We start from the raw sequence: 51,144 nt of genomic DNA, 5'->3' as shown, positions 1-51,144 counted from the left end.
TCCCCAAACGCGCGGTTCGTCTAGCATAGAGCGTCGGGACTCGCAACACGCCGGGAGCCCCATATCGCACCTGCTTTGGACTGAGCCGGCGATTTCCCGCCGGCGGGGCGGCGGGTCCTGCGTCGGACCCCGGCCCTAGACGAGGCCCAGCCCCTCAAGCCCGAACCACAGCGGCGCCAGCGCGAGCGCCGCCTCGAGGATCACCGAGGCGAAATTGAAGAGCGTGCCGCCACGGTCCGACAGCATCGAGATGATTCGCCCGAAAGCCGTAAACAGCCAGCCCGCGCCGAGCGCCAGATAGGTCCAGGGCTGTGCCAGCAGCAGCGCGCACAGGCCCACGCCGAGATAGAAGCCCGCCATGGTGCCGCGCGCCTCCGAGAGCGCCTCGGGATGGTCGGGCGCGGTCTGCAATCTCAGGATCTTCAGCGAGGCCCGCGGCGCGAACAGCAGGATCAGGCCGAAACCGATCGTCACCAGTGCCGACGACCACGCCATCCATTCCCCCTGGGAGGCCGGCCAATAGAATTCGATCATTCAAGCATCTCCGCTTCATGTCCGTGCACGGGCTGCTCCCGCATCGTTCGGGCCTTGGGATAACATGCCCTCGGCTTCCGCCAAAGCCGGCTTTGCAGACAGGGTCCTATTGCAGCCGCTCGGCGATCCAGAGCTTGATCAGCGATTGCCGCGTGACGCCCAGATGCCGGGCCTGCTTGTCCAGGGCATCCACGACCCATGCCGGGAAATCCACGTTCACGCGCTTGAGCTGGTCGTTGCGCCGCCGCGCCCTCGACCAGTCGATCGCATCGGTCACGTCTTCCCCGGCATCAAATGCCTTGTCGAACTCAGCTGTCTTCATAGCGACCGATCTCCTCTTTCCGCGCGCGTCGTACCGATATGATCCGCACCGCACTGCCCCGCGGCGTCCAGATGGCGGCCCAGTGCCTGCCATCGATCTTCCCGATCGAGATGAACCGCGGCTCATCCTCGGTCACGACCGGCGCCTCGAGCATCCATGGGTCATCCCAAAGAGCCTGCGCGCGATCGAAATCGATGCCATGCTTCGACAGGTTCGAAACGCTCTTGTTGGGGTCGAACTCAAACTCCATGGATAAATATGGTATAATAATTATCCATTTTCAACTCTGGCCGCGAGCGGCTCACTGCCGCTGCTGCGCGCTCAGCCGGTCGAGGCGGGCGATCTGGCGCTCGCGGTTCATGATGTAGAAGCCGCTCAGGCAGATGATCGAGGCGCCGACCAGGGTCCACAGGTCCGGCACGTCGCCGAACACGATCAGCCCCAACAGCACCATCCACAGAAGCTGGCTGTAGATGAACGGCGCCACCTTCGACGCACTCGCGAGCCGGCTCGCCTTGACGAGCAGCACATGCCCGCCCATGCCGAAGCCGCCGAGGCAGGCGAGCAACAGCGCGTCCCCGAGCGAGCCGGGCAGTTCCCCGTAAGCGAATGCCGGCGGCGCGAGCAGCACCATGCCGAAGATGCAGGAATAGAACACCAGGCTGCGCTGGCTCTCGCCCATCGCCAGCTTGCGGGTGAGGATCGAATAGAGCGAATGGGTGAGCGCCGCCAGGATCGACCAGATGATCGCCGGCTGGAACACGTCGGTGCCGGGACGGACCACGATCAGCACGCCGATGAAGCCGACCATGATCGCCGTCCAGCGGCGGATGCCGGCCCATTCGCCGAGCAGCGGACCGGCGAGCGCGGTCACGAACATCGGTACGGTGAGAAAGATGCTGACCGTCTGCGCGAGCTGCAGATCGCGGAGCGCCAGGAAATTGAACAGCGTCGTCGACGGCAGAAGAAGCCCGCGCACCACCTGCAGCGGCACGTTGTTGACCCGGTAGAGATCGGCCTTGCGCCAGCCCTGGAACAGGAAGAAGCAGATCAGCCCCTGGCCCACGAACCGGCACCAGACCACGAACACCGCCGCATAGCCGATGGTCACCAGATATTTGGCGGTGGTGTCGAGCACGGCGAACCCCATGAAGGTGCCGAGCGCCAGCACCATGGCGAGCGGCGGCATGGCTTCATGGTCGACGTCAAGCCGCGGGCGGTCGGCAGCAACGGGAGATTTCAAGACCGGTCTTTCTCTGGGGCAACGGCATCGAATGCCGCCTGCGGCGCCTGGGGTTCATGCATCATGCGGCGGAAGCGGCCGGCACATTTGGAGTTCATGCCGGCGCCGGTCTGCGCCAGCTTCCGGAAGTGCGGCGCCTGTCGCCGATCCGATTTCGTGAAAGGTTAGGGAGCGGGGTCGCGAAAGGCAACCCCGTCGAGCATGTCGCGGATGACCTTGCCGGCATTGCGCGCTTCCACCGAGGATTCGCGCACCAGCGCGTCGAAATGATCGGTGAGCGCCGCGACCTGGCGACTGTCGCGATAGACCAAGTAGAACTGCCCGACATAAACCGCCGCCAGGAGCCGCCCGAACACCGTCAGCGGCGCCGAGAACACCTTGCGCGAATCATAGAGATACAGCCTGAGCGACGGATAGAGCCGGACGCAGCGCTCGGCCATGAAGGCAATCTGCTCGGCGCGCACCTCGCGGTCGAGCCCGCGCCAGTAGCCCTCGCCGCGGGCCAGCGAACGCACCTTATCGATGGAGACGCAGATCTCGTAGTCCGACCCCGGCGCGCCGAGCCAGTCGACCGTCTCGCGCATCGCCCCGCGCGCCTGCTCCGGGGTCTTGTCGAGAAACGCCGCATATTCCCATTCCAGCACCGCGGAGGTCTTGAGCATGTCGGGCAGCGTTGCCGGCACGTGGCGGATCTTGTGGCCCGCGGCCTCGCGGTGCCAGGCGATGATCTGCTCGTCGGCGGGCGTGCGCTGCGCGGTCTCCATGCGGAAACTGGCCGACAGCACCTCGGCCGCCGATTCGGGCCGGTCTGACAGGCCGAGCAGCCAGTCCGCACTCACCCCGAGCGCCTGCGCGCATTCGGCGGCGAGATGGGCGTTCGGCAGTCGCACCTCGTCGCCCGACAGAAGCTGGGCGATGGTCGAGCGATCGACGCCGGCAACGCGCGCCAGCGCACTGCGGTTCATGCCCGTCAGCGCCAGCCGCGCGGCCAGCCGGGTGCGGAACAGCTCTGCGCGCTCGGTCTTGTGCATGGCCAATTATCTGCACAGATGTGGATTATTATCAACAATCATGCGTTCTTGCAGCGAAGATTCCAAATGCCCGCGGGCGCGCGGAAGCGCTACACAGGAGCCGTTCCGAACCCCTCGAAGGAGTGCCTTGTAGTCATGGACTCGCCCGTCAGAACCATCGTCAAGGCCGTCAGCTGGCAGGCGCTGGGGCTTGTCAGCACCGCCCTGATCGCCTGGCTCCACACCGGCGCGATGCTGTCGGCGCTGACTTTCGCGCTGTCGACCTCGGCGACCGGGCTGGCCTTCTTCTTCCTGCATGAGCGGCTCTGGGCGCGCGTGCGCTGGGGCCTGGGCGAGGCCCGCGCCGAGGTCGAGCCACAGGGGCGCTGAACCGCCTTGGCGCTTGCGCCGGGTTGATGCGCCGCATCACTGCCCTATTCTAAGCCTTCACTGCCCCACGCCGCGCGGCCCGCGCAGCGTCCGAACACCAGGCCCGTGCCGCCTCCGGCAGGCGGGCCTGCGCCACGTCAGGAAGAAGTGCCCGCGCCGCGCGCCCGCCCAAGCAGCGCGCCTCCGCGCGACAAGAAAACTGGAACTGCCATGCCATCCGCCTGCCCCCCTGCCCGCCGCCTGTCTGCCGCCCTCTTCAGCCTTCTGCTGGCCGCCCTGCTGATCGCCGCCTCCCCGCTCACGCCCGCGGCCTCGGCCCAAGGCGTGACCGCGGGCGCCGCCACGGAATCCGGATCGGCCAGCGACACGGCCAGCAAAGCGGACACCACCGATGCGGTGATCGCCCCGCTGCTCGACGTGCTCAAGGATGAGGCCGCGCGCGACAGGCTCATTCAAGCGCTCGAGACCGCCAGGCCCGGCGCCGGCGAGGCGGCCGCCGCGGAAGAGGAGGCGCCGACCACGCTCGCCGCACAGCTTGCGACCTTCACCAAGGGCGCCATCGACGAGGCGCTCGACATCGGCGGCAGGTTCCTGTCCGACCTTTCCGGGGCCACCAGCCTGTTCGACGGCCGCACCCAGATCGACTGGGACCGGATCGGCGGGCTGCTCGCCCCGCTGGCGCTGACGATCGCGATCTCGCTCGGGATCTATTTCGCCGCCAAGCGGCTCGCGCGCGGGGCGCTCGGCGGCATCGAACGGCGCCTGCGCGACCGCGGCCTGATCGCGGCGATCACGCTCATCGCGCTGTTTTTCCTGGCCGAGATCGCAGCCCTCGCGATCGCCTATTTCGCCACCGGCGCGCTGGCGGCGACGCTGTTCGGCCCGGGCGGGGTCTCGTTCCAGCAGACGCTCTATCTCAACGCCTTCCTGGTCACCGGCATCACCGCCATCGTCATCCGCGTGATCACCGGCATCGTCGGCGGCGACTACGCGCTGATGCGCTTCGCCCCGCCGGTGCGGGCGATGATCCGCAGCCGCGGGATCCGGCTTTCGGCGATCCTGATCTTCGGCATCGCCTTCGTCGTGCCCGCCGCCAACAGCCTGATCTCGTTCACCGTCGGCCGCAGCCTGAGGGTCGTGGTCTACAGCCTGGCCGCGATCTATGCCGTGCGCGCCATCCATGCGCTTTCCCGCCTGCAGCAGGAGGCCGCCAGGCGCCCCGCGAGCGAGCCCGTGGAAGAAGCCGACGCGGCCGTGGAGGAGGCGCTGCCCGAACCGGTGCAGTCCGCCATCATGCAGGTCTGGCCGCTGATCGCCTATGTCTATATCGGCGTGAGCTATGTGATCGCGCTGTCGCGCCCGGCGCTGTTCGTCGATTTCGTCGGCGGCGCCACGCTGCGGACGCTGGCCGCGCTGATCGTCGGCGCGCTGGTGCTGCGCGCCACCGGCTATCTCTCGACGCTGCGCGTGCGCACGCCCGGCTTCCTGCCGCTCGACAGCCAGGCGCTGTCGACGCGGCTGACCTCCTTCGTGCCGGTGCTGATGCGCGTGGTCTGGCTGCTGGTGACCATCGCCATCCTCGCCGTGGTGATCGATTCCTGGGCGCTGGTCGATGTCGGCGCCTGGCTCGAGGGCGAGCGCGGCTCGGCCATCGTCGCGGGCCTGATCAGCGCGCTGATCGTCGTCACGGTCTGCGCGATCGTCTGGGCCGCCGCCTCCTCCTGGATCGACTACCGCATGGACCATAGCACCGGGTCGGCACGCAATGCCGCGCGCTACCGCACGCTCTATTCGCTGCTCAAGAACGCGCTCACCGTGGCGCTGGTCGTCTTCGGCGGCATGATCGCGCTGTCGGAACTGGGCATCGACATCGGCCCGCTTCTCGCCGGTGCCGGCGTGCTCGGCCTCGCCATCGGCTTCGGCGCGCAGAAACTGGTGCAGGACATCATTTCGGGCATCTTCATCCAGCTCGAGAACGCCATGAATGTGGGCGATGTGGTCGGCGCCGGCGGCATCACCGGCGCGGTCGAGCGGCTGACGCTGCGCTCGGTGTCGCTGCGCGACCTGTCGGGCACCTACCACATCATCCCGTTCAGCTCGGTCGATTCGGTGTCGAACTACATGCGCAACTTCTCCTACCATGTCGAGCAGGTGGGCATCGCCTACAAGGAGAACGTGGCCGACGGAAAGGCGGCGATGCAGGAGGCCTTCGACCGGCTGATGCAGACCGAGCACAAGTCCGACATCCTCGGCCCGCTCGAAATGCACGGCGTCACCGGTCTCGGCGACAGTGCGGTGATGATCCGCGCCCGCATCAAGACCAAGCCCGGCCAGCAATGGGGCCTCGGCCGCGCCTACACGGAACTCGTCAAGCAGGTGATGGACGAAAAGGGCATCGAAATCCCCTTCCCGCACACCACCCTGTTCCTCGGCCGCGACAAGGAAGGCCGCACCGACGAACTGCCGGTGAAACTGGAGCAGGTTGGCGCAAAGGCCGAAGGCGAGGCGGACAAGAACGGGGCGTAGCGAGTGGGCGCTGGCGCAAGGTCAGCGCCCTCGCCGGCGAACGAAGCCAAGGGGCTCACCGCGACTGCGTCGTGGCCCGAAGCGGACAGCAGGATGTGCGGAAAAGGCCCGCGCGAGGGCGGCGTCAGATCGAGCCGAGGTAATACCCGATCGCCTCCGCCAGTTCGGTTTCCTCATAGCCGAAATGCGAGCGCACGACCTCTTCGAGCTTTCGGAATGTGGCGCCGGCCTTTGCGAAATTCGCCTCCGTGGGGCTTTGCGCCAGCGCATCGGCGGCACGGCTCAGCCGGATGATCAACTCGTGGACGACCTCGTGCTCCGCCTTGAGCTTCGCCACGATCTCGCGAAACCTGCCGCCGCCCGCTGCCTCGATCCGCGGGAACATGTCGGCGCTTTCGATGTCGTGGTGAAACTTGAGCACGTGGCATTCACGACCGCACAACGACCCGAAGGCCCGAAAATTCTCGGCCATGTCGAGGGAAAGCACGATCTGCTTCAGTTGCTCCGGCGGCGCGTCGCGCGCCTCGATTCTCGCGAGGATCGCGCCGATCTGCGCCATTTCCCTGAGATAATGGCTATGGATTGCGGCCAGCTGTCCGCCCTGGCGACGGTGCGCCTCCGTCGCCTCGGGCACCGCCGGCGCCCTGGGCCGCAGAGCCTCATCGACGCCCAACTCGGAAAGCGGTAGGGTGGAAAGATCAGTCATGACGCACATATCGGCCTGTCATCGGCCATGTCAACGACGTCCGGTCGGGGGCCGAGAGCGGGGTTCCGTCTGAGACCGAGACATTGTTCGCTTGGCCCGCCGGCGGATGGTCGGGAAGCTGGAAGTGTTGTCGGCTTCGCGCCCCATTTTGGACTTGAGAAGTTCTTCTGCGCATCCGAAAGCAGATACCCGGTCGCAGCATATCAGCGACACTTTGCCTGTTGTTCGGTTCAGTCCGAACCTTGGAACACCGCCTCGACGTTGTTTCCGGCGGGGTCAATGACGAACGCGGCGTAATAGGCGTCGTGATATTGCGAGCGTATACCCGGCGCTCCGTTGTCCGTGCCGCCGGCATCTATGGCGGCTTCATGAAATGCCACGACCTCTTCTCGGTCATTGGCACGGAAAGCCATATGAACCGGTGTCGGTTCCATTCCCCTCGCGTCGCCAATGAAAAGCTCGACGCGATCGCGCCCGAAGCCGGCGACCCCGCCCTCAGGGCGATCAACAAAGAACTTCTTGCCGATACCCAGCGGCGCGAGCGCCGCCTCGTAGAAGCGTTGCATGTCGCTCAGGCGCGTGGTTTTGAGGCTGACGTGGTCGAAGATGCTCATTCCGGTTTCCTTTCAATAATTGTGTGTCATTGAAGCTCAAGTCAGATCGTCGGCAGCATTCCTCCGTCCAGGCGGAGGTTCGAACCGGTGATGTAGGAAGCGCGCGAGCTGGCAAGGAAAGCGACGGCATCCGCAATCTCCTGTAGCGTCCCCACCCGGCCGATTGGAACCTGAGCAAAGAGCGGGAGAACCGCGGCCTCGACTTCGTCCCAAGGCGCATCGATCGCGATGCCTCTGGTTTGCGCAACCTCACGAAACTTGCCGTCGAGCTTTTCGCTATGGATCGTGCCGGGAGAAACCGTGTTCACCGTCACGCCTTCGGCCGCAACGGCTTTCGCCATCGAGACGGACATAGTCAGCATTGCCGCCTTGGCGGCGGAGTAGTCAGGGTTCACCGCAGGTGGCATCAGTCCCGCAAGGCTGGAGATATTGATGATCCGCCCCCACCTTGCATGGCGCATGGGCGGCAGAACGGCCTTGGCGATGCGTACGGCCGCCAGCACATTGGCATCATAGGTTGATGCCCATGCGCTGGGTTCGGTCGTGCTCCAGTCGGAGGCCGCGCTTGAGCCGCCCGCATTGTTGACGAGGATATCTATGTCGCCCGCGAATGAGCGGGCCATATCCAGCATCGCATCCACCTCGGTGGCCTCGGTCAAGTCCCCCGTCACCACATGCGCGGAGCCACCGTCTTGCTTGATCTTCTCAGCCACGCCGCGTGCCAGTTCCAGGTCGCGTCCGTGAACGATGACGGTGGCACCTTCCCGTGCGAGGCCATGTGCAATAGCAGCGCCGATGCCCTTGCTGCTTCCCGTCACCAGAGCAATCTTGTCGCCCAGCAGTAGATCCATGATGTGGTTCCTCGTACCTTGTTGCCGTAAGCGCGTGATCTAGGAGTGCCACGATGGAAGCCGCAAGAACGCACCAAAAGGTGCCTGCTCAAAAACTGGATCGAAGTGCCTGCCTTGGACCGGATGGCGCCGTTGCGCATGTGACCCGCTGCCTGCGGATGATCCGCGGACGATGGAAACTGCCGATCCTGTTCCGACTCTATGCGGACGAGATGGTGCGCAGCTCGCATCTTCTGCGCGACATCCCTGACGTGTCGCAGAAGATGCTGACCCAGCATCTGCGCGAGCTCGAAACTGACGGGCTGATCCAGCGAACGGATTTCGGAGAAACACCCCCGCGGGTGGAATACCGCCTCACCGACCGTGGCGAGGCGCTGATGCCGGTTCTGATGGCCGCGCGTCAGTTCGGCGAGGAACATGAGCGAGAAACAACGTGACGCCGGAGGATAACGCTCGGTCCGAGCTCGGTCATTAAGGAAGCGGTTGAAAGTTCACTTTTGAGAACTGCCGCCTAAGGCCAAATAGCGGATTGCGGTAAAACTTGGCGGTCTTTCTGCTTCAGTTAGTTGCGCTTCAAAAGCGTTCAATCTGCATTTGCATATTCGCGGCCGCTCCATGAAACGGACCCAAGTCCTACGGATCGCCGCTCACCTCAACCAAGTCCCGCCCCTCCCACCAATCCAGCCTATTCGCCTCCGAGAAACGCGCCCGGGGTCGTGGCGGTGACCTTGCGGAAGGCGGCGGAGAAGGCGGCGGTGCTGGAGAAGCCGGCGTTGCGCGCCACCCGGGCGATGGTCTCGCCCCGGGCGAGGCGCTCCATGGTGCGGACGATCCGCGCCCTTTGCCGCCAGGCTTTCAGCGTCAGCCCCGTCTCGGCGGGGAAGAGCCGGCTCGCGGTGCGCACGGAGGTTGCCGCGCGTGCGGCGAGTTCGGCAAGGTCCATCCGGTTCTGGTGATCGCCAAGCGCGATGTCGGCCACGCGCCTTGCAACCGGGCTTCGCGGCAGCGGGAGATAGGTCGGCGCGTCCGGCATCGCCGCCAGTTCGAGCAGGACCAGCCGGACCAGCAGCCCGGTCTTCTCGGGCGCGGCATCGTCCTCGACGCAGGCCGCCAGCAGCGCGCGCAGCAGGGGCGTGACCCTCGAGGCGAAGGCGCGGTCGGGAAACGCCGGGGGCGCCCAGGCCGCCATCGCCGCAGGCTGCCAGTGCACCATCCAGAGTTCGGCGTCGGTCAGGATATCGAGCCGGTGCGGAACGCCGGAGGGGATCCAGGCGGTCAGCTGCGGCGGCACCAGCCAGACGCCTTCCCCGGTGTGCACCTGAACCATGCCCGATGCCGCAAACACCAGTTGCGCGTGGTCATGGGAGTGCTGCGGCAGGGCGGCCCCCCTGGGCTTGTGCGCGCGCAGGACGGAGAAGGGGAGGTCCATGTCGATTGGCCTGTGGGCGATGTCGGTTGGCGTCACGTCGGAGAAATACTGCGCTATCGATCGGCCGGTCAACAGCGAGGGAATCTTTCCATGAGAGCAGTCGTCATCAGGGACTACGGGACCAGCAATGATGTGGTCGACCTGGTCGAGACCGAGCGGCCTGTGCCGGGGCCCGGCGAAGTGCTGGTCAAGGTCCATGCTGCCGGCGTCAATCCGGTTGACTGGAAGATCCGCGGCGGCGCCGGGCAGCGCATGGGCATGACGCTGCCCATCCATCTGGGCGGCGAATGCGTGGGCACCATCGAAGAACTCGGGCCCGGCGCCGAGGGCTTCCGGCCCGGCGAGATGGTGTTCGGCATGGTCCATAGCGGCGCCTTTGCGGATTATGCGCTCGCCAAGGCCGCCGATCTCGTGCGCAAGCCCTCCAATATCGACATCATCCACGCCGCGGCGCTGCCGCTCGCAGGCTCTACCGCCTGGCAGGCGCTGTTCGACGAAGCCGGGCTCACCGCCGGACAACGGCTGCTCGTCACCAACAGCTCGGGCGGCGTGGGGTCGCTCGCCGTCCAGTTCGCGAAGGCCAGCGGCGCCCATGTCACGGCCGTCGCCTCGGCGCGCAACGAGGCCTTCGTCCGCGGCCTCGGGGCGGACGTGGTCATCGACTACACCAGCCAGCGCTTCGAAGAGGTGGCCCGCGACATCGACGTGGTGCTCGACACCGTGGGCGGCGAGACCTTCCGGCGCGCGTTCAGGCCCCTGAAGAAGGGCGGGTTCATGGTCACCGTCGTGGCCTTTCCCGAAGACGAAGCCGACCGTTTCGGCGTGAGGGTGAAGCGCGCCTTCACCGTGCCGAACGCCCGCAACCTGGCCGAAATCGCAGCCCTGGTCGAGGCAGGCAGGGTGGTCGCCCATGTCGACACGGTGCTGCCGCTCGCGCAGATCAGACAGGCGCTGGCGCTGTCCGAAGCCGGCCGCACCCGCGGCAAGATCGTGCTCTCGGTCGCGGACTGACCGGGGCAGCGGCGCAGCCGCGCGCGCAAGCCCGTGCGGGCTTCACAAGAAACTCTGCGGGTCGATATCCACCTGCACCTGCAGCGAGCCGCGCGGTTTCGGGCCCTTGGCGAGCATCTCGCGGACGAAGCCCTGCATGTCGCGGCCGCGTTCGCCGTGGATCAGCAGCCGGAAGCGGTGGCGGCCGCGGATCAGCGCCAGCGGCGCTTCCGCCGGGCCGAGCACCATCAGCCCCTGCCCGGGCGGCGCGGCGGCGCGCAAGCCCCGGGCATGGGTTTCGGCCTCCACCCGAGTGGCAGCCGAAACGATCACCGAGGCGAGCCGGCCGAAGGGCGGCAGGTGGGCGCGGCGGCGCTCGTCGGTCTCGCGCGCGTAGAAGGTTTCCGCCTCGCCCGAGGCGAAGGCCTGCATCACCGGGTGCTGCGGCTGGAAGGTCTGTATCAGGCCGAGGCTCTTGTGCCCGGCACGGCCGGCGCGACCGGTGACCTGCGACAACAGCTGATAGGTCCGCTCGGCCGCACGCGGATCGCCGTTCGAAAGCCCGAGATCGGCATCGACCACGCCCACCAGCGTCATCAGCGGAAAATTGTGCCCCTTGGCCACCAGCTGCGTGCCGATGACGATGTCGGCCTCGCCCTTGGCGATCGCCTCGAGCTCGATCCGGAGCCGCCGGGTGCCGCCCATCATGTCCGATGAGAGCACGATCACGCGCGCATCGGGGAAATGCCGGTCGGCCTCTTCCGCGATGCGTTCGATCCCCGGCCCGCAGGCCGCCAAGTGATCGAGCGTGCCGCAGGCGGGACAGGCCTGCGGCGTGGGCTCGGCATGGCCGCAATGGTGGCATTGCAGCTGGCCGCGGAACCGGTGCTCGACCAGCCAGCTCGAACAGTCCGGGCATTCGAACCGGTGGCCGCAGACCCGGCAGAGCGTGAGCGGCGCGTAGCCCCGGCGGTTGAGGAACAACAGCGCCTGCTCCTTGCGCTCGAGCGTCTCGGCCATGGCCTTGAGCAGCACCGGCGACAGGAACCCGCCGCGCGCCGGCGCATGCCGCCTCAGGTCCACCAGCTTGATGTCCGGCAGCACCGCTTCGGCATAGCGGCTGTCGAGCTTCAGGTGCCGGTAGCGGCCCTGCTCGGCATTGACCCGGCTTTCGATCGAGGGCGTGGCCGAGGCGAGAACCGTGGGAATGTCCGCGAGCCGGGCGCGCACCACCGCCATGTCGCGGGCATTGTAGAACACCCGGTCCTCCTGCTTGTAGGCCGGGTCGTGCTCCTCATCGACGATGATCAGTCCGAGATCGGCAAAGGGTAGGAACAGCGCCGAGCGCGCGCCGGCCACCACCGACACCCGGTTCTCCGCCGCCTGCCGCCACACTTTCTCGCGCATCCGCGGCGCCAGCTCGGAATGCCATTCCGCCGGCCGCGCCCCGAAGCGCGCGTGGAAGCGGTCGAGAAAGGCCGCCGTCAGCGCGATTTCCGGCAGCAGGATCAGCACCTGGCGGCCCGCCCGCACGGTCTCGGCGATCGCCTCGAAATAGACCTCGGTCTTGCCCGAGCCGGTGACGCCGTCGAGCAGCGTCACGCTGAAGGCCTTCTCGGCCACCGTCGCACGCAGTGCCTCCGCCGCCTGCGCCTGGCCCGGCTCCAGGCGGGCCGGCTGGTAATCGGGATCGGGCGCGGCCACCACCGGCGGCGGCGTGAGCCGCACCGGCTCGAACACGCCCTGGGCCGAAAGCCCGTCGATCACGCTGGCGCTCACGCCCGCGGCATGGGCAAGCCCGGTCCTGGTCCAGGCCAAGCCGTCGCCCGCCTGTTCGAGCACGCGTTCGCGCGCCGCCGTCATCCGTTCGGGCCGGGCATCGGTCAGCCGCAGCGCGTCGATCATCGGTTCGGGGTCGAAGGCCGCCGGCGCCCTCAGCGCCATCCGCGCCACCAGCCCCGGCGGCGTCAGCGTGTAGCCCGACACCCAGTCGATGAAGCGGCGCATCGGCGCGGCGACCGGCGGGCAATCGAACACTTGGGCAATCTCGCGCAGCTTCTTGGGGTCCACCTGGTCGGTGTCCCCGTCCCAGACGATTCCCGGCACCAGCCGCGGCCCGAGCGGCACCTGCACGATCTGCCCCGGCACCGCCTCCTGGCCCTCCGGCAGCGCATAGGAATAGGCGCGCTCGGCGGGCATCGGGATCAGCACCGGCACCACCTTGCGCGCGAACAAACCGTCCTGGATATGTCGCGAATCTTTTGCCATTTGGCGTGACCTTGCCTCCGGTTTGGTCTAAAGGGAACCCGGATTTGTTATTGATGCGCCGCGCAAGCCCCGCCGGCGCAGGTTTGGAGGCTCCCATGAAATTCTTTGTCGACACCGCCGATGTGAGCGAGATTCGCGAACTCAACGATCTGGGCCTGATCGATGGCGTGACCACCAATCCGTCGCTGATCATGAAGTCCGGTCGCGACATCCGCGAAGTCACCCAGGAGATCTGCTCAATCGTCGACGGCCCGGTCTCGGCCGAGGTGGCGGCGACCGAATACGAACAGATGATGAAGGAAGCGGCGGTGCTGTCGAAGATCGCCGACAACATCTGCATCAAGCTGCCGCTGACGCTCGACGGGCTGAAGGCCTGCCGGGCGCTCACCTCCGACGGCCACATGACCAATGTGACGCTATGCTTCTCGGCCAACCAGGCGCTGCTCGCCGCCAAGGCCGGCGCCACCTTCATCTCGCCCTTCATCGGCCGGCTCGACGACATGGGCATCGACGGAATGGACCTGATCCGCGAGATCCGCCAGATCTACGACAATTACGGCTTCGACACGGAAATCCTCGCCGCCTCGATCCGCACCGTCAACCATGTCAAGGAAGCGGCCCTGATCGGCGCGGATGTGGCGACCATTCCCGCCTCGACCATCAAGGCGCTGGTCAAGCACCCGCTCACCGACAAGGGCCTCGACGCCTTCCTCGCCGACTGGAAGAAGACCGGCCAGACCATCGCCTGAGCGGCGCACATCCACCTGTCACGAAAACGGCCCGGCATTGCCGGGCCGTTTTGCGTCAGGCCTGTTTCAGTCGTCTGACTTTGGTCGCTCGGGGCTTTTGTTTCGGGGGCCTCAGGCAGCCTGGCTCCAGCCGTTTGGCGCCGGTTCGAATACCCGGTCGGGGTCGGCGGCAAGGCCGTGCACGGTGTGGTATTCGAGCGCCCTGATCGCCTCGGCCGGATCGGCGTCGAGCGCGTCGGGCAGGATCGGCTGGCCCACGGTGAAGCGGAAGGTGTGACGCTTCTTGTTCAGAAGCTCGTGGAACACGGTCATGTCCCTGAGTTCGGTCGAGTGCTTCGAGAGCCAGTAGAACAGGCCGGAATTGCGCGCCGAGATGTTGACCGGCAGCACCGGCAGGTCGTAGCGCCGCGCCAGCGTCACCGCCGAGAGCTTCCAGGGCCGCTCGGTGAGCTTGCCTTCGTTCCAGAAGGCGATGCGGCCCGAGGGAAACAGCACAGTCGCCTTGCCCTCCTGCACCGCGCGGTTGGTCAGCTGCAGCGTCTCGCGGGTCTTGTCGCGGCTCTTGAAGTCCTCGCGCCATTCCACCGGGATGATGATCTCGTCGAAGCGCGGGCTCACCCGCACCGCGTCGCGGTTGGCGAAGATCATCATGTCGGGCCGGTGGCGGTTGAGAAAATCGAACATCGCCACGCCGTCGGCAATGCCGGTCGGGTGGTTGGCGACGAGCAGGAACCCGCCCTTTTTCGGAATCCTCTCCTCGCCGCGCGACTGGATGTCGAGCTTCAGCAGGTCGCTGATATGCTGCAGCGCGCCGTGGCCCGACAGCGGCGCGATCGCATCGGCCATCCTGACCGCGGCGCCGTATTTCAGCGTCGCATAGAGAAACGGCCGCATCAGCGGCCAGGCGGGGTGATCGACGAGCCGGCCGCCGCGCTCGGCGATCAGCCGGTCGATGATGTGACCGGGCCGGCCGTGCGCTAGCACCTGCAAACGATCTGAAATCTCCGCCACATACGCCATGGACTCGACCCCTTCCGGTCCTGATTGTCACGAACCTATGGCAACACAATATGATGCCATGATGACATAAGCGCACAACCATGGCGCCTGGTTCCGCGCAAGACGCGCCGTCACGGCCTTATCGTTTACCCCCCGCTAAGGCACAAATGCAATAGTGCACCCAGCAAACACCAGCCGCATGCCGCGCCCGGACGCTGCCCCGGCGCGGTGCCGGCGGCCCGCCCAACGGAGAGCTTCATGGACCAGCCGCTCGTCATCGCAGCCCCCGACGTGCTCGCCGAACAGCAGCGCTGGCTCGCCCGGTTGACCGAGGAGCGGCGGCTGTCGCCGCTGACGGCGGCGGCCTATGAGCGCGACCTGCGCCAGTTCCTGGGCTTCCTCACCAGGCATCTGGGCGGCCCGCCGAAGATCGCCGATCTGGCCGACCTGAAGCCGCTCGACCTGCGCGCTTTCCTGGCCGATCGCCGCCGCGAGGGTGCGGGCGCGCGCACGCTCGGCCGCGGCCTTGCCGGCATCCGCTCGTTCCTGCGCCATCTCGAACGCAAGGGGCTCGCCAATGCCGCCGGTGCAGCCGCCACGCGCGCGCCGCGCCAGCCGAAATCCCTGCCCAAGCCGCTTTCGGCGCGCGACGCCATGCGCGTTGTCGATGCCGACCTGCAGCTTGCCGACGAGCCCTGGATCGCCGCCCGCAACGCCGCCGTGCTGACGCTGCTCTATGGCTGCGGCCTGCGCATCTCGGAGGCGCTCGGGCTTTGCACCGCGGATCTGCCGCGCGACGGCGAGACCTTGAGGATCACCGGCAAGGGCAACAAGACCCGGATCGTGCCGCTCCTGCCGGTCGCCCGCGCGGCGATCGCGCACTATCTGGAGCTGTGCCCCTTCGTGCCCGCGCCCCACGAGCCGATGTTCCGCGGCGCCCGCGGCGGGGTGTTGCAGCCGGCAATCGTGCAGAAGGAGATGCGGCGCCTTCGCGGCGCGCTCGACCTGCCCGACACCGCGACCCCGCATGCGCTCAGGCATTCCTTCGCCACGCATCTGCTGGCCGGCGGCGGCGATCTGAGGACCATCCAGGAGCTTCTGGGCCACGCCAGCCTCTCGACCACCCAGGTCTATACCGGCGTCGACAGCAAGCGCCTGATCGACATCTACGACCGCGCCCACCCCCGCGCCTGATCAGCCTGCGCGAGCCCGTGCCTGCCGGATCGGCGCCCGCGCTCCGGTGCGCGCGTTAACCCGGTGTTTACCATCGGCAAAACAGACTTGCGGGATTAACTGCCTGGTCGCGCCCGTCACGCTAATGTGTCGACGCACCCCGCATGTCCGGCTGCGCGCCCTCCGCGCCGTCCGTGCAACGACCAGATCGCAGCCGACGCCGCCCCGGTCCCGACAGGGCCCGGGCGCCCATGCTGAAAGGACAGGCCACCCATGCATCACCAGCCAACTTGCGGCCAGCCCCGTCCCTTGCTTGCGCGGCTGCCGGATCTGGTTCTGGCGCTGGCCACGGCGCTGCCCTGGCTGTTGTTCCTGCTTCTCATGATAACGCTGCTTTCGGCCGGCTACGCGCGTGCGGATGGCACCGCAGCGGGCACGGGCGAGATGGCGCAAACCACCCCCGTGTGCCAGGGTCGCAGCCTGATCGGCGAACTGACCGCCTCCCATCCCGAACGGATGGCCGAAGCGCTGAAGCAGGCCGACGCCGCCCCGAACGGCGACGCGTTGCTGTGGAAGATCGAGAAGCCGGGCGTCGATCCGTCCTGGCTGTTCGGCACCATGCATGTCACCGATCCCGAAGTCACCGAAATGCCGGTTCCGGCCCGCGAAGCCTTCGAGGCGGCCAGCACGGTGGTGATCGAAACCATCGACATTCTCGATCCGGTCAAGGCGCAGGCCGCGCTGATGAGCAATCCGGACCTGACCATGTTCACCGACGGCACCACGCTGATCTCCCTGCTCAGCCCCGAAGACGCCAAGATCGTCGAGGCCGAACTCGGCCGGCGCGGCATTCCGATGGCGCTGGTGGCGCGCATGAAACCCTGGATCATCACCGGCATGGTCGGAATGCCCCCGTGCGAAGCGGCCCGCAAGGCCAAGGGCATCGACATTCTCGACGTCAACATCGCCAAGATGGCCGGGGACGAGGGCAAGCAGGTGCTCGGCCTCGAGACCATCGGCGAACAGATGGCCGCCCTGACCGACCTGCCGATGGAGTTTCATCTGCGCGGCCTTGTCGAGACCATCAAGCTCGCCGACCTGATGCCGGACATCCTGGCAACGATGTCGGACCTGTATCTCCAGGGCCGGGTCTCGGCGATCATGCCCGTGATCCAGGCCGCAGGCCCCGAGGGTGTGGCCACGGACATCAGCGGTTATGCCGCGTTCGAGGAGCGCGTCATCACCCTGCGCAACCACATCATGGCGGAACGGGCGGCACCAATCCTGGACAAGGGCGGCGCCTTCATCGCCGTCGGCGCCATGCATCTGCCGGGCGAGGAAGGCCTGGTCTCGCTGCTGGGCCAGGCCGGCTACACGATCAGTGCCATGCGGTAACACAATGTGACCTCCCGGCAAGCGCCCGGGCCGGAACGATCTCCTCAAGACGCCGTTTAGGCTGGGTATTGTCAGAGGAGATGACACAATGGTTGAATATACCCCGCAGAACCGCCCCGAAGACTATGGCCGGTCCGATCCCCGCATCCGCGAGACCACGATCGTCGAGTCGCGCAGCTCCAGCGGCCTGGGAATCGTCATTGTCGCCGTGATCCTGCTCGTGGCTGCCGGCTTCGTGTTCTGGTCGTATGACAATGACGGCGCAGCCCCCGTGGCCGCACCCGATGCCGGCGTCAGCGAACAGGTTGCCCCCGCTCCCGATCCGGCTCTCAGCGTCCCGGCCGCCCCTGAAGCCGCCGCACCGGAAGCCGGTGCCGAACAGTCGCCGACCCCGGTGGCACCCGGCGCAACCCCGGCCATCGACGGCTAACAGACTTCATCCGCCTGTGTCCCGCTCCCCTCCCGGGACGCAAGCCACACGAAACCGCCCGGCCCCACACCGGGCGGTTTTTCATGTCAGCGGTTGCTTGAGGGCCGGAGGCTCCGGCTCAGATGTGGATCGGCTTGCCGAAGGTGGCGAGTGCCGCTTCCTTGACGGCTTCCGACATGGTCGGATGCGCGTGGCAGGTGCGCCCCAGATCCTCGGAGGAGCCGCCGAATTCCATCAGCACCGCGGCCTCGTGGATCATCTCGCCCGCGCCGAAGCCGACGATATGGACGCCGAGCACCCGGTCGGTGGCGGCATCGGCCAGCACCTTGACGAAGCCGTCGGAGGCCTGCATCGCCCGTGCGCGGCCATTGGCCGAGAACGGGAACTTGCCGGACTTGTAGCTCACGCCCGCCTGCTTGAGTTCTTCTTCGGTCTTGCCGACGGAGGCCACTTCCGGCTGGGTGTAGACCACGCCCGGGATCACGTCGTAATTCACGTGGCCCGCCTGGCCGGCCATGATCTCGGCCAGCGCCACGCCCTCGTCTTCGGCCTTGTGGGCGAGCATCGGGCCGGCGATCACGTCGCCGATGGCGTAAACGCCCGGAATATTGGTCTGGTAGTGGTGGTCGGTGCGCACCCGGCCGCGCTCGTCGAGCACCACGCCGGCTTCCTCGAGCCCCAGCCCTTCCGTGAACGGCTTGCGGCCGGTGGCGATCAACACCACGTCGGCATCGACCGTCTCCGCATCGCCACCCTTGACCGGCTCGAAGCTGACCTTGGCGCCCTTGCCGGATTTTTTGACGTCGGTGACCTTGGCGCCGAGCTTGAAGGTCATGCCCTGCTTGGCGAGAATGCGCTGGAACTGCTTGGAGACCTCGCCGTCCATGCCGCCCAGGATCTTGTCGAGGAACTCGACCACCGTGACCTTGGCGCCGAGGCGGGCCCAGACAGAGCCGAGTTCGAGCCCGATCACGCCGCCGCCGACCACGACCAGGTGCTCCGGCACCTTTTCGAGCGCGATGGCGCCGGTCGAGGACACGATCACCTTCTCGTCGATGTCGACCTTGAGGCCGGGGATGCCGGCCACGTCAGACCCGGTGGCGATCACCACGTTCTTCGCCTCGTATTCGGTCTGCTTGCCGTCATCGGAGGTCACGCAGACCTTGCCTTCGCCGAGCAACTTGCCATGGCCGATGAAGCTGTCGATCTTGTTCTTCTTGAACAGGAAGGCCACGCCCTCGACATTGGACTTCACGGTGGCGTCCTTGTGCGCCATCATCTTTGCGAGATTGAGCTTGGGCTTGCCGGTCTCGACGCCGAGGCTGTCCATGCCGTGGCTGGCATGCGCGAACACTTCGGAGGCATGCAGAAGCGCCTTCGAGGGAATGCAGCCGATATTGAGGCAGGTCCCGCCGAAGGTCGGGCGCTTTTCGACCACCGCCACCTTGAGGCCGAGCTGCGCCGCCTTGATGGCGCAGACATAGCCGCCGGGGCCGGAACCGATAATGATGACATCGTAAGCCATTGTCTTGTCCTTTCGCTTGCAGCGCGCGGACATTGCGCCCCACGCCCTTCATCGATCCTTGTTTCAGGAATGCGGTTTGCGCATCCCGTAAAGTGTGTCGGCCACCCGTCTCATTCCTGGCAGCCCGAGAGCCTGAACAGTTCCGCGGGCGGTTCGGCCGGTCCCCGGTCGCCGAATTGCGGGTTCTGCCACAGGGCGACCTTGAGATTGGGCAGGAACAGCCGTTCGGCCGCATCGCCCCCGGCCGCGGGGAGCTGGCCCACGCCGTCTCCCGCAACCGTGTAGACCGTGCCCTGGTAGACGAGGCAGGCGGCGAGTTCCGCGCCGGTCACGTCCCCTTCCGGGCAGTTGAGCGGGATCATCACCTCGGTGCGGCCCAGCGTCCCGTCATGGGAGAGATAGGCCGTCACCGGTTCCACACCCTCGTAGAGCAGCCGCAGCTCCGGATGCATGCCCGCCCCGCCGCCGGCAAATTCGAGCGCGCCGATCCCGTCCACCCCCTCGTAGACGGCAAGCTGCTGCGGGCAGGCGGCAAGCACGGGGCTTGCCGCGATCACGGCGATCAGAAAGGCTGCCCCAGGGATCCGCATGGTCTCCGTCCCCGCCATGTCAGCGCTCGGCCAGGGCCAGCTTGACCGCCAGACCGCCAAAGGCCAGCGCCGAGACGCGGCGGATCGCCGTCATCGCCCGCTCGCTCGCCAGCACCGCACGACGCAACTGCGCGGCGAACAAGCCGTAAAGCACGAACACCGCGAAGGTCATCGCCATGAACACAAAGCCGAGTTCGAGCATCATGGCGAGCTTGCCCCCGGCCTCCGCCGGGATGAACTGCGGCAGGAAGGCGAGGAAGAACACCGAGAGTTTGGGGTTCAGCACATTGATCAGGAAGCCCGTCACGGCGATGCGCCCATGGCTTTTCGGCGCCGCCTCCGCGCCGTCGAAGCGGATCGGCCCCTTGTCGCGCAGCGTCTGGATCGCAAGATAGGCGAGATAGGCCGCGCCGAGATATTTGAGCCCGTGAAACAGCAGCGCGCTGGTGTGCAGGATCGCCGCCAGCCCGAGCGCGGAGGCCATAAGATGCGGCAGGATCCCCAGCGTGCAGCCGAAGGCGGCGGCGAGCGACGGCAGCCTGCCGCGCCCGAGCCCGGTCGAGACGGTGTAGAGAACGCCCGTTCCCGGCGCCAGAACCACGATCAGGGCTGTCAGCAGGAATTCCGGACTCATGAACCTTCATCCCGTGGGGTGACGCTTTCGGGCCGGCCGCGTGAGCCGGCCCGATCCGCTGTGAGTTTTACAGGTCGAGCACCAGCCGTTTCGGATCCTCGAGGCTGTCCTTGACCCGGACCAGGAAGGTGACCGCGTCCTTGCCGTCGACGATCCGGTGGTCGTAGGACAGCGCCAGATACATCATCGGCCGGATCACCACCTGGCCGCCGACGGCGACCGGGCGCTCCTGGATCTTGTGCATGCCGAGGATACCCGACTGCGGCGAATTCAGGATCGGCGAGGACATCAGCGAGCCGTAGACGCCGCCATTGGAGATGGTGAAGGTGCCGCCCTGCATGTCGGCCATCGACAATTCGCCATCGCGCGCGGCGCGACCGAGCCGGCCGATTTCCTTCTCGATCTCGGCAATGCCCATTTGGTCGGCATCGCGCACCACCGGCACCACCAGGCCCTTGTCGGTGCCCACGGCCACGCCGACATGGCAGAAATTCTTGTAGACGATGTCGGTGCCGTCGATCTCGGCATTGACCGCCGGGATCTCCTTGAGCGCATGGGTGACCGCCTTGGTGAAGAAGCCCATGAAGCCGAGCTTGACGCCGTGCTTCTTCTCGAACAGGTCCTTGTAGCGCGAGCGGAGATCCATCACCGCGCTCATGTCCACCTCGTTGTAGGTGGTCAGCATCGCCGCCGTGTTCTGCGCTTCCTTCAAGCGCCGGGCGATGGTCTGCCTCAGCCGCGTCATCTTCACCCGTTCCTCGCGCGCCGCATCCTCGTCGCTGCTGGCGGGGCGGGCCACGCGCGGCGCTTCGGCCGATGCGGCGGAGGAGCCCTTCGAAAGGGCGTCGAGCACGTCGCCCTTGAGCACCTGGCCGCGCTTGCCCGAACCCGACACATCGCCGGCATCGAGCTTGTTCTCGGCCATCAGCTTCTGTGCCGAGGGTGCTGCCGGCATCGCCGTTTCCTGCTTGGCCGCCGCCGGCGCCTTGGCCGGGGCCGCCGCAGGCTTGGATGCGGCCTTGTCATCGGACTTGGCGGGCGCTGCCTTGGCCGGCTCGGCCGCGGCTTCGCCCTCGGCGATCTGGGCCAGCAGCGCATTGACCTCGACGGTCTCGCCATCGGCGGCGACGATCTCGCTCAGCACGCCGGAGACCGGGGAGGGCACTTCGATGGAGACCTTGTCGGTTTCGAGTTCGACCAGCGGCTCGTCCACCTTGACGGTGTCGCCGACCTTCTTGAGCCAGGTGCCGATTGTCGCTTCGCTGACGGATTCGCCAAGTGTGGGGACGCGGACTTCAGTTGCCATGGTGTTTGTTTCCGTTCTTTGTCTTTCGAACAATGAGCAATTCGGGCGTCATGGGCGGCCTCAGCCGCCCAGCGCATCCTCGAGGAAGGCTTCAAGCTGCGCAAGGTGGCGCGACATCAGGCCGGTTGCCGTCGACGCCGAGGCGGAACGGCCGGTGTAGCGCACCCGCTGGTACTTGGCGTCGATATGGGCGAGCACCCATTCCAGATACGGGTCGATGAAGGACCAGGCGCCCATGTTCTTGGGCTCTTCCTGGCACCACACCATCTCCGCATTGCGGAAGCGCGAAAGCTCGTTGATCAGCGCCTTGGCCGGGAACGGATAGAGCTGTTCCAGGCGCAGCAGGTAGATGTCGTTGATGCCGCGCTTTTCGCGCTCCTCGTAGAGGTCGTAATAGACCTTGCCCGAGCACATCACCACGCGGCGGATCTTGTTGTCCTTGACGAGCTTGATCGGCTCGCCCTTGAGCACTTCCGCATCGTCCCACAGCAGGCGGTGGAACGAGGTGTCGCCGCTCAGTTCCGACAGGTTCGACACCGCCCGCTTGTGGCGGAGCAGCGACTTGGGCGTCATCATGATCAGCGGCTTGCGGAAGTCGCGTTTCACCTGGCGCCTGAGGATGTGGAAGTAGTTCGCCGGCGTGGTGCAGTTGGCGACCTGCATGTTGTCCTCGGCGCACATCTGCAGGAAGCGCTCGAGTCGGGCGGAGGAGTGCTCCGGCCCCTGCCCCTCGTAGCCGTGCGGCAACAGGCAGACGAGGCCGGACATCCGGAGCCACTTGCGTTCGCCCGACGAGATGAACTGGTCGAACAGCACCTGGGCGCCGTTGGCGAAATCGCCGAACTGGGCTTCCCACAGCGTCAGCGCATTCGGCCGCGCCAGCGAGTAGCCGTATTCGAAGCCGAGCACGGCCTCTTCCGACAGCATCGAGTTGATCACCTCGTAGCGGGCCTGGTTGGGGCCGAGATGGGCGAGCGGAATGTAGCGGTCCTCGGTCTCCTGGTCATAGAGCACCGAATGGCGCTGGCTGAAGGTGCCGCGCTCGACGTCCTGGCCGGACAGCCGGATCTTGGTGCCTTCCAGGCACAGCGACCCGAAGGCCAGTGCCTCGGCGAAGGCCCAGTCGATACCCTCGCCGGACTCGATCGTCTGCGCGCGGCTGTCGAGGAAGCGCTGGATGGTCCGGTGCACCTTGAAGTCTGCCGGCACTTCCGTGAGCTTCTTGCCGATCTCGCGCAGCTGCTTGATCGGCACCCCGGTCTTGCCGCGGCGCTGTTCGTCCTGGTTGTCGGCGGCCTTGAGCCCCGACCACTGGCCGTCGAGCCAGTCGGCCTTGTTGGGCTTGTAGCTCTGGCCGAGATCGAACTCGCCTTCCAGATGCGCGCGCCAGTCGGCCTTCATCTTCTCGACTTCGCCGTCGGTGATCACGCCTTCCTCGATCAGGCGGCGCGCATAGAGCGTGACCACCGTCTCGTGGGTGCGGATCTTCTTGTACATCTTCGGCTGCGTGAACGACGGCTCGTCGCCCTCGTTGTGGCCGAAGCGGCGGTAGCAGAACATGTCGATGACCACCGGCTTGTGGAAGGTCATGCGGAACTCGGTCGCCACCTTGGCGGCATAGACCACCGCTTCCGGATCGTCACCGTTCACGTGGAAGATCGGCGCCTCGATCATCTTGGCCACGTCCGACGGATAGGGCGAGGAGCGCGAGAAGCCGGGATTGGTGGTAAAGCCGATCTGGTTGTTGATGATGAAATGCACGGTGCCCGCGACCCGGTGACCGCGCAGGCCCGACAGGCCGAGCACCTCGGCCACCACGCCCTGGCCGGCGAAGGCGGCGTCGCCGTGCAGAAGCAGCGGCATCACCTTGGAACGCTCCTTGAGCGGGATGATGTCGCCTTCCCAGACGGTGGCCATCATGTCCTGCTTGGCGCGGCACTTGCCCATCACCACCGGGTTGACGATTTCCAGGTGCGAGGGGTTGGCCGTCAGCGACAGGTGCACCTTGTTGTTGTCGAACTCGCGGTCCGACGAGGCGCCCAGGTGATACTTGACGTCGCCCGAACCTTCGACCTCGTCGGGCTTGTAGGAGCCGCCCTTGAACTCGTGGAACACAGCGCGGTGGGGCTTGGCCATCACCTGGGTCAGCACGTTGAGCCGGCCGCGATGGGCCATGCCGAAGACGATTTCCTTGAGCCCCATATTGCCGCCGCGCTTGATGATCTGCTCGAGCGCCGGGATCAGAGATTCGCCGCCGTCGAGGCCAAAGCGCTTGGTGCCCTTGTATTTCACGTCGATGAACTGCTCGAAGCCCTCGGCCTCGATCAGCTTCTGCAGGATCGCCTTCTTGCCGTTCTCGGTGAATTCGACGCCCTTGTCCGGCCCCTCGATGCGCTCCTGGATCCAGGCCTTCTCCTCGGGGTTGGAGATGTGCATGAACTCGACGCCGAGCGTGGAGCAATAGGTGCGCACCAGGATGTCGAGCATCTCGCGGATGGTCGCGTATTCGAGGCCGAGCACGTAATCGATGAAGATCTTGCGGTCGTAATCGGCCTCGGTGAAGCCGTAGGCCTCCGGCGAAAGCTCATTGTAGTCGTTGTCGGGCTGCTGGGCGATGCCGAGCGGGTCGAGCTTGGCATGCAGGTGACCGCGCATGCGGAAGGCACGGATCATCATCAGCGCGCGGACGGAATCGCGCGTGGCCTGCATCACGTCGGCGGTCTCGACCGGCTGTCCGGCAGCCTTGGCCTTGCCGTTGAGCTTGTCGGACACGATCTTTTCGACCTTGCCCCAGTCGCCGTCGAGCGCCGAGACCAGTTCGCCATTGGCCTGGACCGGCCAGTTGGCCTGCTTCCAGGAGGCCCCGGCGGCGGATTTGCGCACCTGCTCCGGGTCGTCCTTCAATTCGCCGAAGAAGGACTGCCACTCGGCCGGGACGCTGCCGGGGTTGTCCTGATAGCGGGCATACATCTGCTCGATGTAGAGCGCGTTGCCGCCATACAGGAACGAGGTTTCTGCCATGATGTCATTGGCTTCGTCGTTGCGTGCCATGGGTCTCACCTTTTAGGGGCCTTGGTGTCCGGCCCTCTCCCTTAGACGTTGAGGCTTGCGCGGCCTTTACCGGGCAAACCCTCCGAACCCGGAAGCCGGCGCGGCGCCTTCAGTCCGGTCTCGCGCGGTCTTTCCGCCGCGCTTGCTGCACATGCCGGCGGTTGCCGGCCTGGTCCCCGACGCCCTTGCCCGGGCGGGACATCCCGTCCGGGTCAGGAAAGCTCTGCGCGTGGCATCACTCATGCGTCGGATCCCGATCCTTCCGTCGACCCCGATCCTTCAGTCGACAATGAACAGTTTCGCGCCGCCGGCGGCACGCGAGCGATGCGGCTCGGCTCCGTCGGCGACCTGGTAGCTCATCCCGGGCGCCAGCCTGAAGCTGCGACCATCGGCCAGAACCGTTTCCAGTTCACCCTCAAGGCAATACAGGATGTGGCCCTTCTCGCACCAATGGTCCGCTTCGTAGCCCGGGGAATACTCGACCACCCGGACCCGGATCGGATTGTCCGCCGGTCCAAAGCTGCAGGTCCGCCACAGCGCATGGCCGGCATCGCCGGAATGGCGCACCGGCGCGATGCCGTCCCAGTCCGTGATGCCGAATGCGATGTCGCTCATGCGCATGGCCGGAACCTATCCCTTGAGCACTTCGACCAGGGTCTTGCCAAGACGCGCCGGCGAGGGCGAGACGCGGATGCCCGCGGCCTCCATCGCCTTGATCTTGTCCTCGGCGCCGCCCTTGCCGCCGGAAATGACGGCACCGGCATGGCCCATGGTGCGGCCCGCGGGCGCGGTGCGGCCGGCGATGAAGCCCGCCATCGGCTTCTTGCGGCCCTTCTTGGCCTGCTCGATCAGCCAGGCCGAGGCGTCTTCCTCGGCAGAGCCGCCGATTTCGCCGATCATGATGATCGATTCGGTTTCCGGGTCGTCGAGATAGAGGTCGAGAATGTCGATGAACTCCGTGCCCTTGACCGGGTCGCCGCCGATGCCGACCGCGCTCGACTGGCCCAGCCCTTCGTTGGTGGTCTGGAACACGGCCTCATAGGTGAGCGTGCCCGAGCGCGACAGGATGCCGACCGAGCCCTTCTTGAAGATGTTGCCCGGCATGATGCCGATCTTGCACTCGTCCGGCGTCATCACGCCGGGGCAGTTCGGGCCGATCAGCCGCGACTTCGACTTGTCGAGGATCGCCTTGGCGCGGATCATGTCGGCCACCGGAATGCCTTCGGTGATGCAGACGATCAGCTCGATCTCGGCTTCGATCGCCTCGATGATGGCGTCCGCGGCTCCGGCCGGCGGCACATAGATCACCGACGCGTTGGCGCCGGTCTCGGCCTTGCCGTCGGCGACGGAGGCGAAGATCGGCAGCTTCTCGCCGTTCGAGCCTTCCCAGGTCGATCCGCCCTTCTTGGGGTGGATGCCGCCGACCATCTTGGTGCCGTGATAGGCCAGCGCCTGTTCGGTGTGGAAGGTGCCGGTCTTGCCGGTCAGGCCCTGAACCAGGATCTTGGTGTTCTTGTCGATCAGAATGGACATGTAATCAGGATCCCTTCACAGCCTTGACGATCTTCTGCGCGGCATCATCGAGGTCGTCGGCGGCGATCACGTCGAGGCCGCTTTCGTTGATGATCTTCTTGCCGAGCGCGACATTGGTGCCTTCGAGGCGCACCACCAGCGGAACCTTCAGCCCCACTTCCTTGACGGCCGCGACCACGCCCTCGGCGATGACGTCGCATTTCATGATGCCGCCGAAGATGTTGACGAGGATGCCTTTGACGGCCGGGTCGGCGGTGATGATCTTGAACGCCGCGGTGACCTTTTCCTTGGACGCGCCGCCGCCGACATCGAGAAAGTTAGCCGGCTCAGCACCATAGAGCTTGATGATGTCCATCGTCGCCATGGCCAGGCCCGCGCCATTGACCATGCAGCCGATATTGCCGTCGAGCGCGACATAAGCGAGATCGTGCTTGGAGGCCTCGATCTCCTTCTCGTCCTCTTCGGAGAGGTCGCGCAGCTCGACCACTTCGGGATGACGGAACAGGGCATTGTTGTCGAACGAGACCTTGGCGTCGAGCACGCGCAGGCGGCCGTTCTTCATCACGATCAGCGGGTTGACCTCCAAGAGCGCCATGTCCTTCTCGACGAAGGCCTTGTAGAGGATCGGGAACAGCTTTTCGCCGTCCTTGGCCGCATCGCCCTCGAGCTTGAGCGCGCCGTTGAGCTTAGCGAGATCGTCAGCGGTGACGCCCGCCTGCGGGTCGATCGCCACGGTGACGATCTTCTCGGGCGTCTCTTCGGCAACCGCCTCGATGTCCATGCCGCCTTCGGTGGAGACCACGAAGGCCACCTGGCCGACGGTGCGGTCGACCAGCAGCGAGAGATAGAGTTCGCGCTCGATGTCGGCCCCGTCCTCGATATAGAGGCGGTTGACCTGCTTGCCGGCGGGGCCGGTCTGCTTGGTCACCAGCGTGTTGCCGAGCATTTCGGCCGCATGCGCCTTGGCTTCGTCGATCGAGAAGGCGAGCCGGACGCCGCCCTTGGCGTCCGGGCCCAGTTCCTTGAACTTGCCCTTGCCGCGTCCGCCGGCATGGATCTGGCTCTTGACCACGTAGAGCGGTCCCGGCAGCTGCTTCGCCGCGGCTTCGGCCTCGTCGGCCGAGAAGATGGCGACGCCTTCGGCCACCGGTGCGCCATATCCCTTCAGAAGGGCCTTGGCCTGGTATTCATGGATGTTCATGGGAACTCCTCAAGTGAGAGGGCGGGGAGCCCGCGCTTATTTCAGGTTCGGTGCGATGGCGATGCAGGCTTCGCAAAGGCCGGCGACGGCTTCGACAGACTTGTCGAAGGCCTTCTGCTCGGTCTTGTTGAGCTCGATCTCGATCACGCGCTCGATGCCGCCTTCGCCGATCACGCAGGGCACGCCCACATACATGTCCTTGACGCCATACTGGCCCGACAGGTGCGCAGCGCAGGGCAGCACCCGCTTCTTGTCCTTGAGGTAGCTCTCGGCCATCAGGATCGCGGACGCGGCAGGTGCGTAATAGGCCGAGCCGGTCTTCAAGAGCTTGACGATCTCGGCGCCGCCGTCGCGGGTGCGCTGGATGATTTCCTCGAGCTTTTCCTTGGTGGTCCAGCCCATCTTGACGAGATCCGGCAGCGGGATACCGGCAACGGTGGAGTAGCGGGCGAGCGGGACCATGGTGTCGCCGTGGCCGCCAAGCACGAAGGCGGTGACGTCCTCGACAGAAACATTGAACTCTTCGGCGAGGAAGTGGCGGAAGCGGCTCGAGTCGAGCACGCCGGCCATGCCGACGACCTTGTTCTTGGGCAGGCCCGAGAACTTCTGCAGCGCCCAGACCATCGCGTCGAGCGGGTTGGTGATGCAGATCACGAAGGCGTTGGGGGCGTATTTCTTGATGCCGGCGCCGACCTGTTCCATGACCTTGAGGTTGATGCCGAGCAGGTCGTCGCGGCTCATGCCGGGCTTGCGGGCGACGCCGGCGGTGACGATGCAGACATCCGCACCCTCAATCGCGGAATAGTCGTTGGCGCCCGAGAGGCGGGCATCGAAGCCTTCAACCGGCGCGGACTGGGCGATGTCGAGCGCCTTGCCCTGCGGCGTGCCTTCGGCGATGTCGAACAGGACGATGTCGCCCAGTTCCTTGAGGCCTGCCAGGTGGGCCAGCGTGCCGCCGATCATGCCCGAACCAATCAATGCAATCTTACTGCGCGCCATATCAATCCTCTCCGCGAGATCGTTGTGCTTGAGGAACAAGGCCCATGCCCGGCTCCGATTTCCGGCATTTCGCATAGACCTTATAGACAAAACTGGCAACTCAAACTTTCGCTACCAGTAATTTCAAACGGTTAGCTTTTGAAATATTTACGTAAACGTCAAAGTTTTCAGGGCTTCGCGGCAGTTGCGAAGCTTTCGCCGGCACGGCTGGCCGCCAGATAGTCGGCACTTTGCATTTCCGTCAGGCGCGAGACGGTGCGGGCGAACTCGAAGCCCTCGGTGCCGGAGGGATCGGGATAGAGCCCCTCGGGATCGGCCGCGGCCGACAGGAAAAGCCGGGTCTTGCGGTCGTAGAACGTGTCGATCAGGATGATGAAGCGCTTGGCGGCATTGCGCTGCGCCTTGCTCATCACCGGCACCCGGTCGACGAACACGGTGGCGTAGCGCTCGGCGATCGCCGCATAGTCGGAGGCCCCGAGTGGCGCCTCGCAGAGATCGGCAAAGGAAAACCGCGCCGCCCCCGCTGCCGCCGCTGGCACGGGCACCTGCCGGCCCTTCATCTGGATCTTGTCGGGCAACGGCGCGGCACCGCCCGTCACCTGCCGCCAGGCCGTGTCGAGCGCCTCGTCGCCTTCCCCCGCCTGAAGCCTGTGAAACACCGGCAGCCGATCGGTCGATTCCATGCGGTAATCGGTGCTCGCATCGAGATTGAGCACGTCGACATGGGCCTTGAGCAGGCCGACAAAGGGCAGGAACAGCTGCCGGTTGAGCCCGTCGCGATAGAGATCGTCGGGCTCGACATTGGAGGTCGCCACCAGCACGCAGCCGCGCTTGAACAGCTGCTCGAACAGCCGCGACAAGAGCATCGCGTCGGCAATGTCGGTGACCGAGAATTCGTCGAAGCACAGCACCCAGGCTTCCGCGATCAGCTCTTCCGCCACCGGCGGCACCGGATCGGCCTGGCTGGTCTCGCCGGCCTTCAGCTTCTGCCGGTGGGCATGGATGCGGCTGTGCACGTCGGCCATGAAATCATGAAAATGCGCGCGGCGCTTGCGCCGGGCCGGCACCATCTCGAAGAACATGTCCATCAGCATGGTCTTGCCGCGGCCGACCGCGCCATGGACATAAAGCCCCCGCGGCGGCGTGTTGTCCGCGCGCTTGCGCGCGAACAGCCAGCCGAGCGCACTCGACTTGGTGGCCAGCCGCTTGCTGGAGACCGCGTCGAGCACGGCGTCGAGCCGGCGTGCGAGCCGCACCTGCGCCGGGTCGTTGGACAGTTCACCGCTTGCGACCCGCGCCGCATAGGCGCTCGCAACGGTGTCGAGGGATTTCCAGCTCATGCTGCGGGGCCTATCGGGTCACGCCGTTTCCGGTTTTCAGCGCGACAGCGAGATCGGCTGGCCGGCGGAGGTGGAGCCGTCATAGCGCTCACTGGCCGACTGGTAGAGGCGGGCGACCTGGTTGCCCGACGAATCGGCGAGGATCACCTGCTTGCCCTGCACGTCCCAGGCCGCGATCGCCGCGGCGGCGCCGACGCAGCCGCGCGAGGCGGCGCGATAGCCGCCGGTCCATTTGGTCAGCGACAGGAACACGTCGCAGCTGGTGCCGCCGGTGCCCGCCGACCAGCGGCCGATCAGCGCCTCGCGGGTCAGTTCCGGCGCATTGGCATTGGCCACTTGCGGCATGCTGGAGGCATCCGGCGCGCTCGGCGCTTCCGGAAAGGCGGTCGCCTGGTCCATGCCGGTTCCCGTGCCGGGCGGCGGCAACTGGCCCGACTGCACGCCACCGACCGGCGCGGGCATCAGGGGCGCGGGCTGCTGCTGCGTGTTCAGGTTGCCGAAGGATGTCCGCTGGCATCCGCCCAGCACCGCGGCCACCGCAGCAACGACAAGCATGGTTTGCAACTTCATGAGTAAGCTCCGTTTACGCGAAACCTGCGCTTCGCTGTTCGTCCCGTTGAGTTTCATAAAATGCACATAGAATGGTAATTGCAAGGCAAACCGCCGCCGACAGGCGGCCTATGTATCGAAAATCCGGCATTCATGGGACCTTCCGCCGGGTGTGAGGCTTTTTGCGCACAGATTGGCCCGTTCGCATCCGTCTGCCCCCTGCTTCCCGAGGGCAAATGCCGGATTCGCGCCGCTTTGGCCACCGCTTATTTGTCGACCCCGCGATAGGCCTCGTCGCCCCACAGCGCCTCGACCGCCGCGTTGCGGCCGCAGGCCTTGCGGTAATAGGTGTAGCGTACCGGGCTCTTCTTGTAGAAATCCTGGTGATAGTCCTCGGCGGGCCAGAACGTTGCCGGGGCCGCGATCTCGGTGACGACCGGTTTGCCGAGCGCCTTTTCAGCGCCGGCCCGCGCGGCTTCCGCGGCCGCCGCCTGCGCCGCGTTCACGGGATAGACGGCCGTCGTGTAGCTGTGGCCGCGGTCGCAGAACTGCCCGCCGCCATCGGTCGGATCCACGGTCCGGAAAAAGATGTCGAGCAGCCGAGAATAGCTGACCACCGCGGGGTCGTAGCGGATCTCGACGGCTTCGCGGTCGCCATTTGCGACATGGGACTCATAGGTCGGGTTGCCCGCCTTGCCGCCGATATAGCCCGACACCGTTTCCCGGACGCCTGCGACGTGATCGAAATCCTTTTCCACGCACCAGAAACAGCCGCCGGCGAAAATCGCCACGCCGGTGTCGGCGCCATCCGTGGCGGGTGCGGCAGCGGTCTCGGCCGAGGCCGGCGCGGCGGCGATGCAGAACGCCGTCAGCATGAGGGAAAGCAGCAGTCTGGGCATGGCGATGTCCTCCTTGGGACTACACCTAGCTCAGCCGCCGGATTTCGCAACTCACGCGTCCGCACAAAGCCGTGAAACCTGCCGCGCCGGCGCCCTACCCCAGCGCGTCGTAGGCCGCCAGCGCCTCCGCGCCATAGATCATCGACGGGCCGCCGCCCATATAGACCGCGACGCCGATGGTTTCGGCGATTTCCTCGCGGGTGGCGCCGAACTTGCGCGCAGCCTTGGCGTGGAAGGCGAGGCAGCCGTCGCAGCGCGCGGTGATGCCGATTGCCAGCGCGATCAGTTCCTTGGTCTTGGGGTCGAGCGCGCCGGGCGCGGTCGCTGCCTGCGCCAGTGCCGCAAAGCCCTTGGATTGGTCCGGCATCGCCAGCCGCAAGGTCGCCATGCGGGCATTGGTCTGGTCGATGAAGGCATTCCAGTCGGTTTCTGACATCAGCTTTTCCTTGTTTGGCGAAAACGAGGCCTCCTCGTTACCAGTGCTGCGACCGGCGCAAGTTGATTGCGGTCAAACCGGGCGACAAAACCGGTGCGCCAAAACGGCGCGGCCCTGGCCCGGACCGGAACGCCCGCATCTTTCCCGGATCCGGGCACCCGGGACCAGACCAACGGTAGTTTCCGTTAATCGGATTGTAATCCCGGGTTGATAAGGTTCCGCTCCCGGCATCAGAAGCACTGGCTTGCGACAGGATGCAAACAAGACAACGATGAAGAACAAGACCGTCGATCTTTCCACCGCTGTCCCGACCGGGAAAAACAGCATCAAAGCCCCCGCCGGGCCGCGGGAGCAGATCGATCGGCTGCTGATCGCCAATTCCCGCATCCAGCGCGAAACCGCCGCGCAAGGCCCCGCCGCGGTAAGGTCCGCGGCGCCGGAGAGCCTGGAGGCCGAACGGCAGCTGTTCCGGGCAATGATCGACCAGGTGCCGGATTATCTCTTCGTCAAGGACGCCCAAGGCCGGTTCGTCATCGCCAACCGCGCAGTCGCCGCCGATCTCGGACGCGAACCGGCCGAGCTGATCGGCCTGACCGATTTCGATCTCCACCACCCGGCGCTCGCCCACAAGTTCTTCGCCGACGAACAGACCGTGGTCCGCACCGGAGAGCCGCTGATCGACATCCAGGAGACCCTGGTCGATTTCGAAGGCCGGGAGAAATGGTTCGCGACCTCCAAAGTGGCCTTGCGTGACGCGGAGGGCCACATCATCGGGCTTGTCGGCGTCTGCCGCGACATCACCGACCGCAAGCAGGCCGAAGCCGAAATCCACTTCATGGCGCTGCATGACGCGCTGACGGGACTGCCCAACCGCACGCTGCTGACCGACCGGCTCACCCAGGCGATCCTCGACAGCAAGCGCACCGGCCACCGCTTGAGCGCGGTGTTCATCGACCTCGACAATTTCAAGCCGGTCAATGACAGGCTCGGCCATATCGCCGGGGACGCCTTGCTGAAGGTGGTCGCCAAGCGCATGAGCGACGCCGTGCGCGGCTCCGACACCGTCGCCCGGCTCGGCGGCGACGAATTCGTGATCCTGCTTGCCGACAGGGATCGCGGAGAGGACGACGTGACCGCCGTGCTCGAGCGGATCCGCACGGCGATCGCCGAGCCGGTCGAGATCGAGGGTTGCCTGTTCCGGGTGACCGCCAGCATCGGCGTGGCCTCCTACCCCGCGGACGGGACCGACGCCGACACCCTGCTGCTCCATGCCGACATCGCGATGTACGAGGCGAAGGCCAGTGGCCGCGACACGTTCCGCTTCTACACCGCCGAGATCGGCGCGGCCACGCGCCAGAAACGACGGCGCGACGACTAGGCGTTTCAGCCAATGCGACCGCGCGCCGGCGTGGAAGCCGGCGGTCAGCCGTGAGCGAGTTCGCGCGCCAGGAGATCGAAGGCCAGCCGCAGCCGCCGGCTGGTATGGACCTCCCGGTGCGCCACGAGCCAGACCGGCACCCGGATCGGCATGGCCTCGGGCAGCACCCGCACGACCCTCGGCTCCGCATCGCCGATATCGCTCGTCATGATGCCGATGCCGAGCCCCTGGCAGACATGCGCCCACTGCACCAGATGGCTACCCGACAGGATCGGAAAGTCGGCTTGCGCAAGCTCGAGGCCGAACCGGGCCAGCGCGCCGATCAGGTCCCCGCTGCGGTCGAAGCCGATGAAGGCCGCGCCCTTGAGCGCCGCGGGCTCCGCCGGATTGCCGATGCTGGCGAGATAGTCCGGCGTCGCGTAGAGCCGGGCTTCGACGTCGCCGATCTTGCGGGCCACCAGGTTGGGCCGGGTCGGGCGGTGGTTGCATATGACGATGTCGGCCCCGCCCTGGCCAAAATCCGGATCGGNNNNCGACGATCTCGATCTCGAGCCCCGGAGCCTCTTTCCTGAGCCGGCTTACGATCCGAGGCAGCCGGTAGGCCGCATCGACCTCGCTCGCGCCGATCGACACCGTGCCCTCGATCGCCTGGGTTCGTCCCGAAGCGGCAAGCGTGATCCGGCTCGCCGCCGCGCCCATGGCGCGGACGTGATCCATCAGGTCCAGTCCGGCGGGCGTCAACGCGAGGCCACGGCCGGCCCGCACGAACAGGGCCACGCCGAGCTCGGCCTCGAATGCGGCGACCTGGCGGCCAAGCGTGGTCTGCGCCAGGCCGAGCGCGCGCGCTGCCGCCGACAGCGAGCCCTGCTCGGCGACCGCAAGGAACGTCCTGGCCCGGTTCCAGTCGAAACTGATCGATGTCCAATCCATGCATATTTGCATATCATGACGGCGAATTTCGTCAATAGAGCCTGCATATTTGCAGGTTTGCAGCCGCAGCCCTCGGGATTGGCCTGGCATGCCCTCCCATCCTGCTCCCGCATTCGCTCCGCGAACACGTGCCGCGGCGTCCGGAACGCGGGCCAGAACCCGTTGAATTCCGGCGTGCAACTGCTAGACCATAGCAAGGACATAAGGCGCACGCGCCCGCGAAGCTGGCCACGGCCAGGGAAAGACAGACCGCACATGACCCTTGCCAACGACCTCGATCCCTCGACCATCGCCGCCCAGGCCGGCGGCGCCGTGGACGCCCCGTCCGGCGGGGTGGTGCCGCCGATCCAGGCCTCGACCACCTTCCTGCGCGACGAGCGCTATGCGCTGGTCAATCCCGACAATATTTATGCGCGCGACAATTCCGACATCGTCCGGGTTGCCGAGAGCGTGCTGGCCCGGCTCGAGGGTGCCGAGGAAGCGCTGCTGTTCCCCTCGGGCATGGCGGCGATCGCGGCGCTGTTCCGGACCCTGCCCAATGGCGCATCGGTGGTGGCGCAATCGGGGATCTACTGGGGCACCACCAAATGGCTCAGGGATTTTTCCGCCCGTCGCGACATCGCGCTGCACGAGGTCGACGCAAGCGACGCCGCGGCGCTCGAACAAGCCTGCGCGGCGCATTCGCCGGCGATCATGTTCATCGAGACGCCCTCCAACCCTTGGCTCAAGACGGTCGACATTGCCGCCGCCGCGCGCGCGGCGCATGCGGTGGGCGGCTTGCTGGCGGTCGATTCCACCGCGGCCACGCCGGTGCTGCAGCGCCCGCTCGCCCATGGCGCCGATATCGTCATGCATTCGGCCACCAAGGGCATCAACGGCCATTCCGACGTGCTGGCCGGCGTGCTGGCCACCGCCGCGCCGGCCGCGGCCGTCTGGTCCGACATCAAGGCCGACCGCCACGACGCGGGCGCGGTGATCGGCCCCTTCGAGGCCTGGCTGTTGCTGCGCGGCATGCGCACGCTGCCGCTCAGGATGGAGCGCATGAGCCGCACGGCGCAGGCGATTGCCGAATGGCTCGCGGCACACCCGAAGGTCACGGACGTGTTCTATCCCGGCCTGTCCACCCATCCCGGCCACCAGGTTGCGGCGCGCCAGATGCAGGACGGCTTCGGCTGCCTGCTCTCCTTCCTGGTCGAAGGTGGCGCCGCCGAGGCGCTCGCCGTGGTCGGCCGGCTCAAGCTGTTTCACCGCGCCACCTCGCTCGGCGGCGTGGAAAGCCTGGTCGAACACCGCCATACCATCGAACCCCACACAGGTATTCCCGAAAGCCTGATCCGCGTCTCCGTCGGCATCGAGCATGTGCACGACCTGATCGCCGACCTCGAACAGGCCCTAGGATAACAGGGCCGGTAAACGCGGGGAAAAAGGGGCCGGGCCGGGAGCGTTTCAAATCCCCGCACCGGCATCAGGCTTGCCGCTCCGCTTGCGCCAGGGGTGCCCGATCAGGGGCGGGGGAGGCATGGAGGCAAGCCGGGCTGGCAGCACCACCCGCCTGTTCCCGCCGGCGCGGACAATTCCGCTCGCGACAACAAGCGGGAGCGGGGCGCACATGGCCGCGCCGGATATGTGGCGCACAGGCAACAGGTCTCAACTTATAGGCGCATTGCGGCCGCGTTTGAGTGCGTTTCAGGTTTCCCGTCGCAAGGGCAATTTCCTACTCTGGCCTCACCATTCGACTCCTTCCCAACACGGATCGCAATCATGAAAAAGACCCTTCTGGCCTCCTGCTTTCTCCTCGCTTCGGCGGTTCTGCCGGCCATGGCCGCAGACGATATCGTCACCCAGCCCGGGTTCGACTGGTCCGGCGCCTATGTCGGCGTCGACGGCGGCTATTCCTGGTTCGAGGGCGCCGACAGCTTTGGCGGTCAGGCGGACTTCGACGGATTTCTCGGCGGCCTCCATGTCGGCTACAATGTGATGTTCGACAACATCCTGCTCGGCGCCGAGGTGGACGGTGCGATCACCAATGCCGACGTGACCTCCGTATTCAATATCGAGACGAGCGCCAACTGGCTGACATCGGCACGCATTCGCGCCGGCTTTGCTGCCGACCGCGTGCTGTTCTACGCAACCGGCGGCGTGAGCGCAGGCGGCCTCGAACTCACCAATATCGGACCCGGCATCACCGACAAGAACACCCATGTCGGCTGGGTCATCGGCGCCGGTGTCGAAGCCTTCGTCACCGACACCATTTCCGCCCGTCTCGAATACCAGCATCACGAATTCGGCAAGGAAACCTACAATATCGGCGGCGCCAATTTCGAGGTCGACGGCAATGTCGATCTCATCAAGTTCGGCGTGAGCTACCATTTCTGATCGATCGGACCTCCGATCGAAGACGGACAAGGCCACCTTCCCGGGTGGCCTTTTTCGTTCCGGACTACGGCTGGTTGCCGCCGCCACCACACGGTACTTTGCATGGGGCATGCCGGCAAGGAACGTGGCCAGGTCCGCATCGCCCGACAGCAAAAAGGCCACCCGACGAGGTGGCCTTCCGGCTTGTGAGGTGTGGCGTGAGGCCGGTGCTACAGCCGGCGCTCGACCATCATGGTCTTGATCTCGGCGATCGCCTTGGCGGGGTTGAGGCCCTTGGGGCAGGTCTGCGCGCAGTTCATGATGGTGTGGCAGCGATAGAGCCGGAACGGATCCTCGAGATTGTCGAGCCGTTCGCCGGTGGCCTCGTCGCGGCTGTCGATCAGCCAGCGATAGGCCTGCAAGAGCACGGCCGGGCCGAGGAACCGCTGGCCGTTCCACCAGTAGCTCGGGCACGAGGTCGAGCAGCAGGCGCACAGGATGCACTCGTAGAGACCGTCGAGCTTGGCGCGGTCCTCGTGGCTCTGGCGCCATTCCTTGACCGGGGTCGGCGACACGGTCTTGAGCCAGGGCTCGATCGAGCGGTGCTGGGCGTAGAACGTGGTCAGGTCCGGCACCAGGTCCTTGACCACCGGCAGATGCGGCAGCGGATAGACCTTGACCGCCCCGTCGATCTCGTCGAGCCCCTTGGTGCAGGCGAGCGTGTTGGTGCCGTCGATGTTCATCGCGCAGGAGCCGCAAATGCCCTCGCGGCAGGAGCGGCGGAGCGTCAGCGTGGCGTCGATCTTGTTCTTGATCCAGAGCAGGCCGTCGAGCACCATCGGCCCGCAATCGTCGGTGTCGATATAATAGGTGTCGATGCGCGGATTGGCGTCATCGTCGGGCGACCAGCGATAGACGCGGAATTCGCGCGTGTTCTTCGCGCCCGCGGGCTTCGGCCAGGTCTTGCCTTCGGTCGGGCGCGAGTTCTTCGGGAGTGTGAATTCAACCATCTGGCTATGCTTTCCTAGGCTGTCCGTGACGCCATCTCAACCGCGGGCATCAGGTCGTTGTTCTCTTCGATTCGAAGCATTCGGATGTCTCGCACCGACGCCGAAAACCAACTGAACGAGTGCGTGAGGTCCTGGATCGTCAACACGCATCGCACCGCGTCGACGCTCTCGTCGCCGAAATAGGTGCTGCCCTGTTGCCACCCGAACCCGCGCTCCGAAAGAAATCCGCGGATTTCCTGATAGGCATTGTTCCAGGACGGACCGGGATAGACGTCCTTGAGGCTGTTGGTATCGAGGTCGAATACGATCGCATACATCGATTTGCTCCCCTGCCCCTTGGGTCGTTCCCGGTTGTGTCCCATCATGCGCATGGCAAGTCTCCTTTCCATGAGCATATCATCATTGGCGTCGCCTCAATACACCCGGGCCTTCGGCGCGATCTTGGCGGGATCGATGCCTTCGGCGATCAGGTCGGTGTGCACCGGGCGGTAGTCGAGCGTGACCTTGCCCTTCTCGTCGACCCAGGCCAGCGTGTGCTTGCGCCAGTTCTCGTCGTCGCGGCCGCCATAGGGGCCGTCGACATAGTCCTCGCGTGCATGGCTGCCGCGGCTTTCCTTGCGGGCTTCGGCGCCATAGACGGTGGTGATCGCATTGGCCATCAGGTTCTCGAGTTCGAGCGTTTCCATCAGGTCCGAGTTCCAGATCATCGAGCGGTCGGTGACCTTGACGTCGGGAAGCTCGGTCCAGATCTGCGAGATCCGGCGGCAACCCGATTCGAGCGATTCCTGGGTGCGGAACACGGCTGCGTCTTCCTGCATGGCGCGCTGCATCTTCTCGCGCAGGTCCGCCGTCGGCTGGGAGCCATTGGCGTGGCGCAGCCGGTCGAAGCGGGCCATGATCTTGTCGAAGCAGGCCTGGTTGACCGAAGGAATGGCGCTCTCGCGGTCGATCACCTCGCCCGCGCGAATGGCCGCGGCACGGCCGAACACCACAAGGTCGATCAGCGAGTTCGAGCCCAGCCGGTTGGCGCCGTGCACCGAAGCGCAGCCGGCCTCGCCGACGGCCATCAGGCCCGGCGCGACGCGGTCGGGCTGGTCCGGCGTCGGGTTGAGCACTTCGCCCCAGTAATTGGTGGGGATGCCGCCCATGTTGTAGTGCACCGTCGGCAGCACCGGGATCGGCTCGCGGGTCACGTCGACGCCGGCGAAGATCTTGGCGCTCTCGGAGATGCCCGGAAGCCGCTCGTGCAGCACCGCGGGATCGAGATGGTCGAGATGCAGGTAGATGTGGTCCTTGGCCTTGCCGACGCCACGGCCTTCGCGGATTTCCATGGTCATGCAGCGCGAGACCACGTCACGCGAGGCGAGATCCTTGGCCGACGGCGCATAGCGCTCCATGAAGCGCTCGCCTTCGGAATTGACGAGGTAGCCGCCCTCGCCGCGCGCACCTTCGGTGATCAGGCAGCCCGCGCCGTAGATGCCGGTCGGGTGGAACTGCACGAATTCCATGTCCTGCAGCGGCAGGCCGGCGCGCGCGATCATGGCATTGCCGTCGCCGGTGCAGGTGTGCGCGGACGTTGCCGAGAAATAGGCGCGGCCATAGCCACCCGTTGCCAGCACCACCATCTTGGCGGAGAAGCGGTGGATGGTGCCGTCGTCGAGGTTCCAGGCGACCACGCCGGTGCAGCGGCCGTCGTCTTCCATCAAGAGATCGAGCGCGAAATACTCGATGAAGAATTCGGCATTGTTCTTGAGCGACTGGCCGTAGAGCGTGTGCAGGATGGCGTGGCCGGTGCGGTCGGCGGCGGCGCAGGTGCGCTGCACGGGGGGGCCTTCGCCGTAGTTCTGCATGTGGCCGCCGAACGGGCGCTGGTAGATGCGGCCATCCTCGGTGCGCGAGAACGGCACGCCGTAGTGTTCGAGTTCGTAGACCGCCTTGGGCGCTTCCATGGTCAGGTACTGCATGGCGTCGACGTCGCCGAGCCAGTCGGAGCCCTTGACGGTGTCGTACATGTGCCACTGCCAGGAGTCGGGCGTCATGTTTGTGAGCGACGCGGCGATGCCGCCTTGTGCGGCAACGGTATGCGAGCGGGTGGGGAACACCTTGGTGATGCAGGCGGTGCGGAAGCCCTGCTCGGCCATGCCGAGGGTCGCACGCAGGCCCGCGCCGCCGGCGCCGACCACGACCACGTCATAGGCGTGATCGACGATGGTATAGGCCTTCTTTGCGCCCTGGGCGGCGCTGGAGGTGGAGTGTGTCTGTGCCATGCCTCGGAAATCCTTCACGCGCCGAAGGCCAGCTTGGCCAGGGCGAAGAGTGTGAGCAGCGCGAGCACGCCGGTGAAGAAGCTGTTGAGCATCAACAGCACCCATTTGGTGCGCTCGACGAAAATATAGTCCTCGATGATCACCTGCATGCCGAGCTTCATGTGCCAGATGATCATCAGCAGCGTTGCCAGCGCGAACACCGAGACGAACGGATTGGCGAAGGTGGCGCGCACCTCCTCGTAGGAGGCGCCGTGCAGCGAGAAGCCCAGGACCAGGAAGAAGATCGTCAGCGGAATGGCGGCGACAGAGGTGACCCTGCTGTGCCAGAAATGCATGGTGCCGTCCTTGGCCGAACCAAGTCCGCGAACCTTTGCGAGCGGTGAGCGCATGTCTGCCATGATGGTCTCCTTCAGCTCAACGAAATGCCGATGATCCAGACCAGGACCGTCAGCACCACCGACGACACGATCTGGATCTTGGCGACCTTGACCGCGAGCTGCTTCTCGAAGCCGTAGCCGATGTCCCAGGCCAGGTGCTTGATGCCGCCGAGCAGGTGATGGATCAGCGCCCAGCTGAAGCAGAACAGCGTGAAATAGCCGAACCACGAGCCGTAGAGCCAGCTGACCCAGTTGAAATACTCTTCGCCCGATGCCGCGGCGACGAGCCACCAGACGATCAGCACCGCGCCGAAATAGAGCCCGGCGCCGGTGACGCGGTGGAAGCCCGACATCAGGAATGTCGGCGTGAGCTTGTAGATCTGGAGATGCGGCGAAAGCGGCCGCTTCTGTGTCGCATTGGTCATAGGGACCTGGTCCTTCTTTCCCTCAAGGAACGCCACGGCCGCCTTGCGCATGCGCAAGCCGGCAGCCGTGACAGCGTTTTAGTGCCTTATGTGCACCGCGTCAAAGCCCGCTTTGCCCTTCGCAGAATGGCCTTTGGTCGAACGCAGCGCACCCGTCGGCGCGTGCCCTGCCTTCAATCGGTTCAAATCGTTAAATTCCGAATAACCGGTCTGGCGAGGGTCTGCCGCAGGGCTCACCGGGCATGGTCGAGACGGATTTCCCAGCTCGAGAAATCCGCCTTGGTGGCGATCTTTTCATAGAGCTTGCGGCCGTCGTCGGGCAGACGCGGCGCATTGAGAACGATTCGCTCCCAGCCGTGGGAATCGCTTTCCTCGACCAGCATGTCGATCATCGCCTGGGCGATTCCCATGTTGCGGTGCAGGTGGCTGACATAGAGATGGTCGACCTGGCCGACGCGCATGCCGGTGACCGGATCAGGCAGGTCGTAGAACATCACGAAACCCACCAGTTCGCCATCGAGCCGGGCGCCGAACACCTGCGCGACCCGGTCCTGCAGCAGCGTTTCGGCGTAATAGTCGTCCGGCCTGCGCGGCGCGCCACGCTTGAGCGACTGCGCATAGTCGGCGAGCAGCGGCGAGAATTGATGCGCATCCTTGAGGCGCAGCAGCGAAATGTCGATCTTGTCTGGCGTGTTCATGGCAATCCCATCGGTTCTGCGGCATGTTTTTCGCAAACCGCGGGTGGGGTCAAGCCATAGCCGGCCTCCCCGGCCCCGATCTTAAGGTTAAAATCGATCCAATTTCCAACCCCCTTCACGCGGGCGCCCGGATCGGCGACAATCGCTTGCAGCGAAACGACTTTTTCAAGGGCCGGCAGCGAGATGGCCGGCCGGGACCGAACCATGGCGACGACAGTGAAACCGACATTCCTCCTTGCGCTCGCGGCATGCCTGCTGCTCGCGCCCGCGGGCGCTCTCGCCGACGCGCGGACCCTCCCGCCACCGCCCGGCGAGGCCGCTGCGGCAGGCGCAGCCGACGGCTACGTCCTCGCCTGGAACGAGCGCGAACGCCGGCGCGAGGAGCGACGCCGGGACCGGGTGGAGTGGGGACAGCGCGGCGCCGACCGGCAGGACTGGGGCGTGCGCCGCGAGGACCGGCGCGACAGGACCTTTGACAGCGACCGCGACTTCTATCGCGATGGCGCGCAGCGCGACGCGCGCGACCGTGCCCGGGACTACCGCGGCGACGATCGGCGCCGCCGCCACGAACGCCCCGACGGCGACTATTTCGGCGGCTGGTCGGCCTGGCGCGACCCCGGCAACGGCACCTATGTCTATGGCGACGACAACCGCCGCCGCCCCGGCGACATGCGGATCATCGAGGTTCCGACCCTACGCGGACCAAAGGCGCTCGGCATCGGCCCGAAGGGCTTCGGCGGCGCCTGCGACTATTCCGGCAAGGTCTGCATCATCCGCCCCGAACGGTAGCGGCAGCGCCGCAACCCGGACCGGCGTCCCGGCTTCCAGGCAACGGACCACAAAAAATCCCCGGCAGCGCGGGCTGCCGGGGATTTTTCGCGTAAACGCTCAAGCCCTCGGGCCGGATTATTTCCAGTCGCGGATATCGACGAAGTGGCCGGCGATCGCGGCTGCCGCGGCCATGGCGGGCGAGACCAGATGGGTGCGGCCCTTGAAGCCCTGGCGGCCTTCGAAATTGCGGTTCGAGGTCGAGGCGCAGCGTTCGCCGGGCTTCAAACGATCGTCGTTCATGGCCAGGCACATCGAGCAGCCCGGTTCGCGCCATTCGAAGCCTGCGGCGAGGAAGATCTTGTCGAGGCCTTCGGCTTCGGCCTGTTCCTTGACGAGACCCGAACCCGGAACGATCATCGCGCTCACCTTCGGGTTGACGGTCTTGCCCTCGACCACCTTGGCGGCGGCGCGCAGGTCCTCGATCCGGCCATTGGTGCAGGAGCCGATGAACACCCGGTCGATGGCGATGTCGGTGATCTTGGTGCCGGGCTTGAGGCCCATATAGTCGAGCGCACGCCATTTCGAGCTGCGCTTGGCTTCGTCCTTGATGTCGTCGGGGTTCGGCACCTCGCCGTTGACCGAGATCACGTCCTCGGGCGAGGAGCCCCAGGAGACGATCGGCGGCAGGGCCGCGGCATCGAGCCGGACGATCTTGTCGTAATGGGCGCCTTCGTCGCTTGCCAGCGACTTCCAGTAGTCGACCGCCATGTCCCAGGCCTTGCCCTTGGGCGCGCGCGGCGTGTCCTTGATATAGGCGAAGGTCTTTTCGTCGGGCGCGATCAGGCCGGCGCGGGCGCCGCCTTCGATGGTCATGTTGCAGACCGTCATGCGGCCTTCCATCGACAGCGCGCGGATCGCGTCGCCGGCGAATTCGATGACGTGGCCGGTGCCGCCGGCAGTGCCGATCTCGCCGATGATGGCGAGGATGATGTCCTTGGCGGTCACCCCTTCGGGCAGTTCGCCGTTGACCTCGACCAGCATGTTCTTGGCCTTTTTCTGGATCAGCGTCTGCGTGGCGAGCACGTGCTCGACCTCGGAGGTGCCGATGCCGTGGGCCAATGCCCCGAAGGCGCCGTGCGTCGAGGTGTGGCTGTCGCCGCAGACGATGGTGGTGCCGGGCAGGGTGAAGCCCTGTTCGGGACCAACGATATGGACGATGCCCTGGCGCTTGTCGCTCTCGTTGAAATACTCGACGCCGAACTCGGCCGCATTGGTTGCGAGCGCCTCGACCTGGATGCGGCTTTCCTCGTTCTTGATGCCTTCATGGCGATCGGGCGTGGTGGGCACGTTGTGGTCGACGACGGCGAGCGTCTTTTCCGGCGCGCGCACGCTGCGGTGCGCGGTGCGCAGGCCTTCGAAGGCTTGCGGCGAGGTCACTTCGTGCACGAGGTGACGGTCGATATACAGCAGCGCCGTGCCGTCGTCCTGCTGGCTGACAACGTGGTCGTCCCAGATCTTGTCGTATATCGTGCGTGGTGCGGTCATGGTCATGTCCTTGGCATAGAAAGGCTAATGGAAAACGGAAACCGTGGGGAGCGGTGACCGGCCCCGGCAGGGCAGCGGCCGCCGGCAAGGCCTAGACGCGGATCCCGCCGGACCGGACGCCGGACAGCCACGCGAAAAACCGGGCCGGCAGGCGCTTGGCGTCCTGCAGCACGATGGTCTTCCCGGAACGGGTCTGAAGCGGCATTTTCATGGTCCGGCTCTTACCAGCATCTTTGCGCCTTGGCAATCTGAGCGCGGTCAGCCGCGGCCTTCCCCCGGCCCCTCCGGATGCGGGGTTGCGTCGCGCGCGCCGGCGGAAACCTTGGCCCGTTTCAGCGCCATGCCGGTCTCGAGCCGTCGCACCAGCGCCAACACCGCCGCGCCGAGAAGGCAGGCGAGCAGCGCCACCAGCCACAGGCCGAGACCGGCCGACAGGCCGGTGGCGCCCGCAAGCCACATCCCCGCCCCGGTGGTCAGCCCCTGCACCTTGCCGCGCCGCATCAGGATCGAGCCGGCGGCGAGGAAGGCCACGCCGGCGGTGATCGCCTCGACCAGACGCAGCGGATCGGTGCGCACATGATCATCGGCAAAGATCGGCATGGCGGTGATTTCGAGCGTGATGATGGCGAAGACGCAGGCAGCCAGCGCGACCATCATGTGGGTGCGGAAGCCTGCGGGCCGCTCGGCGATCTCGCGTTCGAGGCCGAGCACGCCGCCAAGACAGGTGGCGATGAAGAGCCGTACCGTGATCACCTGCCAGGGCAGATACGGCGCGCGACTGAATTCTTCCGTGANCCCTCAACGCCAAAGCCGGCCCCGGGTTCCGTCCGGCAGCGCGCGCCCCGCGCGGCGGCGCGCTCACGGCAGCGGCTGTCCGCTCCGGAGCAGGCTGCGATCGAAGGCAAGCCGCACCTCGGCGATGCCGCGCGGGCCATCGGGCCCCAAGCCGATGTCGCGCCGGATCCACGGATTGAGCCCGGCGCCGTCCGGCTCGGTCCGGCCGGCAAGGCGCAGAGCCAAAAGGCGCCATAGCTTCGCCAGCCCGCAAGGCCGCCCCGAAGGGCGCCGCGGGGGATATATCCCGTTGCGCATTGCCGTGTCCTCTTTCCCTGTGGCAGGGTGATTTTCTGATATGCCAGGGCTCAGATAGACGAGCCGGACCGCGCAGTTCCAACGGAATTCCCGTCTGCGCCCATCAAGAGAGCTTATGCATGAAACTGTCGCGCAAATATCCGCTCAATGCCCTGCGCGTGTTCGAGGCGGTGGCGCGCCACGCAAGCTTTTCGCGGGCCGGCGAGGAGCTGGGCATGACCCAGACGGCGGTGAGCTACCAGATCAAGCTGCTCGAGGAGACGCTGGGCGAGCGGCTGTTTCTCAGGCAGCCGCGCCAGATCGTGCCGACCGCGGTGGCCGAACGCATGCTGCCACCTGTGACCAAGGCCTTCGATCTGCTGGACGAGGCGATCGGGCAGGCCAGGCAGGTGTCGAACCGGACGCTGGAGATTCACTCCTCGCCGACCTTCGCCGCCTTCTGGCTTGCGCGCAATCTCGGCAGCTTCCAGCTCGAATGCCCGGACATCGCGGTGCGGCTGCTGCGGGCGACCAAGATCACCGATTTCAACCGCGATCCGGCCGATGTCGGCATCCGCTGGGGTGTCGGCCCCTGGCCCGACCACGACTGCCACCTGCTCGGCCGGTTCAGCTTCGAGCCGATGCTGAGCCCGGCGCTCGCCCGCAGCTTCGGCCCGATCGAGCGGCCCGAGGACCTGTTGAAGCTGCCGATCCTCGGCGCGCGGCAAACCTCCTGGCTGCGCTGGTTCGCCTCGGTCGGGATCGAGGCGCCCGACCTTTCCGGCCACACCCGGCACGATTACGTCGAGCAGGATCTCTGCGCCAACGCCGCCCTTGCCGGCCAGGGCGTGGCGCTGCTCAACCACCTGTTCTACGCCGACGACCTCGCCTCGGGCCGGCTGGTCGCGGCTCTGGGCCGGGCCTGCCGGGACGAGATCGGCGCCTGGCTGGTGTTTCCCCCAAGCCGGCGCAACACGGCCAAGATCAGGGCGTTCCGCCACTGGATCACGACGGCGGTGGCCGCCGACATGGCCCGCACCGAACCCGAAGGGGTCATGGACGTCGGCTGACCGGCGGGCCGCCTCAGCCCCGCATCCGGAAGACATGGGCGGTGACCAGCACGTCCGGCTCGTCGAGCGCGAAGGCGCGGAACGGCGGGCTGGTCTCGACCTTTCGCCAGACACCGCGGGCCGAAAGCTCATCGATCACGCCGGCAAAGCCGGCGCTGTCGAAGATCGTGTCGCGAATGGTGAAGACGCCGATGCCGCCCGGCCGGGTGATGCGGGCAAGCTCGACCAGGCCCGAGGCCGGCGCGTGGCCTTCGGTGAACACGCCGGTGCACAGGAAGGCCGCGAAATGACCGTCCGGCCACGGCAGGGTCTCGCCGAGGGTCGCGCGTTTGAGCTCCCGGTAGGCTCCGCGCCCGGCGGCGATGTCGAGCATGGCCTGCGAGAAATCGAGCCCCTCGATCCAGCCGTAGCCGAGCGCCTGCAGATAGGGGCCGGACAGCCCGGTGCCGCAGCCGGCATCGAGCACGGGACCGGCGTCCGGGGCGACATGGCGGCTGACCCAGGCCAGCGCCTGGAACGGCAGGCAATAGCCGGACGCCAGCGTGTCCCGGTCATAGCCCGCGGCCCAGCCGGCATAGGCGGCATTGAGCTCGTCCGCTCCGGACGCGGCATAGACCTGGCCGAGCGCATCGGAGGCGCGGGCGGGCGGGGCGGAACGGGGGTCGGACATGCTAGGTCTCCTGCTGTGCTCCGGAATGTCCGCCGGCGCGGGGGTGCGATTCCGGGCGGGGCCGCTGCCGGCCAGCGGACCGGAAAACCGTGGTTCGGACGGGCGCGCGACCCGAGCGTCCGCATCGCGCCGCGCCCGAGGGATCGCGGCCGAAACCGCCTAGCGTTGTTTCTGTCTCTCGAGCTGCTCGAAGAAATAGTTCATCTGTGCCTCGGGCACCCGGTCGGTGCGGACACGGCCCTTGCGCAATTCGTAGAGGAACTGCGCCTCGGCATTGGGCTGGAAATGGTAACTCGGATTCAACTGCGGCGTCAGGATCGGATCGTAGAGCCGGCCCGACTGGATCGCATCGATCCTGCGGCCCTGCCGCTCGGCCTGGGCAGGAACGGGAAGTAGCATCAAGCCGACGAGAATGAGCGGCAGGGTGGTTTTCATGGCGGATATCCTTTCACGGCTGTGACTTCTCATGTGGGATGCGCGCCTTCGATTGCCAGGGGTGCGCGGGCATGCCGCGCCGGAACGGGCGCCTGTCACACCCCGGCCTGGCCCTGGCGCCGGTCGGCGCGGCGCAGGCGCTTTTCGAGCGCGCGCAACGCAAGCGACAGGCTGACGGTGAGCAGCAGATAGACATAGGCCACGATCGAATAGGTTTCGAAAAAGCGGAACGAACCCGAGGCATAGACCTTGCCCATCTGCGTGAGGTCGGCGACACCGAGCACCGAGACCAGCGAGGAATCCTTGATCATGGCGATGAAATCATTGCCGAGCGGCGGCAGGATGGTGCGGATCGCCTGCGGCAGCACGATCAGCCGGAAGCGCTGGAACGGCGTGAGCCCGAGCGCCTTGGCCGCCTCGATCTGGCCCGCATCGACCGCAAGGATGCCGGCGCGGAACACCTCCGAGATGAAGGCCGAATAGCCGATGGTGAGCGCGATGATCGCCCGCCACAAAAGCGAGACGTCGCGCACCAGCAGCGGCTCGGCGAGGCCGGCGGCAAAGAGCGGCGCCGCCAGGAAATTCCAGGCCGCGACGAAGCCCGGCGCCCCGACAAAGGCGATGTAGAACAGGAGCACCAGGATCGGGATGCCGCGGATGATCTCGACATAGAACCGTGCGATCTGCCTGAGGACGAGGTGGCGCGACAGGCCCATCACCGCGAGCCCGAGCCCGATGGCGGTGGCGAGCGCGAACCCCACCAGGGTGACGAAGATGGTGATGCCGATGCCGCGCGAGACGATCGAGAAGATCTGGCTGTAGATGCCGTTGATCGCGATCAGCACGGCCAGCACCACCGCGATCGCCGCGGCGACGACCAGCCACCAGGGAAAATCCCCCGCCTCGCCGTTTCGCCGTGGGGTTGACGTGCCGGACGTCACCGGTCCGGGCTTCCGTCCGGCTGCGCGGACACCGGCGCCGGGCGCACGAACAGCTGCTCGGTGACGCCGCCCTGCCACTGGTCGCGATCGAGCTCTTCGGCAAGGCGGAAGCCGAAGCGCTCATACAGCGCCCGCGCCGCATCGAGGCCGGCGAAGGTGGTCAGCCACACCGGCCCCGCCGAAACGGCATCGGCATGGGCGATGGCCTGTTCGAGCAGCCGCCGGCCGAGCCCGGTGCCGCGCGCGGCATCCGAGACCACGAACCAGCGCAGATGCGCGCCGCGCGGGCCGCCCCCCGACACATCCATCGAGATCGATCCGATCAGCCGGCCGTCGCGCCAGGCGGTCGCAAACAGGTCGCGGGCCGGGTCGAGCCCGGCGAGGAAGGCGGAGAGTTCAGCGGCGAGCTTGGTCTCGAAGCCGAGCCCGAAGCCCCAGGCCGGCGCGTAATAGTCCATGTGCAGCCCGAGCACGCCCGCGAGCGCACCCGGCCGGTAGCCCTCGATCAGGACGGATCCCTCGTTCACGTCAGTCATGGGGTCTCATTCGCCGAGCTTGTAGTCGAGGAACCACTTCTTGTTGAGCGCGTCCATGGTGCCGTCGGCCTTCATCGCGGCGATCGCCGCGTTGACGGGGGCGACCAGCTCCGAGCCCTTGGCGAAGATGAAGCCGAAATCATCCGCGCCGAGCGGGCCGCCGACCAGCTTCAAGCCGCCGCCGGAGGCTTCCACATAGCCCTTGCCGGCCACGCCGTCGGTCAGCACCACGTCGACATCGCCGGTCCTAAGCGCCTGCACGGTGGCGCCGAAGGTCTCCATCAGCTTGATGCGCGGATTGGCCTCGTCGCCGTCGAGCACGTCGTAGACGGCGACATAGAACGACGTGGTGCCGGGCTGCGCCCCGACCAGCCCGCCCTCGAAGGCCGCGAAGCTCTTGGCGTCGTCGAAGCGGTCCTCGTCAGCACGCACCAGCATGAACATTTCCGAGCGCATGTAGGAATCGGAGAAATCGACCTTTTCCTTGCGCTCTTCCTTGATCGAGATCCCGGTCATGCCGATCTGGTACTGGCCGTCGGCGACCGCCTGGATCATCGCGTCCCAGGAGGTGTTCTGGTATTCGACCGTGAAATTCAGCCGCTTGGCGATCTCGTTCATCGCGTCATATTCCCAGCCGATCTGCTCGCCGGTCTTGGGATCGATGAATTGCAGCGGCGGATAGGCGTTTTCGGTGACGACCACCACCGTCTGCCCGCCGAGATCCGGCAGGTCCTGCGCCTGCGCCGGAAAGATCGATGCGGCCGCTGCGGCGGCGGCGACGGCCAGTGATCTGGCCAATGACAGTACCGTTGACATGACATGTTCCCCTATGAGGTCTCGGGATCGGGCTGGCGCGCCCTGTCCGGGACCGCGCGCATGTCCGGTACATTGCAATGCCGCATCGCGGGCCGCAAGAAAAAACCCCGGGTGCCGCCGGCTTCCGTGCCGCTGCACCATACGGCTTTGCGCCCGCACGGAGACCGCCGGGGGAGAGACGATGCAGGTCCGGAGGGCCGCGCGCGGGGCGCACCGTTCGGAGAGAGGATGTGTGCATGCGAAGGCGCATGCACGAGGGGGTGTGGCGCGCCAGGCGCGCGGCCCGATTGCCGCCGGACGATGTCCCGCGTCCGACAGGCGGATGCCGCTTCGCTGCCGCCGCTTGGGGGCCTCTGACCGATGTGTCCCGAACTCGCGGTGGGCGCATGTGTCGCCCATGGAGCCCGTGACGGCTGCGGCCTGTGACCCGACGCGGCGGTCTCCGGCTTGCGCCGGGCCGCTGCCCCGGACGGGAGCAGCGGCGGAAGCCTTTTTCAAGCGGGTTCCGGCACGAAGCGCCCGCCCCCTTGGGGGCGAACCTCCGCCACAGGCCCGTCATGTCAACGCACGGGACCCCGGCTTTCGCCCGGGACCTGCGCGCCGCATGCCGGTGGCCGGCTGGGCCTGCAACGCCTGGAGGGACGTCGCGAACCCGCCGACGGAGCCGCTCTGGCCACCGCCTCCCTTCCGCGCCCGCCGCACGTTCCGGCGGGGTGGGAAGGGCCTTCCTTCCGCCCGGCGCCGCCACGTTTGCGGCTCCGTCCGATGGCGGAAGCGGTTTCAGTCTGCCATGCCGGCCGAAAGCGGGGACAAACGGGCCGTGTTTTTCGGGCAAACCCTTGCAAAGGCTTGCGGCGAGACCCCAGCTCGTCCCCGCGGTATCGGTTGCATCACGCCCCGATTTCAATCCTGTCGAGAATGCGCTATCCTCCGCAAAGGTTCAGGGAGGGTTGGGCCATGCCGAACTACACGGGCATCAAGCGCATTGCCGATGCGGACAAGCGCAAGCGGATCGTGCGCGGCATCAAGGCGCTGCGCGCGGGACTCGCAAGCGGCCCGCATCCGCTGCCGGCCAAATCCGCCAACGACACGCTGCTGATGGCCTCGTGGAACATCCGCGAATTCGACCAGGGATCGAAAGCCGGCTTCCGCGACGAGGAGGCCTATTACTATCTGGCCGAGGTGATCGACCATTTCGACATCGTCGCCATCCAGGAGGTGCGCAAGAGCCTCTATCCGCTGCAGAACCTGAAGCGGCTGCTGGGCTCGTGGTGGGATTTCCTGGTGACCGACGTGACGCTCGGGCGCTCCGGCAATTCCGAGCGGATGGCGTTTCTCTACGACCGCCGCAAGGTGGACTTCACCGGGCTTGCGGCCGAACTGCTGCTCGAGGACGCGATGCCGGTGAACCAGGACGTGCCGCAGATGGCGCGCTCGCCCTATATCGCCGGTTTCCGCGCCGGCTGGGCCTATTTCACGCTGGCGACCGTGCATATCTACTACGGCAAGGGGGTGGCGGTGGATCCGCGCCGGCTGGGCGAGATCACCGCGCTCGCCAGCACCATCGCCAAGCATGCCCCCGACTTCTCCTCGGCCGCGGTCTATGCGCCCGACAGCAAGCCCGCGCGCGACAACCTGCTGCTGCTGGGCGATTTCAACATCTTCAACCGCGCCGACGTGACCATGGAAGCGCTGACGGCGGCGGGCTTCAAGGTGCCCGAGCCGCTGCAGACGGTTCCGGGATCGAATGTCGACAAGAACAAGCACTACGACCAGATTGCCTATTACAAGCTGCTCAAGGGCATGCGCCCGACCGGCAAGGCCGGCGTGTTCGACGTCTTCGAGCATGTCTATCGCGAGGACCAGGCCAGCGAATATGACGCCGAACGCGTGGAAAAACCCGGCCGCAGCTTCCGCGACTGGCGCACCTACCGCATGAGCGACCATCTGCCGATGTGGGTGGAATTCGCGATCGACGACAGCGAAGCCTATCTCGACGGGCTGGCGGGCTGAGCAAAGGGCCGGAGGCGCCGGCGATGCGCATCGCCGGCCATCGTGGACGTGGGCCAGGACGCCCGCGACACATGCCCTATCGGGGACGGTTGGCGAGATCCCAGAACTTCTGGATCCAGGCCTCGATCTCGTCCACTTCGGCCC

The 51,144-nt window shown here is 66.3% G+C and carries 54 protein-coding genes; 15 read left to right on the top strand and 39 right to left on the bottom strand.

The window, feature by feature from the left end; translation table 11 throughout:
- Positions 1-135: 135 nt before the first annotated feature.
- From AWJ14_RS03680 to AWJ14_RS03660, 5 genes are all read right to left on the bottom strand, one after another.
- Complete coding sequence (locus tag AWJ14_RS03680; protein ID WP_139112516.1) at positions 136-534, bottom strand: AGROH133_08824 family phage infection protein; 399 nt, start codon at positions 532-534, stop codon at positions 136-138.
- A gap of 106 nt (positions 535-640) precedes the next feature.
- The gene (gene brnA / locus AWJ14_RS03675) at positions 641-856 is read right to left on the bottom strand and encodes a type II toxin-antitoxin system BrnA family antitoxin (RefSeq protein ID WP_066175105.1); all 216 of its coding nucleotides are present in this window, start codon (positions 854-856) and stop codon (positions 641-643) included.
- On the bottom strand, positions 843-1,106 hold the full coding sequence (locus tag AWJ14_RS03670; RefSeq protein WP_066175103.1) for a BrnT family toxin: 264 nt from the start codon (positions 1,104-1,106) through the stop codon (positions 843-845). Before AWJ14_RS03670 ends, brnA begins: the two co-directional genes overlap by 14 nt.
- Positions 1,107-1,157: 51 nt before the next feature.
- Positions 1,158-2,099 carry a DMT family transporter gene (locus tag AWJ14_RS03665; protein WP_245304117.1) on the bottom strand — a complete coding sequence of 314 codons (942 nt, stop codon included), beginning with the start codon at positions 2,097-2,099 and terminating at the stop codon, positions 1,158-1,160.
- A gap of 164 nt (positions 2,100-2,263) precedes the next feature.
- On the bottom strand, positions 2,264-3,130 hold the full coding sequence (locus AWJ14_RS03660) for a helix-turn-helix transcriptional regulator (protein ID WP_066175102.1): 867 nt from the start codon (positions 3,128-3,130) through the stop codon (positions 2,264-2,266).
- 135 nt (positions 3,131-3,265) lie between these two features.
- On the opposite strand from AWJ14_RS03660, the gene AWJ14_RS03655 reads away from it, so the two are divergent.
- Together AWJ14_RS03655 and AWJ14_RS03650 are read left to right on the top strand one after the other, a co-directional pair.
- Complete coding sequence (locus tag AWJ14_RS03655) at positions 3,266-3,499, top strand: DUF2061 domain-containing protein (protein ID WP_066175100.1); 234 nt, start codon at positions 3,266-3,268, stop codon at positions 3,497-3,499.
- 210 nt (positions 3,500-3,709) lie between these two features.
- Entirely contained in the window at positions 3,710-6,025 is a 2,316-nt protein-coding gene (locus tag AWJ14_RS03650) for a mechanosensitive ion channel domain-containing protein (RefSeq protein WP_066175097.1), read from the top strand.
- A 124-nt stretch (positions 6,026-6,149) separates the two neighbouring features.
- On the opposite strand, the gene AWJ14_RS03645 is transcribed toward AWJ14_RS03650, so the two are convergent.
- The 3 genes from AWJ14_RS03645 to AWJ14_RS03635 all read right to left on the bottom strand — a co-directional run bounded on the left by AWJ14_RS03645 (position 6,150) and on the right by AWJ14_RS03635 (position 8,196).
- A complete protein-coding gene (locus AWJ14_RS03645) occupies positions 6,150-6,731 on the bottom strand; it encodes a hemerythrin domain-containing protein (RefSeq protein WP_171904811.1) in 582 nt (193 codons plus the stop codon).
- A gap of 230 nt (positions 6,732-6,961) precedes the next feature.
- Positions 6,962-7,345 (bottom strand): VOC family protein, encoded by a 384-nt coding sequence (locus AWJ14_RS03640; RefSeq protein WP_066175093.1) that lies wholly within the window; start codon positions 7,343-7,345, stop codon positions 6,962-6,964.
- A gap of 41 nt (positions 7,346-7,386) precedes the next feature.
- The gene (locus AWJ14_RS03635; protein ID WP_066175090.1) at positions 7,387-8,196 is read right to left on the bottom strand and encodes an SDR family NAD(P)-dependent oxidoreductase; all 810 of its coding nucleotides are present in this window, start codon (positions 8,194-8,196) and stop codon (positions 7,387-7,389) included.
- 53 nt (positions 8,197-8,249) lie between these two features.
- On the opposite strand from AWJ14_RS03635, the gene AWJ14_RS03630 reads away from it, so the two are divergent.
- On the top strand, positions 8,250-8,633 hold the full coding sequence (locus AWJ14_RS03630; protein ID WP_066175088.1) for a winged helix-turn-helix transcriptional regulator: 384 nt from the start codon (positions 8,250-8,252) through the stop codon (positions 8,631-8,633).
- A gap of 248 nt (positions 8,634-8,881) precedes the next feature.
- Here the strand turns inward: AWJ14_RS03630 and AWJ14_RS03625 are convergent, their stop codons facing one another.
- Positions 8,882-9,697: an AraC family transcriptional regulator gene (locus AWJ14_RS03625; RefSeq protein WP_245304116.1), complete on the bottom strand. Its 816-nt coding sequence runs from the start codon at positions 9,695-9,697 to the stop codon at positions 8,882-8,884.
- A gap of 18 nt (positions 9,698-9,715) precedes the next feature.
- Between AWJ14_RS03625 and AWJ14_RS03620 the strand changes: the two genes are divergently transcribed.
- Positions 9,716-10,636 carry an NADP-dependent oxidoreductase gene (locus tag AWJ14_RS03620; RefSeq protein ID WP_066175086.1) on the top strand — a complete coding sequence of 307 codons (921 nt, stop codon included), beginning with the start codon at positions 9,716-9,718 and terminating at the stop codon, positions 10,634-10,636.
- Positions 10,637-10,678: 42 nt separating this feature from the next.
- Here the strand turns inward: AWJ14_RS03620 and AWJ14_RS03615 are convergent, their stop codons facing one another.
- Complete coding sequence (locus AWJ14_RS03615; RefSeq protein ID WP_066175084.1) at positions 10,679-12,883, bottom strand: primosomal protein N'; 2,205 nt, start codon at positions 12,881-12,883, stop codon at positions 10,679-10,681.
- A 95-nt stretch (positions 12,884-12,978) separates the two neighbouring features.
- Between AWJ14_RS03615 and fsa the strand changes: the two genes are divergently transcribed.
- Positions 12,979-13,632, top strand: a complete 654-nt coding sequence (gene fsa, locus AWJ14_RS03610; protein ID WP_066175082.1) for a fructose-6-phosphate aldolase — start codon at positions 12,979-12,981, stop codon at positions 13,630-13,632.
- A gap of 111 nt (positions 13,633-13,743) precedes the next feature.
- Here fsa and AWJ14_RS03605 read toward each other — a convergent pair whose 3' ends face one another.
- Positions 13,744-14,652 (bottom strand): GNAT family N-acetyltransferase, encoded by a 909-nt coding sequence (locus tag AWJ14_RS03605; protein WP_066175080.1) that lies wholly within the window; start codon positions 14,650-14,652, stop codon positions 13,744-13,746.
- A gap of 237 nt (positions 14,653-14,889) precedes the next feature.
- On the opposite strand from AWJ14_RS03605, the gene AWJ14_RS03600 reads away from it, so the two are divergent.
- The 3 genes from AWJ14_RS03600 to AWJ14_RS03590 all read left to right on the top strand — a co-directional run bounded on the left by AWJ14_RS03600 (position 14,890) and on the right by AWJ14_RS03590 (position 17,629).
- Positions 14,890-15,825, top strand: coding sequence for a tyrosine recombinase XerC (locus AWJ14_RS03600; protein ID WP_066175077.1), 936 nt, complete (start codon positions 14,890-14,892; stop codon positions 15,823-15,825).
- Between the two features lie 252 nt (positions 15,826-16,077).
- Positions 16,078-17,199 carry a TraB/GumN family protein gene (locus tag AWJ14_RS03595; RefSeq protein ID WP_245304115.1) on the top strand — a complete coding sequence of 374 codons (1,122 nt, stop codon included), beginning with the start codon at positions 16,078-16,080 and terminating at the stop codon, positions 17,197-17,199.
- Between the two features lie 88 nt (positions 17,200-17,287).
- Positions 17,288-17,629 carry a hypothetical protein gene (locus AWJ14_RS03590; protein WP_066175075.1) on the top strand — a complete coding sequence of 114 codons (342 nt, stop codon included), beginning with the start codon at positions 17,288-17,290 and terminating at the stop codon, positions 17,627-17,629.
- Between the two features lie 118 nt (positions 17,630-17,747).
- Here the strand turns inward: AWJ14_RS03590 and lpdA are convergent, their stop codons facing one another.
- The 13 genes from lpdA to AWJ14_RS03525 all read right to left on the bottom strand — a co-directional run bounded on the left by lpdA (position 17,748) and on the right by AWJ14_RS03525 (position 31,692).
- Entirely contained in the window at positions 17,748-19,187 is a 1,440-nt protein-coding gene (gene lpdA / locus AWJ14_RS03585; protein WP_139112515.1) for a dihydrolipoyl dehydrogenase, read from the bottom strand.
- A 77-nt stretch (positions 19,188-19,264) separates the two neighbouring features.
- Positions 19,265-19,744 (bottom strand): hypothetical protein, encoded by a 480-nt coding sequence (locus tag AWJ14_RS03580; protein WP_139112514.1) that lies wholly within the window; start codon positions 19,742-19,744, stop codon positions 19,265-19,267.
- A gap of 19 nt (positions 19,745-19,763) precedes the next feature.
- Positions 19,764-20,378, bottom strand: coding sequence for a LysE family translocator (locus tag AWJ14_RS03575; RefSeq protein WP_066175070.1), 615 nt, complete (start codon positions 20,376-20,378; stop codon positions 19,764-19,766).
- A 67-nt stretch (positions 20,379-20,445) separates the two neighbouring features.
- Complete coding sequence (gene odhB / locus AWJ14_RS03570; RefSeq protein WP_066175068.1) at positions 20,446-21,684, bottom strand: 2-oxoglutarate dehydrogenase complex dihydrolipoyllysine-residue succinyltransferase; 1,239 nt, start codon at positions 21,682-21,684, stop codon at positions 20,446-20,448.
- A 60-nt stretch (positions 21,685-21,744) separates the two neighbouring features.
- Complete coding sequence (locus AWJ14_RS03565; RefSeq protein WP_066175066.1) at positions 21,745-24,735, bottom strand: 2-oxoglutarate dehydrogenase E1 component; 2,991 nt, start codon at positions 24,733-24,735, stop codon at positions 21,745-21,747.
- 279 nt (positions 24,736-25,014) lie between these two features.
- Positions 25,015-25,356: a DHCW motif cupin fold protein gene (locus AWJ14_RS03560; RefSeq protein WP_066175064.1), complete on the bottom strand. Its 342-nt coding sequence runs from the start codon at positions 25,354-25,356 to the stop codon at positions 25,015-25,017.
- A gap of 9 nt (positions 25,357-25,365) precedes the next feature.
- Positions 25,366-26,268, bottom strand: coding sequence for a succinate--CoA ligase subunit alpha (gene sucD / locus AWJ14_RS03555; protein WP_066175062.1), 903 nt, complete (start codon positions 26,266-26,268; stop codon positions 25,366-25,368).
- A gap of 4 nt (positions 26,269-26,272) precedes the next feature.
- Complete coding sequence (gene sucC / locus AWJ14_RS03550; RefSeq protein ID WP_066175060.1) at positions 26,273-27,469, bottom strand: ADP-forming succinate--CoA ligase subunit beta; 1,197 nt, start codon at positions 27,467-27,469, stop codon at positions 26,273-26,275.
- A gap of 36 nt (positions 27,470-27,505) precedes the next feature.
- Positions 27,506-28,468 carry a malate dehydrogenase gene (gene mdh / locus AWJ14_RS03545; RefSeq protein ID WP_066175205.1) on the bottom strand — a complete coding sequence of 321 codons (963 nt, stop codon included), beginning with the start codon at positions 28,466-28,468 and terminating at the stop codon, positions 27,506-27,508.
- Between the two features lie 167 nt (positions 28,469-28,635).
- Positions 28,636-29,808, bottom strand: coding sequence for a cell division protein ZapE (gene zapE, locus AWJ14_RS03540; RefSeq protein ID WP_066175058.1), 1,173 nt, complete (start codon positions 29,806-29,808; stop codon positions 28,636-28,638).
- A 36-nt stretch (positions 29,809-29,844) separates the two neighbouring features.
- Positions 29,845-30,378 carry a protease inhibitor Inh/omp19 family protein gene (locus AWJ14_RS03535; protein WP_066175056.1) on the bottom strand — a complete coding sequence of 178 codons (534 nt, stop codon included), beginning with the start codon at positions 30,376-30,378 and terminating at the stop codon, positions 29,845-29,847.
- A gap of 245 nt (positions 30,379-30,623) precedes the next feature.
- Complete coding sequence (gene msrA / locus AWJ14_RS03530) at positions 30,624-31,256, bottom strand: peptide-methionine (S)-S-oxide reductase MsrA (protein ID WP_066175053.1); 633 nt, start codon at positions 31,254-31,256, stop codon at positions 30,624-30,626.
- 94 nt (positions 31,257-31,350) lie between these two features.
- Complete coding sequence (locus AWJ14_RS03525) at positions 31,351-31,692, bottom strand: carboxymuconolactone decarboxylase family protein (protein ID WP_066175051.1); 342 nt, start codon at positions 31,690-31,692, stop codon at positions 31,351-31,353.
- 271 nt (positions 31,693-31,963) lie between these two features.
- On the opposite strand from AWJ14_RS03525, the gene AWJ14_RS03520 reads away from it, so the two are divergent.
- Positions 31,964-33,070, top strand: a complete 1,107-nt coding sequence (locus tag AWJ14_RS03520; RefSeq protein ID WP_066175049.1) for a GGDEF domain-containing protein — start codon at positions 31,964-31,966, stop codon at positions 33,068-33,070.
- 44 nt (positions 33,071-33,114) lie between these two features.
- On the opposite strand, the gene AWJ14_RS22525 is transcribed toward AWJ14_RS03520, so the two are convergent.
- Together AWJ14_RS22525 and AWJ14_RS22520 are read right to left on the bottom strand one after the other, a co-directional pair.
- Complete coding sequence (locus tag AWJ14_RS22525; protein WP_245304121.1) at positions 33,115-33,528, bottom strand: LysR substrate-binding domain-containing protein; 414 nt, start codon at positions 33,526-33,528, stop codon at positions 33,115-33,117.
- A gap of 75 nt (positions 33,529-33,603) precedes the next feature.
- Positions 33,604-34,000: LysR family transcriptional regulator (locus AWJ14_RS22520; protein WP_210183492.1), on the bottom strand; the 397-nt coding region annotated here is incomplete at its 3' end.
- Between the two features lie 255 nt (positions 34,001-34,255).
- Between AWJ14_RS22520 and AWJ14_RS03510 the strand changes: the two genes are divergently transcribed.
- Together AWJ14_RS03510 and AWJ14_RS03505 are read left to right on the top strand one after the other, a co-directional pair.
- Entirely contained in the window at positions 34,256-35,401 is a 1,146-nt protein-coding gene (locus AWJ14_RS03510) for a trans-sulfuration enzyme family protein (protein WP_066175047.1), read from the top strand.
- A 360-nt stretch (positions 35,402-35,761) separates the two neighbouring features.
- A complete protein-coding gene (locus tag AWJ14_RS03505; protein WP_066175045.1) occupies positions 35,762-36,376 on the top strand; it encodes an outer membrane protein in 615 nt (204 codons plus the stop codon).
- Positions 36,377-36,585: 209 nt separating this feature from the next.
- Here AWJ14_RS03505 and AWJ14_RS03500 read toward each other — a convergent pair whose 3' ends face one another.
- From AWJ14_RS03500 to AWJ14_RS03475, 6 genes are all read right to left on the bottom strand, one after another.
- Positions 36,586-37,365: a succinate dehydrogenase iron-sulfur subunit gene (locus tag AWJ14_RS03500; protein ID WP_066175044.1), complete on the bottom strand. Its 780-nt coding sequence runs from the start codon at positions 37,363-37,365 to the stop codon at positions 36,586-36,588.
- 14 nt (positions 37,366-37,379) lie between these two features.
- Complete coding sequence (locus AWJ14_RS03495; RefSeq protein ID WP_245304114.1) at positions 37,380-37,736, bottom strand: virulence factor; 357 nt, start codon at positions 37,734-37,736, stop codon at positions 37,380-37,382.
- Between the two features lie 42 nt (positions 37,737-37,778).
- Positions 37,779-39,632, bottom strand: coding sequence for a succinate dehydrogenase flavoprotein subunit (sdhA, locus tag AWJ14_RS03490; protein WP_066175041.1), 1,854 nt, complete (start codon positions 39,630-39,632; stop codon positions 37,779-37,781).
- 14 nt (positions 39,633-39,646) lie between these two features.
- Positions 39,647-40,030 carry a succinate dehydrogenase, hydrophobic membrane anchor protein gene (sdhD, locus tag AWJ14_RS03485; protein WP_066175040.1) on the bottom strand — a complete coding sequence of 128 codons (384 nt, stop codon included), beginning with the start codon at positions 40,028-40,030 and terminating at the stop codon, positions 39,647-39,649.
- Between the two features lie 11 nt (positions 40,031-40,041).
- Positions 40,042-40,434 carry a succinate dehydrogenase, cytochrome b556 subunit gene (sdhC, locus tag AWJ14_RS03480; RefSeq protein ID WP_066175201.1) on the bottom strand — a complete coding sequence of 131 codons (393 nt, stop codon included), beginning with the start codon at positions 40,432-40,434 and terminating at the stop codon, positions 40,042-40,044.
- Between the two features lie 233 nt (positions 40,435-40,667).
- Positions 40,668-41,132 (bottom strand): GNAT family N-acetyltransferase, encoded by a 465-nt coding sequence (locus AWJ14_RS03475; RefSeq protein ID WP_066175038.1) that lies wholly within the window; start codon positions 41,130-41,132, stop codon positions 40,668-40,670.
- 204 nt (positions 41,133-41,336) lie between these two features.
- Between AWJ14_RS03475 and AWJ14_RS22515 the strand changes: the two genes are divergently transcribed.
- Positions 41,337-41,921, top strand: coding sequence for a hypothetical protein (locus tag AWJ14_RS22515; RefSeq protein WP_066175036.1), 585 nt, complete (start codon positions 41,337-41,339; stop codon positions 41,919-41,921).
- Between the two features lie 117 nt (positions 41,922-42,038).
- Here the strand turns inward: AWJ14_RS22515 and leuC are convergent, their stop codons facing one another.
- Both leuC and AWJ14_RS03460 read right to left on the bottom strand, forming a co-directional pair.
- The gene (gene leuC, locus AWJ14_RS03465) at positions 42,039-43,448 is read right to left on the bottom strand and encodes a 3-isopropylmalate dehydratase large subunit (RefSeq protein WP_066175035.1); all 1,410 of its coding nucleotides are present in this window, start codon (positions 43,446-43,448) and stop codon (positions 42,039-42,041) included.
- A gap of 258 nt (positions 43,449-43,706) precedes the next feature.
- Positions 43,707-44,159 (bottom strand): MgtC/SapB family protein, encoded by a 453-nt coding sequence (locus AWJ14_RS03460; RefSeq protein WP_425349609.1) that lies wholly within the window; start codon positions 44,157-44,159, stop codon positions 43,707-43,709.
- Between the two features lie 84 nt (positions 44,160-44,243).
- Between AWJ14_RS03460 and AWJ14_RS22510 the strand changes: the two genes are divergently transcribed.
- The coding region (locus tag AWJ14_RS22510; RefSeq protein WP_210183491.1) for a hypothetical protein at positions 44,244-44,480 on the top strand (237 nt) is incomplete at its 5' end.
- Positions 44,481-44,659: 179 nt separating this feature from the next.
- Positions 44,660-45,589 (top strand): LysR substrate-binding domain-containing protein, encoded by a 930-nt coding sequence (locus AWJ14_RS03455; RefSeq protein ID WP_066175032.1) that lies wholly within the window; start codon positions 44,660-44,662, stop codon positions 45,587-45,589.
- Between the two features lie 13 nt (positions 45,590-45,602).
- Here the strand turns inward: AWJ14_RS03455 and AWJ14_RS03450 are convergent, their stop codons facing one another.
- The 5 genes from AWJ14_RS03450 to AWJ14_RS03430 all read right to left on the bottom strand — a co-directional run bounded on the left by AWJ14_RS03450 (position 45,603) and on the right by AWJ14_RS03430 (position 48,987).
- Positions 45,603-46,259, bottom strand: coding sequence for a class I SAM-dependent DNA methyltransferase (locus tag AWJ14_RS03450; RefSeq protein WP_066175030.1), 657 nt, complete (start codon positions 46,257-46,259; stop codon positions 45,603-45,605).
- A gap of 159 nt (positions 46,260-46,418) precedes the next feature.
- Positions 46,419-46,694, bottom strand: a complete 276-nt coding sequence (locus tag AWJ14_RS03445) for a hypothetical protein (RefSeq protein WP_066175027.1) — start codon at positions 46,692-46,694, stop codon at positions 46,419-46,421.
- A gap of 95 nt (positions 46,695-46,789) precedes the next feature.
- On the bottom strand, positions 46,790-47,635 hold the full coding sequence (locus tag AWJ14_RS03440; RefSeq protein WP_066175025.1) for an amino acid ABC transporter permease: 846 nt from the start codon (positions 47,633-47,635) through the stop codon (positions 46,790-46,792).
- Positions 47,632-48,171 (bottom strand): GNAT family N-acetyltransferase, encoded by a 540-nt coding sequence (locus AWJ14_RS03435; RefSeq protein ID WP_245304113.1) that lies wholly within the window; start codon positions 48,169-48,171, stop codon positions 47,632-47,634. Before AWJ14_RS03435 ends, AWJ14_RS03440 begins: the two co-directional genes overlap by 4 nt.
- A gap of 6 nt (positions 48,172-48,177) precedes the next feature.
- Positions 48,178-48,987, bottom strand: a complete 810-nt coding sequence (locus tag AWJ14_RS03430) for a transporter substrate-binding domain-containing protein (protein WP_066175023.1) — start codon at positions 48,985-48,987, stop codon at positions 48,178-48,180.
- A gap of 957 nt (positions 48,988-49,944) precedes the next feature.
- Between AWJ14_RS03430 and AWJ14_RS03425 the strand changes: the two genes are divergently transcribed.
- A complete protein-coding gene (locus AWJ14_RS03425; RefSeq protein WP_066175021.1) occupies positions 49,945-51,000 on the top strand; it encodes an endonuclease/exonuclease/phosphatase family protein in 1,056 nt (351 codons plus the stop codon).
- The last annotated feature ends 144 nt before the right edge of the window (positions 51,001-51,144 follow it).

This window comes from Parahoeflea olei, assembly GCF_001703635.1.
GTDB lineage: Bacteria > Pseudomonadota > Alphaproteobacteria > Rhizobiales > Rhizobiaceae > Hoeflea > Hoeflea olei.
Note: the sequence above shows the minus strand (reverse complement) of the source record. Positions and strands in the feature narration are given on the sequence as shown.

Excerpts from the sequence above, each read along its gene's own strand:
- AWJ14_RS03680 (WP_139112516.1), bottom strand. The coding sequence starts at position 534 with ATGATCGAATTCTATTGGCCGGCCTCCCAGGGGGAATGGATGGCGTGG.
- brnA (WP_066175105.1), bottom strand. The coding sequence starts at position 856 with ATGAAGACAGCTGAGTTCGACAAGGCATTTGATGCCGGGGAAGACGTG.
- AWJ14_RS03670 (WP_066175103.1), bottom strand. The coding sequence starts at position 1,106 with ATGGAGTTTGAGTTCGACCCCAACAAGAGCGTTTCGAACCTGTCGAAG.
- AWJ14_RS03660 (WP_066175102.1), bottom strand. The coding sequence starts at position 3,130 with ATGCACAAGACCGAGCGCGCAGAGCTGTTCCGCACCCGGCTGGCCGCG.
- AWJ14_RS03655 (WP_066175100.1), top strand. The coding sequence starts at position 3,266 with ATGGACTCGCCCGTCAGAACCATCGTCAAGGCCGTCAGCTGGCAGGCG.
- AWJ14_RS03650 (WP_066175097.1), top strand. The coding sequence starts at position 3,710 with ATGCCATCCGCCTGCCCCCCTGCCCGCCGCCTGTCTGCCGCCCTCTTC.
- AWJ14_RS03645 (WP_171904811.1), bottom strand. The coding sequence starts at position 6,731 with ATGACTGATCTTTCCACCCTACCGCTTTCCGAGTTGGGCGTCGATGAG.
- AWJ14_RS03640 (WP_066175093.1), bottom strand. The coding sequence starts at position 7,345 with ATGAGCATCTTCGACCACGTCAGCCTCAAAACCACGCGCCTGAGCGAC.
- AWJ14_RS03635 (WP_066175090.1), bottom strand. The coding sequence starts at position 8,196 with ATGGATCTACTGCTGGGCGACAAGATTGCTCTGGTGACGGGAAGCAGC.
- AWJ14_RS03630 (WP_066175088.1), top strand. The coding sequence starts at position 8,250 with ATGGAAGCCGCAAGAACGCACCAAAAGGTGCCTGCTCAAAAACTGGAT.
- AWJ14_RS03620 (WP_066175086.1), top strand. The coding sequence starts at position 9,716 with ATGAGAGCAGTCGTCATCAGGGACTACGGGACCAGCAATGATGTGGTC.
- AWJ14_RS03615 (WP_066175084.1), bottom strand. The coding sequence starts at position 12,883 with ATGGCAAAAGATTCGCGACATATCCAGGACGGTTTGTTCGCGCGCAAG.
- fsa (WP_066175082.1), top strand. The coding sequence starts at position 12,979 with ATGAAATTCTTTGTCGACACCGCCGATGTGAGCGAGATTCGCGAACTC.
- AWJ14_RS03605 (WP_066175080.1), bottom strand. The coding sequence starts at position 14,652 with ATGGCGTATGTGGCGGAGATTTCAGATCGTTTGCAGGTGCTAGCGCAC.
- AWJ14_RS03600 (WP_066175077.1), top strand. The coding sequence starts at position 14,890 with ATGGACCAGCCGCTCGTCATCGCAGCCCCCGACGTGCTCGCCGAACAG.
- AWJ14_RS03595 (WP_245304115.1), top strand. The coding sequence starts at position 16,078 with ATGCATCACCAGCCAACTTGCGGCCAGCCCCGTCCCTTGCTTGCGCGG.
- AWJ14_RS03590 (WP_066175075.1), top strand. The coding sequence starts at position 17,288 with ATGGTTGAATATACCCCGCAGAACCGCCCCGAAGACTATGGCCGGTCC.
- lpdA (WP_139112515.1), bottom strand. The coding sequence starts at position 19,187 with ATGTCCGCGCGCTGCAAGCGAAAGGACAAGACAATGGCTTACGATGTC.
- AWJ14_RS03580 (WP_139112514.1), bottom strand. The coding sequence starts at position 19,744 with ATGCGGATCCCTGGGGCAGCCTTTCTGATCGCCGTGATCGCGGCAAGC.
- AWJ14_RS03575 (WP_066175070.1), bottom strand. The coding sequence starts at position 20,378 with ATGAGTCCGGAATTCCTGCTGACAGCCCTGATCGTGGTTCTGGCGCCG.
- odhB (WP_066175068.1), bottom strand. The coding sequence starts at position 21,684 with ATGGCAACTGAAGTCCGCGTCCCCACACTTGGCGAATCCGTCAGCGAA.
- AWJ14_RS03565 (WP_066175066.1), bottom strand. The coding sequence starts at position 24,735 with ATGGCACGCAACGACGAAGCCAATGACATCATGGCAGAAACCTCGTTC.
- AWJ14_RS03560 (WP_066175064.1), bottom strand. The coding sequence starts at position 25,356 with ATGCGCATGAGCGACATCGCATTCGGCATCACGGACTGGGACGGCATC.
- sucD (WP_066175062.1), bottom strand. The coding sequence starts at position 26,268 with ATGTCCATTCTGATCGACAAGAACACCAAGATCCTGGTTCAGGGCCTG.
- sucC (WP_066175060.1), bottom strand. The coding sequence starts at position 27,469 with ATGAACATCCATGAATACCAGGCCAAGGCCCTTCTGAAGGGATATGGC.
- mdh (WP_066175205.1), bottom strand. The coding sequence starts at position 28,468 with ATGGCGCGCAGTAAGATTGCATTGATTGGTTCGGGCATGATCGGCGGC.
- zapE (WP_066175058.1), bottom strand. The coding sequence starts at position 29,808 with ATGAGCTGGAAATCCCTCGACACCGTTGCGAGCGCCTATGCGGCGCGG.
- AWJ14_RS03535 (WP_066175056.1), bottom strand. The coding sequence starts at position 30,378 with ATGAAGTTGCAAACCATGCTTGTCGTTGCTGCGGTGGCCGCGGTGCTG.
- msrA (WP_066175053.1), bottom strand. The coding sequence starts at position 31,256 with ATGCCCAGACTGCTGCTTTCCCTCATGCTGACGGCGTTCTGCATCGCC.
- AWJ14_RS03525 (WP_066175051.1), bottom strand. The coding sequence starts at position 31,692 with ATGTCAGAAACCGACTGGAATGCCTTCATCGACCAGACCAATGCCCGC.
- AWJ14_RS03520 (WP_066175049.1), top strand. The coding sequence starts at position 31,964 with ATGAAGAACAAGACCGTCGATCTTTCCACCGCTGTCCCGACCGGGAAA.
- AWJ14_RS03510 (WP_066175047.1), top strand. The coding sequence starts at position 34,256 with ATGACCCTTGCCAACGACCTCGATCCCTCGACCATCGCCGCCCAGGCC.
- AWJ14_RS03505 (WP_066175045.1), top strand. The coding sequence starts at position 35,762 with ATGAAAAAGACCCTTCTGGCCTCCTGCTTTCTCCTCGCTTCGGCGGTT.
- AWJ14_RS03500 (WP_066175044.1), bottom strand. The coding sequence starts at position 37,365 with ATGGTTGAATTCACACTCCCGAAGAACTCGCGCCCGACCGAAGGCAAG.
- AWJ14_RS03495 (WP_245304114.1), bottom strand. The coding sequence starts at position 37,736 with ATGCGCATGATGGGACACAACCGGGAACGACCCAAGGGGCAGGGGAGC.
- sdhA (WP_066175041.1), bottom strand. The coding sequence starts at position 39,632 with ATGGCACAGACACACTCCACCTCCAGCGCCGCCCAGGGCGCAAAGAAG.
- sdhD (WP_066175040.1), bottom strand. The coding sequence starts at position 40,030 with ATGGCAGACATGCGCTCACCGCTCGCAAAGGTTCGCGGACTTGGTTCG.
- sdhC (WP_066175201.1), bottom strand. The coding sequence starts at position 40,434 with ATGACCAATGCGACACAGAAGCGGCCGCTTTCGCCGCATCTCCAGATC.
- AWJ14_RS03475 (WP_066175038.1), bottom strand. The coding sequence starts at position 41,132 with ATGAACACGCCAGACAAGATCGACATTTCGCTGCTGCGCCTCAAGGAT.
- AWJ14_RS22515 (WP_066175036.1), top strand. The coding sequence starts at position 41,337 with ATGGCGACGACAGTGAAACCGACATTCCTCCTTGCGCTCGCGGCATGC.
- leuC (WP_066175035.1), bottom strand. The coding sequence starts at position 43,448 with ATGACCGCACCACGCACGATATACGACAAGATCTGGGACGACCACGTT.
- AWJ14_RS03455 (WP_066175032.1), top strand. The coding sequence starts at position 44,660 with ATGAAACTGTCGCGCAAATATCCGCTCAATGCCCTGCGCGTGTTCGAG.
- AWJ14_RS03450 (WP_066175030.1), bottom strand. The coding sequence starts at position 46,259 with ATGTCCGACCCCCGTTCCGCCCCGCCCGCCCGCGCCTCCGATGCGCTC.
- AWJ14_RS03445 (WP_066175027.1), bottom strand. The coding sequence starts at position 46,694 with ATGAAAACCACCCTGCCGCTCATTCTCGTCGGCTTGATGCTACTTCCC.
- AWJ14_RS03435 (WP_245304113.1), bottom strand. The coding sequence starts at position 48,171 with ATGACTGACGTGAACGAGGGATCCGTCCTGATCGAGGGCTACCGGCCG.
- AWJ14_RS03430 (WP_066175023.1), bottom strand. The coding sequence starts at position 48,987 with ATGTCAACGGTACTGTCATTGGCCAGATCACTGGCCGTCGCCGCCGCC.
- AWJ14_RS03425 (WP_066175021.1), top strand. The coding sequence starts at position 49,945 with ATGCCGAACTACACGGGCATCAAGCGCATTGCCGATGCGGACAAGCGC.